This window comes from Mammaliicoccus sp. N-M50 (assembly GCF_022386995.1).
Classification (GTDB): Bacteria; Bacillota; Bacilli; order Staphylococcales; family Staphylococcaceae; genus Mammaliicoccus; species Mammaliicoccus sciuri_A.
Genome location: NZ_JAJNJA010000004.1, coordinates 230686 through 288356, shown reverse-complemented (window position 1 = coordinate 288356; position 57671 = coordinate 230686). Strand labels below are relative to the sequence as shown.

61 protein-coding genes (2 of these 61 only partly in view) are annotated in these 57671 nt (G+C 32.5%); 46 read left to right on the top strand and 15 right to left on the bottom strand.

Annotated elements, in window-relative coordinates; all coding sequences use genetic code 11:
* From LQ622_RS08815 to LQ622_RS08785, 7 genes are all read left to right on the top strand, one after another.
* Positions 1–1554, top strand: partial view of a heavy metal translocating P-type ATPase gene (locus LQ622_RS08815; RefSeq protein WP_239774938.1) — the 3' portion only. The gene continues 831 nt to the left of window position 1, outside the view; 1554 of the gene's 2385 nt are visible here — the last part of the coding sequence; the start codon falls outside the window, past its left edge; its stop codon occupies positions 1552–1554.
* A 243-nt stretch (positions 1555–1797) separates the two neighbouring features.
* Positions 1798–2406, top strand: coding sequence for a DedA family protein (locus LQ622_RS08810; RefSeq protein WP_126477692.1), 609 nt, complete (start codon positions 1798–1800; stop codon positions 2404–2406).
* A gap of 22 nt (positions 2407–2428) precedes the next feature.
* Entirely contained in the window at positions 2429–2878 is a 450-nt protein-coding gene (locus LQ622_RS08805) for a GNAT family N-acetyltransferase (RefSeq protein WP_126477693.1), read from the top strand.
* Between the two features lie 133 nt (positions 2879–3011).
* Positions 3012–3797 carry a VOC family protein gene (locus tag LQ622_RS08800; RefSeq protein WP_126477694.1) on the top strand — a complete coding sequence of 262 codons (786 nt, stop codon included), beginning with the start codon at positions 3012–3014 and terminating at the stop codon, positions 3795–3797.
* A 104-nt stretch (positions 3798–3901) separates the two neighbouring features.
* On the top strand, positions 3902–4681 hold the full coding sequence (locus LQ622_RS08795) for an ABC transporter ATP-binding protein (RefSeq protein WP_159316322.1): 780 nt from the start codon (positions 3902–3904) through the stop codon (positions 4679–4681).
* Between the two features lie 76 nt (positions 4682–4757).
* Complete coding sequence (locus LQ622_RS08790; RefSeq protein WP_191836083.1) at positions 4758–5612, top strand: Cof-type HAD-IIB family hydrolase; 855 nt, start codon at positions 4758–4760, stop codon at positions 5610–5612.
* 141 nt (positions 5613–5753) lie between these two features.
* Positions 5754–6410, top strand: a complete 657-nt coding sequence (locus LQ622_RS08785) for a haloacid dehalogenase type II (protein ID WP_204258887.1) — start codon at positions 5754–5756, stop codon at positions 6408–6410.
* A gap of 57 nt (positions 6411–6467) precedes the next feature.
* Here the strand turns inward: LQ622_RS08785 and LQ622_RS08780 are convergent, their stop codons facing one another.
* Entirely contained in the window at positions 6468–7418 is a 951-nt protein-coding gene (locus LQ622_RS08780; RefSeq protein ID WP_239762048.1) for a hypothetical protein, read from the bottom strand.
* A gap of 178 nt (positions 7419–7596) precedes the next feature.
* On the opposite strand from LQ622_RS08780, the gene LQ622_RS08775 reads away from it, so the two are divergent.
* The 4 genes from LQ622_RS08775 (at position 7597) to LQ622_RS08760 (ending at position 10519) form a co-directional block, all read left to right on the top strand.
* Complete coding sequence (locus LQ622_RS08775) at positions 7597–8130, top strand: CHAP domain-containing protein (RefSeq protein ID WP_037590028.1); 534 nt, start codon at positions 7597–7599, stop codon at positions 8128–8130.
* 14 nt (positions 8131–8144) lie between these two features.
* Complete coding sequence (locus LQ622_RS08770; RefSeq protein ID WP_037590026.1) at positions 8145–8792, top strand: SDR family oxidoreductase; 648 nt, start codon at positions 8145–8147, stop codon at positions 8790–8792.
* Between the two features lie 18 nt (positions 8793–8810).
* The gene (locus tag LQ622_RS08765; RefSeq protein ID WP_239774945.1) at positions 8811–9545 is read left to right on the top strand and encodes a metallophosphoesterase family protein; all 735 of its coding nucleotides are present in this window, start codon (positions 8811–8813) and stop codon (positions 9543–9545) included.
* 92 nt (positions 9546–9637) lie between these two features.
* Positions 9638–10519, top strand: a complete 882-nt coding sequence (locus LQ622_RS08760; RefSeq protein WP_191836086.1) for a nuclease-related domain-containing protein — start codon at positions 9638–9640, stop codon at positions 10517–10519.
* Between the two features lie 663 nt (positions 10520–11182).
* Here the strand turns inward: LQ622_RS08760 and LQ622_RS08755 are convergent.
* Positions 11183–12127: a cation diffusion facilitator family transporter gene (locus LQ622_RS08755; protein ID WP_191836087.1), complete on the bottom strand. Its 945-nt coding sequence runs from the start codon at positions 12125–12127 to the stop codon at positions 11183–11185.
* Between the two features lie 19 nt (positions 12128–12146).
* Positions 12147–12446, bottom strand: coding sequence for an ArsR/SmtB family transcription factor (locus tag LQ622_RS08750; protein WP_025907403.1), 300 nt, complete (start codon positions 12444–12446; stop codon positions 12147–12149).
* 137 nt (positions 12447–12583) lie between these two features.
* On the opposite strand from LQ622_RS08750, the gene LQ622_RS08745 reads away from it, so the two are divergent.
* From LQ622_RS08745 to LQ622_RS08725, 5 genes are all read left to right on the top strand, one after another.
* Positions 12584–12898 (top strand): CHY zinc finger protein, encoded by a 315-nt coding sequence (locus LQ622_RS08745; RefSeq protein WP_025907402.1) that lies wholly within the window; start codon positions 12584–12586, stop codon positions 12896–12898.
* 117 nt (positions 12899–13015) lie between these two features.
* Positions 13016–13513, top strand: coding sequence for a hypothetical protein (locus LQ622_RS08740; RefSeq protein WP_037590018.1), 498 nt, complete (start codon positions 13016–13018; stop codon positions 13511–13513).
* A gap of 73 nt (positions 13514–13586) precedes the next feature.
* Positions 13587–15017: an MDR family MFS transporter gene (locus tag LQ622_RS08735; RefSeq protein WP_037590016.1), complete on the top strand. Its 1431-nt coding sequence runs from the start codon at positions 13587–13589 to the stop codon at positions 15015–15017.
* A gap of 113 nt (positions 15018–15130) precedes the next feature.
* Positions 15131–16195 (top strand): YkvI family membrane protein, encoded by a 1065-nt coding sequence (locus tag LQ622_RS08730; RefSeq protein ID WP_037590015.1) that lies wholly within the window; start codon positions 15131–15133, stop codon positions 16193–16195.
* A 47-nt stretch (positions 16196–16242) separates the two neighbouring features.
* Complete coding sequence (locus tag LQ622_RS08725) at positions 16243–17277, top strand: alpha/beta hydrolase (RefSeq protein ID WP_037590012.1); 1035 nt, start codon at positions 16243–16245, stop codon at positions 17275–17277.
* Between the two features lie 45 nt (positions 17278–17322).
* Here the strand turns inward: LQ622_RS08725 and LQ622_RS08720 are convergent, their stop codons facing one another.
* Entirely contained in the window at positions 17323–17826 is a 504-nt protein-coding gene (locus LQ622_RS08720) for a GNAT family N-acetyltransferase (protein WP_025907393.1), read from the bottom strand.
* 118 nt (positions 17827–17944) lie between these two features.
* On the opposite strand from LQ622_RS08720, the gene LQ622_RS08715 reads away from it, so the two are divergent.
* From LQ622_RS08715 to LQ622_RS08685, 7 genes are all read left to right on the top strand, one after another.
* The gene (locus LQ622_RS08715) at positions 17945–18871 is read left to right on the top strand and encodes an NAD-dependent epimerase/dehydratase family protein (RefSeq protein WP_037590010.1); all 927 of its coding nucleotides are present in this window, start codon (positions 17945–17947) and stop codon (positions 18869–18871) included.
* Between the two features lie 9 nt (positions 18872–18880).
* Positions 18881–19564, top strand: coding sequence for a response regulator transcription factor (locus tag LQ622_RS08710; RefSeq protein WP_025907390.1), 684 nt, complete (start codon positions 18881–18883; stop codon positions 19562–19564).
* Position 19565: 1 nt separating this feature from the next.
* A complete protein-coding gene (locus LQ622_RS08705) occupies positions 19566–20627 on the top strand; it encodes a sensor histidine kinase (protein WP_239762049.1) in 1062 nt (353 codons plus the stop codon).
* 49 nt (positions 20628–20676) lie between these two features.
* Entirely contained in the window at positions 20677–21438 is a 762-nt protein-coding gene (locus LQ622_RS08700) for an ABC transporter ATP-binding protein (protein ID WP_025907385.1), read from the top strand.
* On the top strand, positions 21428–23362 hold the full coding sequence (locus LQ622_RS08695; protein WP_239762050.1) for an ABC transporter permease: 1935 nt from the start codon (positions 21428–21430) through the stop codon (positions 23360–23362). The genes LQ622_RS08700 and LQ622_RS08695 overlap by 11 nt, the downstream gene beginning before the upstream one ends.
* Positions 23363–23571: 209 nt before the next feature.
* Complete coding sequence (locus tag LQ622_RS08690; protein WP_037590003.1) at positions 23572–24189, top strand: DUF47 domain-containing protein; 618 nt, start codon at positions 23572–23574, stop codon at positions 24187–24189.
* Between the two features lie 13 nt (positions 24190–24202).
* Positions 24203–25201, top strand: coding sequence for an inorganic phosphate transporter (locus LQ622_RS08685; RefSeq protein ID WP_037590001.1), 999 nt, complete (start codon positions 24203–24205; stop codon positions 25199–25201).
* A 544-nt stretch (positions 25202–25745) separates the two neighbouring features.
* Here LQ622_RS08685 and LQ622_RS08680 read toward each other — a convergent pair.
* Entirely contained in the window at positions 25746–26555 is an 810-nt protein-coding gene (locus LQ622_RS08680; protein ID WP_191836093.1) for a LysM peptidoglycan-binding domain-containing protein, read from the bottom strand.
* Positions 26556–26871: 316 nt separating this feature from the next.
* Here LQ622_RS08680 and LQ622_RS08675 point away from each other — a divergent pair, with 316 nt between their 5' ends.
* The 3 genes from LQ622_RS08675 (at position 26872) to LQ622_RS08665 (ending at position 28847) form a co-directional block, all read left to right on the top strand.
* Positions 26872–27519 (top strand): Bax inhibitor-1/YccA family protein, encoded by a 648-nt coding sequence (locus LQ622_RS08675; protein WP_037589997.1) that lies wholly within the window; start codon positions 26872–26874, stop codon positions 27517–27519.
* A gap of 122 nt (positions 27520–27641) precedes the next feature.
* Complete coding sequence (locus LQ622_RS08670) at positions 27642–28355, top strand: YebC/PmpR family DNA-binding transcriptional regulator (RefSeq protein WP_048541255.1); 714 nt, start codon at positions 27642–27644, stop codon at positions 28353–28355.
* A 12-nt stretch (positions 28356–28367) separates the two neighbouring features.
* A complete protein-coding gene (locus LQ622_RS08665) occupies positions 28368–28847 on the top strand; it encodes a cupin domain-containing protein (protein ID WP_025907371.1) in 480 nt (159 codons plus the stop codon).
* Positions 28848–28905: 58 nt separating this feature from the next.
* On the opposite strand, the gene LQ622_RS08660 is transcribed toward LQ622_RS08665, so the two are convergent.
* A complete protein-coding gene (locus tag LQ622_RS08660) occupies positions 28906–30015 on the bottom strand; it encodes a 5-methyltetrahydropteroyltriglutamate--homocysteine S-methyltransferase (protein WP_239762051.1) in 1110 nt (369 codons plus the stop codon).
* Positions 30016–30142: 127 nt separating this feature from the next.
* On the opposite strand from LQ622_RS08660, the gene LQ622_RS08655 reads away from it, so the two are divergent.
* Entirely contained in the window at positions 30143–31657 is a 1515-nt protein-coding gene (locus LQ622_RS08655) for a phospholipase D family protein (RefSeq protein ID WP_204255761.1), read from the top strand.
* Between the two features lie 200 nt (positions 31658–31857).
* Here the strand turns inward: LQ622_RS08655 and LQ622_RS08650 are convergent, their stop codons facing one another.
* Positions 31858–32409 (bottom strand): TetR/AcrR family transcriptional regulator, encoded by a 552-nt coding sequence (locus tag LQ622_RS08650; protein WP_025907366.1) that lies wholly within the window; start codon positions 32407–32409, stop codon positions 31858–31860.
* 209 nt (positions 32410–32618) lie between these two features.
* Here LQ622_RS08650 and LQ622_RS08645 point away from each other — a divergent pair, with 209 nt between their 5' ends.
* From LQ622_RS08645 to LQ622_RS08635, 3 genes are all read left to right on the top strand, one after another.
* A complete protein-coding gene (locus LQ622_RS08645; RefSeq protein ID WP_037589989.1) occupies positions 32619–33266 on the top strand; it encodes an HlyD family secretion protein in 648 nt (215 codons plus the stop codon).
* Between the two features lie 12 nt (positions 33267–33278).
* Positions 33279–35171, top strand: a complete 1893-nt coding sequence (locus LQ622_RS08640; protein ID WP_239762052.1) for a DHA2 family efflux MFS transporter permease subunit — start codon at positions 33279–33281, stop codon at positions 35169–35171.
* A gap of 203 nt (positions 35172–35374) precedes the next feature.
* On the top strand, positions 35375–35914 hold the full coding sequence (locus tag LQ622_RS08635) for a ribonuclease FAU-1 family protein (RefSeq protein WP_239762053.1): 540 nt from the start codon (positions 35375–35377) through the stop codon (positions 35912–35914).
* A gap of 76 nt (positions 35915–35990) precedes the next feature.
* On the opposite strand, the gene LQ622_RS08630 is transcribed toward LQ622_RS08635, so the two are convergent.
* Positions 35991–36812 (bottom strand): undecaprenyl-diphosphate phosphatase, encoded by an 822-nt coding sequence (locus LQ622_RS08630; RefSeq protein WP_037589984.1) that lies wholly within the window; start codon positions 36810–36812, stop codon positions 35991–35993.
* 162 nt (positions 36813–36974) lie between these two features.
* Here LQ622_RS08630 and LQ622_RS08625 point away from each other — a divergent pair, with 162 nt between their 5' ends.
* Entirely contained in the window at positions 36975–37850 is an 876-nt protein-coding gene (locus LQ622_RS08625) for a LysR family transcriptional regulator (RefSeq protein WP_025907355.1), read from the top strand.
* A 57-nt stretch (positions 37851–37907) separates the two neighbouring features.
* On the opposite strand, the gene LQ622_RS08620 is transcribed toward LQ622_RS08625, so the two are convergent.
* Positions 37908–38555 (bottom strand): MOSC domain-containing protein, encoded by a 648-nt coding sequence (locus LQ622_RS08620; RefSeq protein ID WP_239762054.1) that lies wholly within the window; start codon positions 38553–38555, stop codon positions 37908–37910.
* 134 nt (positions 38556–38689) lie between these two features.
* Between LQ622_RS08620 and LQ622_RS08615 the strand changes: the two genes are divergently transcribed.
* Together LQ622_RS08615 and LQ622_RS08610 are read left to right on the top strand one after the other, a co-directional pair.
* Positions 38690–39901 (top strand): sugar efflux transporter, encoded by a 1212-nt coding sequence (locus LQ622_RS08615; protein ID WP_037589981.1) that lies wholly within the window; start codon positions 38690–38692, stop codon positions 39899–39901.
* 11 nt (positions 39902–39912) lie between these two features.
* Positions 39913–40395: a DUF456 domain-containing protein gene (locus LQ622_RS08610; protein ID WP_025907349.1), complete on the top strand. Its 483-nt coding sequence runs from the start codon at positions 39913–39915 to the stop codon at positions 40393–40395.
* A gap of 1570 nt (positions 40396–41965) precedes the next feature.
* On the opposite strand, the gene LQ622_RS08605 is transcribed toward LQ622_RS08610, so the two are convergent.
* On the bottom strand, positions 41966–43264 hold the full coding sequence (locus LQ622_RS08605; RefSeq protein WP_037589976.1) for a PTS sugar transporter subunit IIC: 1299 nt from the start codon (positions 43262–43264) through the stop codon (positions 41966–41968).
* A gap of 114 nt (positions 43265–43378) precedes the next feature.
* On the opposite strand from LQ622_RS08605, the gene LQ622_RS08600 reads away from it, so the two are divergent.
* The 8 genes from LQ622_RS08600 to LQ622_RS08565 all read left to right on the top strand — a co-directional run bounded on the left by LQ622_RS08600 (position 43379) and on the right by LQ622_RS08565 (position 49497).
* The gene (locus LQ622_RS08600; RefSeq protein WP_239762056.1) at positions 43379–44476 is read left to right on the top strand and encodes a DUF871 domain-containing protein; all 1098 of its coding nucleotides are present in this window, start codon (positions 43379–43381) and stop codon (positions 44474–44476) included.
* Between the two features lies 1 nt (position 44477).
* Positions 44478–44780 (top strand): PTS sugar transporter subunit IIB, encoded by a 303-nt coding sequence (locus LQ622_RS08595; RefSeq protein WP_103361981.1) that lies wholly within the window; start codon positions 44478–44480, stop codon positions 44778–44780.
* A 9-nt stretch (positions 44781–44789) separates the two neighbouring features.
* Positions 44790–45107 carry a PTS sugar transporter subunit IIA gene (locus tag LQ622_RS08590; protein WP_239774936.1) on the top strand — a complete coding sequence of 106 codons (318 nt, stop codon included), beginning with the start codon at positions 44790–44792 and terminating at the stop codon, positions 45105–45107.
* Between the two features lie 17 nt (positions 45108–45124).
* Entirely contained in the window at positions 45125–45985 is an 861-nt protein-coding gene (locus tag LQ622_RS08585; RefSeq protein ID WP_204175217.1) for an SDR family NAD(P)-dependent oxidoreductase, read from the top strand.
* Between the two features lie 118 nt (positions 45986–46103).
* Positions 46104–46946, top strand: coding sequence for a formyltetrahydrofolate deformylase (gene purU / locus LQ622_RS08580; RefSeq protein WP_037589969.1), 843 nt, complete (start codon positions 46104–46106; stop codon positions 46944–46946).
* Between the two features lie 87 nt (positions 46947–47033).
* Complete coding sequence (corA, locus tag LQ622_RS08575; protein WP_037589968.1) at positions 47034–47978, top strand: magnesium/cobalt transporter CorA; 945 nt, start codon at positions 47034–47036, stop codon at positions 47976–47978.
* Between the two features lie 69 nt (positions 47979–48047).
* Positions 48048–48917 (top strand): ROK family protein, encoded by an 870-nt coding sequence (locus LQ622_RS08570; RefSeq protein ID WP_196308353.1) that lies wholly within the window; start codon positions 48048–48050, stop codon positions 48915–48917.
* Between the two features lie 13 nt (positions 48918–48930).
* Entirely contained in the window at positions 48931–49497 is a 567-nt protein-coding gene (locus LQ622_RS08565) for a GNAT family N-acetyltransferase (RefSeq protein WP_239762057.1), read from the top strand.
* A 574-nt stretch (positions 49498–50071) separates the two neighbouring features.
* Here LQ622_RS08565 and LQ622_RS08560 read toward each other — a convergent pair.
* Both LQ622_RS08560 and LQ622_RS08555 read right to left on the bottom strand, forming a co-directional pair.
* Positions 50072–50254, bottom strand: a complete 183-nt coding sequence (locus LQ622_RS08560) for a hypothetical protein (RefSeq protein WP_025906889.1) — start codon at positions 50252–50254, stop codon at positions 50072–50074.
* A gap of 84 nt (positions 50255–50338) precedes the next feature.
* Positions 50339–50941, bottom strand: a complete 603-nt coding sequence (locus tag LQ622_RS08555; RefSeq protein WP_037589109.1) for a nitroreductase family protein — start codon at positions 50939–50941, stop codon at positions 50339–50341.
* 186 nt (positions 50942–51127) lie between these two features.
* Here LQ622_RS08555 and LQ622_RS08550 point away from each other — a divergent pair, with 186 nt between their 5' ends.
* Positions 51128–51844 carry a tyrosine-protein phosphatase gene (locus tag LQ622_RS08550; RefSeq protein ID WP_204258910.1) on the top strand — a complete coding sequence of 239 codons (717 nt, stop codon included), beginning with the start codon at positions 51128–51130 and terminating at the stop codon, positions 51842–51844.
* Positions 51845–51915: 71 nt separating this feature from the next.
* Here the strand turns inward: LQ622_RS08550 and LQ622_RS08545 are convergent, their stop codons facing one another.
* Positions 51916–53106, bottom strand: coding sequence for an MFS transporter (locus LQ622_RS08545; RefSeq protein WP_239762058.1), 1191 nt, complete (start codon positions 53104–53106; stop codon positions 51916–51918).
* Positions 53107–53225: 119 nt separating this feature from the next.
* On the opposite strand from LQ622_RS08545, the gene LQ622_RS08540 reads away from it, so the two are divergent.
* Complete coding sequence (locus tag LQ622_RS08540) at positions 53226–53597, top strand: winged helix-turn-helix transcriptional regulator (RefSeq protein ID WP_239774934.1); 372 nt, start codon at positions 53226–53228, stop codon at positions 53595–53597.
* Between the two features lie 53 nt (positions 53598–53650).
* Here LQ622_RS08540 and iadA read toward each other — a convergent pair whose 3' ends face one another.
* Positions 53651–54796: a beta-aspartyl-peptidase gene (gene iadA, locus LQ622_RS08535; protein ID WP_239762059.1), complete on the bottom strand. Its 1146-nt coding sequence runs from the start codon at positions 54794–54796 to the stop codon at positions 53651–53653.
* 195 nt (positions 54797–54991) lie between these two features.
* Between iadA and LQ622_RS08530 the strand changes: the two genes are divergently transcribed.
* The 3 genes from LQ622_RS08530 to LQ622_RS08520 are packed head-to-tail and all read left to right on the top strand — an operon-like array spanning position 54992 to position 57594.
* Positions 54992–56539 (top strand): M4 family metallopeptidase, encoded by a 1548-nt coding sequence (locus LQ622_RS08530; RefSeq protein WP_481817223.1) that lies wholly within the window; start codon positions 54992–54994, stop codon positions 56537–56539.
* Positions 56540–56591: 52 nt separating this feature from the next.
* Entirely contained in the window at positions 56592–56732 is a 141-nt protein-coding gene (locus tag LQ622_RS08525) for a hypothetical protein (protein ID WP_159315477.1), read from the top strand.
* Between the two features lie 22 nt (positions 56733–56754).
* Complete coding sequence (locus tag LQ622_RS08520) at positions 56755–57594, top strand: helix-turn-helix domain-containing protein (protein ID WP_037589104.1); 840 nt, start codon at positions 56755–56757, stop codon at positions 57592–57594.
* Between the two features lie 55 nt (positions 57595–57649).
* On the opposite strand, the gene LQ622_RS08515 is transcribed toward LQ622_RS08520, so the two are convergent.
* On the bottom strand, positions 57650–57671 hold the 3' end of the coding sequence (locus LQ622_RS08515; protein WP_239762060.1) for a hypothetical protein. The gene runs 614 nt beyond the window's last position; 22 of the gene's 636 nt are visible here — the last part of the coding sequence; its start codon lies off the right edge, out of view — the gene reads right to left on this strand; the stop codon is at positions 57650–57652.

Sequence of the window (57671 nt, the reverse complement as noted above, 5' to 3'; positions counted from 1 at the left end):
GCTAAAAGTCAAACAACGAATTCTTTATCATCTTTATTAAATTTACAAGCTAAAGAAGCAAGAGTTATTCGTGATAATAAAGAGATCATGATACCTATTGATGATGTCGTTGTCGGAGATATTTTATACATCAAACCAGGTGAAAAGATACCGGTGGACGGTATTATTGAAAAAGGACGTACATCAATAGATGAATCTATGATTACAGGTGAATCTATTCCTGTTGAAAAAACGATAAATGAAGAAGTCATTGGTTCAACGATTAATAAGAATGGTTTAATTCATGTAAAAGCAACTAAAGTAGGAAAAGATACAGCACTAGCTTCTATTGTTAAAATTGTAGAAGAAGCGCAAGGATCTAAAGCTCCTATACAAAGATTGGCTGATGTTATTTCTGGGTATTTCGTTCCGATTGTTGTTGGGATATCAATCTTAACATTTATCGTATGGCTAACATTAGTAGACCCAGGTCAGTTTGAACGAGCATTAGTTGCAGCAATTGCTGTGATTGTCATTGCTTGTCCATGTGCGCTTGGATTAGCTACACCTACTTCCATTATGGTTGGTACGGGTAAAGCTGCAGAGAACGGCATATTATTTAAAGGTGGCGAACATTTAGAACGTACACACCAATTAGATACAATCGTGCTAGACAAGACTGGTACAATCACAAAAGGTAAACCTGAAGTTACGGATTATACTGGAGACTTAGAAACACTCAGTCTATTAGCAAGTGCAGAAAAAGGTTCAGAACACCCACTTGCTGAAGCAATTGTTGCATACGCTACAGAACAAGAAGTCGCATTTAATGATGTAGACGACTTCGATGCAATACCTGGATATGGTATTCAAGCTACTATTCAGAATAAAGAAATATTAGTGGGTAATCGAAAATTAATGACAAGACATGGCATTGAAACGACATCATTTGAACAAGACATGTCCAATTTAGAACAAGAAGGTAAAACGGCTATGTTAGTTGCTGTTGATCGTACATTTAAAGGTATTGTCGCAGTTGCGGATACGATTAAAGAAAGTGCACCAGAAGCGATTAAAATGCTTCAAGATGAAGGGTTAGAAGTCGTAATGCTTACAGGTGACAACGAAAGAACAGCTCAAGCTATCGCAAATCAAGTAGGTATTCAAAAAGTCATTTCTGAAGTATTACCAAATGAAAAAGCTGATAAAATTAAAGAAATTCAAAGTACTGGCAAAAAGGTTGCAATGGTTGGCGATGGTGTTAATGATGCACCAGCATTGGCAATATCAGATATTGGTATCGCAATTGGAACTGGCACAGAAGTTGCGATTGAAGCGGCAGATGTAACTATTCTTGGTGGAGAATTATTACTTATCCCTAAAGCGATTAAAATAAGTCATGCAACAATTAAAAATATTAAACAAAACTTATTCTGGGCATTCGGATATAATACGGCAGGCATACCAATTGCTGCAATAGGTATTCTAGCGCCTTGGGTTGCAGGTGCAGCAATGGCATTAAGCTCTGTAAGTGTCGTAACAAATGCATTAAGATTAAAAAAAGTTAAATTATAAATACTCATTCACACTCATATATAAATGGGTGTGAATTTTTTTATGAATCATTTTAATGTAAAATAAAAAGTAATGACAATGCATATAAATAAAAATTGTCATGTTCATACTTAAGTCTTACACTTATTCAGCGTTATATATTATATAATTAAGTTTCATCATTATGTTTTATTTATTATTATTGAGAGTTTTTATTTACAAAGTAATAAAATGAGAAAGATATCAACTTAAAGGAGCAAATCAATGGAGAGTTGGATTACAAGTGTAATGGAACAATTTGGCTATTTTGGTATTGCCTTATTGATATTATTGGAAAATGTTTTCCCACCCATACCATCAGAGGTTATTTTAACATTTGGAGGTTTCATGACAACGAAGTCAGATCTAACAGTCTTAGGTGTAGTCGTTGCATCTACAATAGGTTCTGTAGGCGGTGCTGTCATATTATATTGGATTGGTCGTATTCTAAATGTTGAAAGAATCGAAAGAATTATCGAGAAATGGGGTAAATATCTTAGGTTAACGAAAGAAGATGTAAGAAAAGCAGATGCTTGGTTCGATAAATATGGACCATGGACTGTATTTTTCTGTAGATTTATTCCACTTATTCGAAGTTTAATATCCGTTCCAGCTGGTATGAGCGGTATGAATCAATGGTTATTTTTAGTATTAACGACAATCGGTACATTGATATGGAATTTAGTATTAGTACTGGTAGGTGCTAAAGTAGGAGATAATTGGCATCAAATCGTTAATTATATGGATGTTTATTCTCACTTTATGTACGCAGTTATTGCAATTGGTATAATTGTATTTGTCATTTGGTTTATTAGGAAGAAGAAAGTTTCATAATTTAAACAATGAAGGTGATACAATGATAACTTTATGTGAGCAGTTAAATGATAGACATTATGAATTATTAGCTTTAGCAGATGACAATCAACATGCAGTTAATGATTATGCTGCTAGAGGACAAGTGTATGTTTATCAGCAAGATCATCAAGATATCGGAATTGCAGTTGGGTTATTAACGAGACCCAATACATATGAGTTAGTTAATTTAGCAGTTGATCCTCAATTTCAAAATCAAGGTATAGGACGATTATTAATTGACCATATGATTAATGAAGCGAGAAACTTACATTGTCACACAGTAACTGTTGGAACAGGTAACTCAGGTATTGGGCAATTGAAACTTTATCAACAAGCTGGATTTAGAATGAAATCAATAGATATTGATTATTTTGTAAAGTATTACGAAGAACCTATCTTTGAGAATGGTATTCAATGCAAAGATATGGTGAGATTAGAGCTGGAATTGTAATAATATAGCCTATACGGATTCAATTTTAAATTGTACCGTATAGGTTTTTTTACTTTTCGAAACAAAGTAGTATACTTTTTATAGTATATAAAGTATACTATAGTTAATTAATAAATAAGAAGAGGTGCAAGTTATGTTTCATGGTAAAGATGCAAATTTAGTAAAAGGCATTACATTAAATGTTAAAGATTTAGAAAAAATGACAGTATTTTATGACAGTATTCTAGGATTAAATATAAAAAGTAAAGATGACAAACAAACAGTATTTGAGATTGGTAACTCAGGTCATACTATTACATTAAATTTATTAGTAGATGGTAGAGAACCAAGTATGAGAGAAGCTGGATTATTCCATCTAGCAATATTATTACCAACTACTGCTGATTTAGCTGACTTTTTATTACATGCTTCAAGATTAAATGTAAGACTGGGTGCTGGGGATCATATCGTGTCAGAAGCATTGTATTTAAATGATCCAGAAGGCAATGGTCTAGAAATTTATAGAGATAGAGATCCAGAAACTTGGGTATGGAATGATGGTAACGTTAATATGGATACACTTGAAGTAGACGCAGAAGCATTAGTCCAACATGCTTCAACTGAAGGTTGGAATGGTATGCCTGAAGGTGCTAAGATTGGCCACTTACATTTAAAAACAAGCAACATCAATGAAAGCAAAGATTTTTATATTGATACATTAGGATTAAAAATTGTTGTAGGTAATTTCCCTAATGCATTATTCATGTCAACAAAAGATTATCATCACCATATTGCGATTAATACTTGGCAATCAAATAAAAAACGTGAAGATTTAGACAATAGTTACGGACTTGCTAATATCGATATGCAAATTCCGAACAGAGCATCTGAAGTATTGATTTCACCAGATGGATTAAGATTCGATATTAATCCAGAATAATCATCATAAAATTAAGCCTTCCTATCCTATCGTCTTTAATATAAGAGTTGTTTCATGTACAATAAGTGAATATTCTAAATTCTTATATTAAAGGGGATGTAAGTATGCTTCTTGATTTGAAACATATTAATTGGATTAGAGAAGGCAAATACATATTAAAAGATATTTCTTGGGAAATAGTAGATGGAGAACATTGGGTCTTGTACGGATTAAATGGTGCTGGTAAATCTACTATTCTCGATATTATTAACGCATATACAGCTCCATCATCTGGTGAATTTGAAATACTAGATATGAAACAAGGAAGACCAGGTTATTCTGCTGATGCTATTAGAAGGCAAATAGGTTACGTTTCGTCATCTTTATTTAAGAAAATGAGACAACAGGACAATGCTTATACAACTGTTATTAGTGGTGCTTATGCGTCAATAGGTGTTTATGAAGAACCTACTGAAGAAATTAAAGAAAAAGCGAAACATATTTGTGAAACGCTAGGTATTACACATTATATAAATAGAAGGTTTGAAACGCTATCTCAAGGAGAACAAACGCGCGTATTAATAGGTAGAGCGTTAATGTCAGAACCGAGGTTGCTTATTCTTGATGAACCAACAAATGGATTAGACTTTGTAGCGCGTGAAGATCTGTTAGAAAGAATTGAGTATATCGGTCAAGATAGTAATGGACCAACGATTATTTATGTGACACATCATTTAGAAGAAGTCTTACCAATCTTTAAAAACATACTTTTATTGAAAAATGGAGAAGTATTCCAATCAGGTGATATTCATTCGCTATTAAATAGTGATAATATGAGTAACTTATTTGGCATTGATGTGGATGTAACATTTAAAAATAATAGACCAATTTTATCTAAAAAGTAATATAAATTTTAAAAAATTGCCTTTATGTTGTGAGCATGAAATAATAGACATTGATAAATGATATGGAGGATTCAACATGACGACTCAAGCAGTTTTTTTAGATATGGACGGGACAATTTTAAATGAAGACAACAGAGTAACGAATCATACAAATGATGTTATTCAAGAAGTTAGACAAAAAGGCATTAAAGTATTTATTGCGACAGGAAGAGCATATGATGAAATTCCATATTTAGTACCTGAGAATTTTGAAGTTGATGGTATTTTATCTTCAAATGGTGCAGTAGGATATATTAATGGAGAAGAAATATTTAAACACCAACTACCTATGGAAACAGTGCGTAAACTTGTTGATTTAGCAGAACAACATCAAATTTATTACGAGTTATTTCCATACTATAAAAATCGTATCGCCTTAAAACGTGATAAAACGTTATTACTTTCTGAAATCCAAACAGATGAATTGGGAGATGTAGAACGTAATGAATGGAAATCTCGACAAGAAGCTTTAAGTGAGAAAATCAATTGGGTTGATGAAATACCAGAAGATGCTTATTCTAAGTTTTATTTCTTCAAAAAATACGAGTCAGAAATTAAAAAATGGGAAGAACTTATCGTACCTATGAAAGAAGAATTAGATATTTCAATCTCTCATTCAACAACTTGTAATTTAGAAACAATGCCAACGGGTGTTAATAAAGCAACAGCTATTCAAGCGACTTTAGACTATTTAGGTATCGCAGCGGATACTGAAACTTTTGCGATTGGTGATAGTGATAACGATAGACAAATGCTCGAATTTGTAGATAATCCAATTGTTATGAAAAATGCACCTGATCATATTAAAGCGTTAGGTAGTGAAGTTACGAGACGTACAAATGTAGAAAATGGTGTCGCTGACTTTTTAAGCCAAAAGTTTTTAATTAATTAAATCAATATATGAAACCATGTCCGATATAAGGTGACATGGTTTTATTTTATGAACAATAAGGTTGTTAGCAATATATTTTGTGTGATTGGTTTATATACATTTGGATATAATATAATGAATGATGTTTTTAGGGGTGATGAAATGATTAAAACAGTAGTATATGACTTATATGGCACGCTTTTTGATATCGATAGTGTGAGAGAAAAATGTGAAAAGTTATTCCCGGGAAATGGGGATAGAATAGCTAAAGCATGGCGATATAAACTAATTGAGTATACGCATGTGAGACAATTAGTGGATGAATATAAACCATTTAGTAAAGTGATTCGTGATTCACTAGAGTACGTACTCAGTAGAAATGATTTTGATTACTCATTGAAAGAAATTAACGAATGTATGGCAGCATATAATCAATTAACGCCATTTCCAGAAGTTGCCCATACATTAAAAGAACTATCAGAAGTTGATCAAATCATATTTAGTAATGGTAATAAAGACATGATAGAACAAGTATTAGATAATTCAAATATTACAAATTACTTTAAGTTTATCTTGTCTCTTGAAGCGTTTGGGGTGTATAAACCAGATTCTAATGGATACGCTTTGTTAGAAGAAAATATTCCATATAATAAAGATGAAGTACTATTTGTATCATCAAATAAATGGGATATTGTTGGTGCAGAAAAGTTTGGATTTCAAACGGCATGGGTTAATCGTAACTTTAGTGATTTTGAATATATAGAAGTAAAACCCGACTTTGAATTACAATCCTTATATAGTATTAAAGATTTATTATAAAAAAAGCGCTCAATCTTTTGAATGTAGATTGAGCGCTTAATATGTTATCAATTAGGATTACTGGTTATTTGGAGGGTAAAGTGCATTTTTATTTTTGTGATAGAAGTTCATCACACTTCCGTAAATGAAGTATGAAACAGCAAACATAAAGATAAAGTACACAATATATCCAAGTACCGCGAATATAACTTGTAATACTGCTGGCATAAATGAAACGACAACTGCAACTACGATACCAATAATAGCTAAAACAATATATGCAACAACAACATAGAGTAAGTTGCTGAATAATAATTTCCAAGCATTATTAGGACCTTTACTTGTAATATTCCAACCAATTGAGAATTTAGTGAAAGTTGGTAACGATCTTTGATCAATATGAACAAGTACTGTGTTCATAATAAATATCACTATATAATATAATGGAATAAACACTGCGAATAGAACTAAAATCATAAATAACATGATAATTACAAATGATATAGACATTGCGCCGAAAGCTTCACTTGAACCGCTTGGTTGCATAATAGCCATAGATGTTCCGAATATTGCAACGAATATTAGTTCAACAACTAATACGACAATATAAATCGCTATGTACATTGCAACACTAATCACACCTATAATAACTGTAAGTTTTAATGTTTTAACGTAGTTTCCTTTTCGTAAGAACATAAATAAATCACTAAAGTTTGGTCCAATACCTAAGTCTGTATCTTTATAGTATTTAATCATGCCATAAGCTAAAGGAATTAAAACAAAGATATATAAACCAAGTGTTAGTAAAAAGCCGAGTACCATAGTGATAAAGAATATTGCTAGTCCTCCGCCAGAAGGTTCACCTGAAAAGTCTTGTGATGAAGCGAGTGAGACACCACCGATTAAGAATAATACACCCGGTATTAACATTATGAGAACCATAACGATTGATGCTAAAATAGAAAATAGAATAGTTTTTAAATGGAATCCCTGTCCATTTCTAAAGTAATCCAATTGGAACTTGAACATATGATTCACCTCTTGTCTTTTTGTATCATTAGGGTACCATAAAAAACTATGTAAATGTCATTTAATTGTCAAAAACTTTCTTGCATTTGCGAATTTTTCAAAAAAGTTATAAGCACTTTATTTGATATCCTACGTTTTAACTCATATATTTGAGGTACATTAGTTATAGGAGTGAGCTATGAAAAAGTTATTCCGCTTCATCGTTTACCTTGCAACGTGGGTCGCTATTATTACCATGGTTATGCTTTTTAAAAGCCAAGGTGGATTCGATTTATTGAATCATTATGTTGAAGACGTAAAGAAGCAGATGAAAGAAAAAGAAGTAGCGATTCGTACGGAACAAATTAAAAAGAATGATAAAACAGATGACCGTTCACTTGGTAATTACTATCAAGAAGGTCAATGTACATTTTATGTATTTGAAAAAAGATTGAAAATTGATAAAAAAATTAGTTCATCATGGGGTGACGCTAAACATTGGGATGACCGTGCAAAAGAAGAAGGCTATAAAGTTAACGGACAACCTAGTGAAGGCTCAATCTTACAAACTGATTATGGTGAACTAGGACACGTCGCAATAGTTGAAGAAGTAAAAAATGATGGTTCAATTGTTGTTTCTGATATGAACTATAAAAAGCCATATGAAGTGACTTCAAGGTTAATCACGCCAGATAGATTACACAACTATCGTTTTATACATGAAAAAATTTAAAGGAGTGTTTTATAATGAAGATTTTCGTAATAGGTGCTAATGGACAAATAGGAAGACATTTAGTTAAAGATTTAGTAGCAGAAGGCAATGAAGTTGTTGCAGGTATTAGAAAAAACAGTCAAGCAAGTTTCTTTGAAGACTTAGGTGCAACAACAGCACCACTAGATCTTGAATATGACGATATCAATGACATTTCTGAAAAAATAAAAGATGCAGATAAAGTTGTGTTTACAGCAGGTTCAGGTGGACATACCGGTGCAGACCAAACAATTATTATTGACTTAGACGGCGCAGTTAAATCTATTGAAGCAAGTAAAATAGCAGGTACGAAACATTTTGTACTCGTGTCTTCATTTGATACAAGAAGATCAGCTTTTGAAGGAGATTTAAAACCTTACACAATAGCTAAACACTATGCAGATGAACATTTAAGAAATGCTAATATACCATATACAATCGTTCACCCTGGTGCATTAACAAATGATGATGCTATAGGAACAGTTACATTAGCTGAAGAAGTAGAACGTGGTAAAATACCTCGTAAAGATGTAGCGACTGTCTTGGTTGAAGTATTAAACAATGATGAGAAAATTGGTCAAGAATTCCAAGTCGTTTCAGGAGATGTTGAAATTAAAGAAGCGGTTGATCAATTTAATCAATAATCATGAAGGAGTCTTATGATGGTTAAATTCGCAATTTTGACAGATATACATGGAAATATCGATGCATTAAACGCGGTACTTTCAGATATCGATAATCGAACGGATATAGATCACATTTATAACTTAGGTGATAATATTGGTGTTGGCCATTGTACAAACGAAGTTCTTGAAGCAGTTACTATCAGAAAAGATATGACATACATTGCAGGTAATCACGACGAAGCGATTATGTCAGTCGTTAACAACGAACCATATCCAGAAAGTTTGAAAAGTAAGTTCTATGAACATCATCAATGGATAGTAGAACATTTAGACAGCAAATATTATACCTTTTTAAATGACCTTAAACGTGAAGTTACAAAAGAAATAGACGGTTTAAAATTTTATTTCACACATTATCGAATACTCGAAGAAAATATGGATAAGCATATTAGTGAAGATCCATTTGAACCAATCGTAGATCCTTCGTTAGAACATGTACACGGACTATTTAACGGCGTAGATGCAGATTTTGTTACATTCGGACATAATCACGTGTTACATCACTTTGATGATATAGAAACAATATATTTTAATCCGGGGTCAGTAGGGTTAAATAACGGTGCATACGCAGTGTATGGCATAGTAGAAGTTAAAGATGGTGCCATAAACGTAGAAAGAGTCAAAGTACCTTATGATAATCAACCATTCTTAGAAGGATTCGATGATAAGAAAGTACCAGGCAAACAATTAATTTTTGAATCATTCATATAGAAGAAAACAGCCACAACATTGATGTTGTGGCTGATTTTTTTACTGATATGGATTAAAATGGAAATGAATAAACTTATAAAGAAGGTGAACCATTGAAAAAGAACTATTATTCAGTGATTGAATCTCTTATAGGTAGAACATACATAAGTCCTCAAGATATTCAAAAATATGAAACATATAAAAAAGGAAAAGAAGGTGAAAGGAAGTTTTTGGAAATATTAAACTCTATTGATCAATTAGAGTTTATATATGATTTACAACTTCAGAGTACTCAAAATTATCAATTTGATTTTATAGTTATTACTGATAAGATTATCTATCAATTCGAAATCAAAAATTATTTTGGTAAATATGAATTTAATAATGGTAATTTGATTTGTGATAACGGCTTTGTAATTAAATATCCGTTAGCTCAATTAGATAGAAATGACTATATTCTAAATAAAGTACTTGATAAATTAGATATAGAAAGAACTATAAAAAGCTATATAATATTTATTAACGGAAATTTTAGTATGAAAGGTAAAATAGATGAAGAAACAATTATTTTACCAAACCAGTTAAATAAAGTAAGACATCTCCTTAAAAACAGTAACTCTCCAAATAATTCTATAATAAAAACCACATTACAAAATCTCCATACACCTTTTGAAGATGATTATCATCAATATCCGAATTATGAATTTAACAAATTAAAACCTGGTATAAGATGTACACAATGTAACAATATAATAGATACACCACTGAAAAATAAAAAGAAAGTAATCACTTGTTCTAACTGTTTTAATGAGATACCTAGAAAAGAACTTATTTTAAATACTTTAGACGAATTAATGTATTTGAAAGGAGCACCATTCAATATGAAAGAAGCAAGGAAGTGGTGTAATGGTGTACATAGAAATACACTTTCATATATTATGAAAGGACATTTTAATATGATTACACAAGGAAATACTAAAGTATATTATAAGTAAGTTAAGGTATATCATAAATTTGATTTTGAATAGTGTGATGGGGTACTGAATCCAGGTATGGCGCACGAAGACTGAAAGATATCGTGCGCTAGGGTACAAAATCGGGGTGTAACGCACGAAGACTGAAAGATATCGTGCGCTAAGGTACAAAATCAAGGTGTGGCGCACGAAGACTGAGAGATATCGTGCGCTAAGGTACAAAATCCGGGTGTAACGCACGAAGACTGAGAGATATCGTGCGCTAAGGTGCAAAATAAGGGTGTGGCGCACGAAGACTGAGAGATATCGTGCGCTAGGGTACAAAATAAGGGTGTAACGCACGAAGACTGAGAGATATCGTGCGCTAGGGTACAAAATCAGGGTGTAACGCACGAAGACTACGAGATATCGTGCGCTAAGGTACAAAATCAGGGTGTAACGCACGAAGACTATGAGATATCGTGCGCTAGGGTACAAAATCGGGGTGTAACGCACGAAGACTGAGAGATATCGTGCGCTAAGGTGCAAAATCAGGGTGTAACGCACGAAGACTGAGAGATATCGTGCGCTAGGGTACAAAATCAGGGTGTATCGCACGAAGATTGAGAGAGATTCCTATACCAAATTATATAAAGTAAAAAACTAGAACAAATTAGGTATATATACCTAAATGTTCTAGTTTTTCTAATGTACGTGTTCTGTTTGTTCCATGCAACAGAGTAGGGAACTGTCATGCTGATGATCTGGTGTTTCTAATTGGATTGTTGCGTGATGTATAGATTTATGAATAAGTTTATGATTGATTTCTTCTATTATACTGTCGCATTCCTCCACAGTCTTATCTTTATCTACGACTGCGTGGCAACTTAATGCTGTTAAATCACTTGTAATGGACCATATATGCAAATCATGTACTTCTATTATATCTGGGTGCGACTTGATTGTTTCTGAGATTTCATGAACATCGATATTTGATGGTGTGCCTTCCATCAATACATTTAATGCAGACTTCGTAACACCATATCCGCTTCTAATAATTAATAGTGCCACAATAACACTTGCTATCGGGTCAGCTAATTTCCAACCGAATGCAATCATAATGAGTGCTGCTACGATTGCGCCAACTGAACCTAATAAATCTCCGAGTACATGAATGAAAGCACCACGCATATTTAAGTTGTCTTTCGTATCAGACCCTTTAAACATTAACCAAGCTATGAAAATATTAACAAGTAAACCGATTGTACTTATGATTAACATGCCTGTGGAAGCGACTTCTGGTGGATCAATAAATCTGGAAATGGCTTCATAAAAGATATATATACTAATAGCAATTAACAAGACACCATTAATTAAAGCTGCTAAAATTTCAAATCTCTTATAGCCATATGTCTTATTCTTATTGGCAACACGTTCACCAAATTTAAATGCCATTAATGCTATAAAGAGTGAAATGGCGTCACTAAGCATATGTCCAGCATCTGATAGTAAAGCTAAACTATTTGTAATATATCCACCAATCACTTCAACTATCATAAATACAGCAATGATAATAAATGAAATGAGTAGTATCTTTTTATTGTTTGTATGAACATGGTTGTGGTCATGTCCATGATGTTCATGTCCCATGAAAACACCTCCTAAATTGTTAATGTTTGGCATGCTCGATGGCTTGTTTTAATAATAAGATAACGTGATCATCATCGATTGAGTAATAAATACTTTTACCTTCACGTTCAAATTTAACAAGTCTAAGATTCTTTAAAAATCTTAATTGGTGCGATACGGAAGATTGACTGAGTGAAAGTGTTTCAGCTATACAACCTACAGAATGTCTTCCGGTACATAATAAATGTAATATCTTTACGCGAGTCGGATCGCTTAATGCTTTAAAAGTTTGTGATACAAGTAATAATGTTTCATCATCTAAAATAGTATTTGTAGTCATATTATTCTCCTAACATATGAATATATGTTCATATGTTAATCTTATTAAAATTTATGTTATCTGTCAAATTATTATAAATTGACAAAATAGCTATATTTGTGAGATGTTCACTTAAAGTAAATTTTTTGGAGGATACTATGGTGAAAATACATGGCTTAACTGTAGATAATGAATCTAGATGTGAACATTATCAAACGCCGCTAGATATCATCGCGATTAAATTTAAATGTTGTGATAAATTCTATCCTTGTTACAAGTGCCATAATGAATGTGAAAAGCATGACATTAAGAGATGGGATCAATCTGAATTTGATGAACACGCGATCCTATGTGGCGTTTGTAAAGAAACGATGTCCATCAATGATTATATGTTAAAAGAGGTATGCCCAAATTGTGATGCTCGCTTTAATCACCGATGCAAGTATCATCATCATTTATATTTTAAAATTTAAGTTGGTTTTCTATTTTAAAGGTAATTTATTACAAAACATGTTATAATATTTTTGACTTTAAAAATTTAACATTGAAATGAATGTGAATGTTGCATAGAGAGAAAAGGAGGACATTGAATGAAGGATTTGATTAAAGGTCATATATTAAGTGGCGAATTTGATACTGCATATAGATTGATGTCCGAAGTGGATTTCTTAGAATTTGAAGAACACTTTATTTCAGCAGCTCACGAAGAAGAAAGTACGATGTTTTATACATTTATATTAGACTGTATTAAGAAGGAAGAAACGAGTGAACTTCATGACTTAGCGTTCTTGTTACACGTTTATCCATATAGTGAACATGATGGCGCATTTCATTCAGCTTATTATCATGCTGAAAGATCGATGATTTTAACAGATCATAAAGAAGTTAAGAGTTTATTACAAATGCTTCTATTACATGCTATACCGGAACCTTTACTTTCTGATAAACAAGCTTTTGATATAAGTAAGCAAATACTTAAGATAGACCCTGAAAATAAAGTTGCTAGAAATATAATGAAAGAAACAGCAAAGAGAATGGACCAAGTAGTGGTAGATTTTTCACAACTATCCAAATCTCAAAATGCATAAACCTAGTCTTTTGACTAGGTTTATTTTTTATGTCATTATAGAAAAGTTACAAAATAAAATTTAGGAGAAAAAAATGGAGAATCAGTTTAAAAGAAAAATAATTATGATTGTCTTTTTAGTTGGTACATTTTTCATGATTTTAAATGAAACGCTCTTAAATATTGCATTAAAAGAATTAATGTCAGTATTTGATGTAGATGCACCAACTGTCCAATGGATGGCAACTGGTTTCATGTTAGTAATGGGTGTACTAACACCATTGTCTGCAGTTGTAAATCAATGGTTTACAACGAGACGGTTATTTTTAGGGTTAGTAACAATATTTTCTATCGGGACTTTAACTGCCGGGTTAGCCGTTAACTTCCCAATGTTATTAGTAGGTAGAATGATTCAAGCAGCTGGAACGGGACTTATGATTCCAACTGTCATGAATGCAATGCTCATGCTATACAATGAGAGCGAACGCGGGAAAATTATGGGTCAATTCGGATTAGTCATTATGTTTGCACCTGCATTAGGACCAACGTTATCTGGTGTTATTGTTGATTATTTAGGATGGAGATGGTTATTTTTAATCGTTATCCCATTCATGCTATTTACATTTATATTCGCTTATAGATATTTACAAAATGTTGGTGAAATTACGAGACCGAAAATTGATGTCTTCTCAATCATTTTATCAACAATTGGTATTGCAACTATTATATATAGTGTTTCATCGGTAAGTACTACTGAAGGTGGCTTCTCAAGCCCTTCAATTTACATCACGCTTATCATTGGTGTTATTGCGATGATACTATTTGTCTTTAGACAACTTAAATTAGAAGAACCTTTATTAGATTTGAAAGTATTTAAATACCATAACTATACAAAGGGTGTTATTATTTTCGTTGTTGTAATTATGACAATGTTTGCTTCTGAAATTGTGATGCCTATGTACTTGCAAGGTCCAATGGGATTCAGTGCTAAAGTTGCTGGATTGATCTTATTACCAGGTGCTTTATTAAATGGTTTCTTATCACCATTTATGGGTGCCATATTTGATAAAGTTGGTCCAAGAAAGCTAGTTGTACCAGGATTAATTGTGCTGTTATGTGTCTCGATATTTTATTCAACGATTCATCCAGGTATTTCAGTATGGATATTTGTTATTGTATATATTATTTTAATGATTAGTATTTCTGCAGTATTGATGCCGGCAAATACAAATGCATTAAACGCTTTACCAAAAGAAATGTATCCACACGGTACAGCTGTATCCAATATGTTACAGCCAATAGGTGGCGCATTAGGGATTGCGATTTTTGTAAGTATTATGAACGGTGGACAAAGAGCCGCATTAGAAGGTATTAAGAACCCTACAGTAGACCAAATCAATCATGCTATGACGCAAGGTATTCATCAGTCATACTGGTTTGGTATTGTATTACTCGCTTTAGTAATCATTGTCGGATTGACAGTTACAAGAGCGAATTATAGTCAATCAATTAAAGAAAATTCATAAATATATATGAAAAAGAGCAGGACTTTTATAGTCTTGCTCTTAATTTTTGGAATACTTTCGTAAATAGTGGGTATACATCATTATGTTGAACAAAATTTTGAGGAGGAAAGTTTGTGTCAAATTTGAAAGAAGCAACAAAAATAGGGTTTGCTTATGTTGGGGTCGTTGTAGGTGCAGGGTTCTCGACAGGGCAAGAGGTAATGAAATTCTTTACCCACTATGGTTTATACGGGTATATAGGAGTTATTATATCTGGTATAATGTTGGCGTTTTTTGGTAGACAAGTAGCTAAGATTGGTACGGCACTCGATGCAGATGATCATAGCTCAACGATTAATTATTTATTCGGTAAAGCAGGTATCGTTATAGATTATGTATTAATATTTTTCTTATTTGGTATATCAGTAACGATGATAGCTGGTGCTGGATCAGCATTTAATGAAAGTTTTGGGGTGCCAACTTGGTTAGGTGCTTTAATTATGTGTATTTTTATTTATATCACGCTTTTATTAGACTTCGATAAAATTGTAAAAGCACTAGGTGTCGTCACACCATTTTTAATCATTGTCATATTAATAATAGCAGGTTACTTTTTTGTAAATGGTCAAGTAGGCATTTCTGAAATTAACGATACGGTTGAATCACCAAGTCTTTTCTGGGGAATTGTTCAAGGGTTTATTTATGGTGGTTTAGCGTTCTCAGTAGGATTTAGTACATTAGTTGCCATTGGTGGCGATGCTGATAAACGTCGTATTTCAGGATTAGGTGGCATTATCGGTGGTGTGATATATTTAATATTATTAGCACTTATCAATGCTGGATTATTAGTTGAATATCCTAATATTAAAGATATTGAGATACCAACGTTAGAACTCGCTAGAACAATTTCACCTATTATTGGATTTGCATTATCAGTAATTATGCTTATGGTTATGTACAACACGATTTTAGGACTTATGTACTCATTTACAGCAAGGTTTACTGTACCATTTTCTAAAAAATACGTTGTATTACTGACGATATCTATGGTAATCGCTTATGGCTTAAGCTTTGTAGGTTTCTCATCACTGATTGATAAATTATATCCAGCTATGGGTGTTATAGGTTTAGTGATTTGTGCTGCCATTGTTGTTAAATATATTAGTCGTAAAAGTGATAACAAAAAACATATCGCATAAAATAATTGAATATGTTAAACTATCTTCTTACATGAGGAAGTGAACATATGAAAAGAAAAAAACGACGATTGTTTATTTTGATTGTAGCGATTATCGTTGTTGTAAGTGGGTTTTACGGTTATAACAAATATCAGGAACATAAAGAAAGGGAAGCACAATTACAAGCTCAAAGAGCCAATCAATTATTACTAAACAATAAGAAAGTAAAATTGATACGTGATGTATCTTATGGTCATAGTGCACCAAATAGTCAAATGGATATTATTATGCCTTCAAGAATGAAAAAAGGTGAGAAACTGCCAGTCATATTTTGGACGCATGGTGGTGGTTTTATAGCGGGAGACAAAAGACATAAGAATCCATACTTAGCACAAATTGCTGAAAAAGGATATATCATCGTAAATGTAAATTATGCTTTAGCACCTGATTACCAATATCCGACACCAATACAGCAATTAGATCAAGCAACTAAATATACATTAAAACATAGAAATAAATTTAATATCGACTATAGACAAATTATATATGGCGGAGATTCTGCAGGTGCACAAATTGCCAGTCAATATGTGGCTTTACAAACAAATGATAAATTGCAACAGCAAATGCGTATGAAGCCAACTATTAAAAAAGATTATTTAAAAGCTGCCATTCTTTTTGGTGGGTTATATAATATGCAAACAGTGAGATCTACAGAATTTCCAAGAATTGATTTATTTATGACAAGTTATACGGGTACTAAAGAATGGGAAAAGAACTTTGCGAGAATTAATCAACTATCTACCGTTGATCAAGTGACAAAAGAGTATCCACCTACATTTTTAACAGTGGGAGATGCTGACCCATTTGATCCACAAAATAGAGAGTTTGATGAAGTCCTTAAAAAGCAAGGTGTTCAAACGACTACAACATTCTTTGACGGTACGCACGGTTTACGTCATCAATACCAATTCCATATGAACTTGAAAGAATCTAAGAAGAATTACAATAACGTCATGATGTTTCTAGGGGCTAATACGAAACAGTCACCATATGAAAACAATGCGAATCAAGATTCTGAAACAGTGATTAAAAAAGATAAATAATAAAAAAGGCAAACTACGCGAAATACGTGATGAGTTTGCCTTTTTTTATAATAATTTTGCCATCATAAATTCATCGTAATATTTATCATTAAAATACAATGTTTGTTCTTTCTTTCCTTCTACTTTAAAACCGAATTTCTCGTATAATCGGTATGCTGGTTCGTTCTCCGTAACGACTGTTAACTCTAGTCTATGCAGTTGTCTTCTCACTGCCCAAGCTTCGGTTTCTTGAAGTAGTTTAAATCCAATTCCTTTATTTCTAAATGTCGGAAGTAGACCCATAGCAATTTTTGCGGCATGACGATTTCGATTTGTTTTGCCACCTTGGATCGTTACATAACCAATTAATGTATCATTTAATTCTGCAACAATGATTGTAGAGTTACTTGTCGTAATCATTTCTTCTAGAAATAAAGTTTGGTTTTGTATAGATATTTGATGTTCTCCTGGATTAAAGAGTAAATATTCGGATTGATTAATCACACTATCTAACAATTTATTAAAGTTTTCAACATCATTTATTCGAATTTCGCGTATGATTTCTTTCATAAAATGTCTCCTATTTCTATTTATAAATTACAATCAGTGGTATATTTATGGTAATTAAACAATAAGTTATAAATAGTATAACACATATGTAAAGTCCGAATATAAAGGAGTGCTTAAAATGAAAGCGAATGTACTCATCTCAGGTGGATCAGGGTATATAGGCAAGCATTTAATCAGTACATTAAAAGATGTCGGCAATCTATATACGATTACAAAGTATGAATCAGATATGATGATAGATGATGAAGTTACATGGAGAAAATGCGATATTTTTGTACTTAAAGATATGATTGAAGCTTTAAAAGATATCGATATTGCAATTTATTATTTAGATCCAAACAAGAAATCAGCGAAGTTAACTCAAAGTACTGCACGTAATTTAAATATTATCGCGAGTCATAATATGGCAAAAGCATGTAAAGTCAATAATGTTAAAAAAATTATATACATTAAAGGTTCGCCTTTTGATATAGAAACGATGGAAATATTAAGTTCAACGGGAATTGAAGTTCAAGTGACAGAACAATCTATTAAGCGACCAGCTGTATCGATAGAATTACAGAAGTCTAAAATAGATGATGTTAGAAGTGTTGATAGAATGCCCATTCCTTATAAATGGGATTTAGAAGATGTTGTGAAATACTATTTCCAATGGTTACAAGAAACAAGTGGCACGTTAGTGAGAACAGAATTAATTGGAGATATTTATTATGTTTATTTTCAACATCGCAGTAAACCATTATTAAAATTAAAAAGAGTGCATCCAAATATTGACGAAGATATTATACAGTTCAAAGTTATCGGCGGTTCACTTACTGTAGATTTATATGAAGATAATGGCATGTTAGAATTTAGAAAGTTAAGATTAACAAATGAATTTATGGTTCATTTATTTAATTACGTACCGAGATTACCATGGAGTATATATTATTTATCACAAGCACCAATTCACAATGTAACGATGAAGGGGTTTGAAGTTGATTGTAGAATTAAAGATTTTCAACTACGCAGTATAGCAGGCGAAGTTAAAAAATATACAAAGTAGAGGGATAGTATGGAATTACTAATAATTGAAGATGATGAAACTTTATTTAATGCTATGAAGCAACAACTAGAAAAATGGGATTGGTCTGTACATGGCATAAATGATTTTGGTGCCGTACTTGAAGAATATAAAGCATTACAACCAGACATGGTCATTATAGATATACAGTTACCTCAATATGATGGATTCTATTGGTGTCGTGCGATTAGAAAACAGTCTAATATACCGATCGTATTCTTATCATCAAGGGACCACCCGATGGACCAAGTCATGAGTATGGAACTAGGTGCGGATGACTTTATACAGAAACCATTTCACACAGAAGTGCTTGTTGCCAAACTTCAAGCAATTTATAGAAGGGTTTATCAATATAATAAAGATGAGCCTAGAATCAAGTTATGGCATAAAGCACGCGTTGATTATGGTAAACATATTATTGAAAAGAACGATATTGAAATTTCGTTAACTAAAAATGAAATGTTTATTTTAGAAATTCTGTTGAATCATAAAAATGAAATCGTGAGTAGAGATACGATTATTACTGCTTTATGGGATGATGAACAATTTGTGAGTGACAATACATTAACTGTTAATGTCAATCGCTTAAGAAAGAAACTTACTGAAATTGGCTTCAATGATTTAATTGAAACGAAAGTAGGTAAAGGCTATATTGCGCACGAGCCGGAGGGATAAAATGATCAAATCGTTTCTGAAAGAAAGATGGATTTGGATATTACTGTTTATAGTCATGCAAGTTACTATACTGCTTACGAGCTGGTTAGATATAGCCTTTTCTTTTAAAAGCGCTTTGTACTTAATTGGTATAAATTTGATTATTTTTATCGTGTTTATATGGTTGATTTACACGCGCGAAACAAGATTTTATAGCGCATTAAAAAATGATATACCGATTAAAGAAATTGAACATAAAGAATTGAATCAATCAACATATGAAAAAATCGTTTTTGATTATATTCAACTTTATGATGAACGTACGAGACGTACCATTCATAACCAAAATAAAGAAATACAAGCGACTAAAAATGATTTGCTAGATTGGATACATGAAGTTAAAACACCCATCACAGCAATGAAATTATTATTAGACCAAATTGAAAAACAAGATTTAAAAAAGAATTTATTATATGAGTGGAGCAGAATCGACTACTTACTTGATCAGCAACTTTATATTAGACGTTTAAGCTCTAAAAGTAATGATTTTTATTTTGGACATTATGCTTTAAAAGAGATGGTTATAAAAGAAATTCAACATGCACGTAATATTAGCATGGCTAAAGGCATAGGGTATGATATACAAATTGAAGATGAAAAAGTTTATACAGATGAAAAATGGTGTCGTACTGTCATTAGACAACTCATAAGTAATGCTCTGAAATATACGGAGAATAAAGATATTATCATATCAACTTATGAACAGCATGGTCAAACATACTTGAAAATTCAAGATTTTGGGCGAGGTATTAAAGCGCGAGACTTACCACGTATTTTTGAAAGAGGCTTTACTTCAACGACAAATAGACGTGAGTCAACAGCCACAGGAATGGGGCTTTATTTAGTTAAAGAAATTACTGAAGGACTAAGTATTAAAGTCAATGTGAAATCTACTTATGGTGAAGGAACGACAGTATTGCTTATTTTCCCGCAACCAAATGATTTAACAACGGTAGAACATTCAAGTGACAAAAATGTCACTTCAAACATGAAAATGTACGATGAATCAAAGGAAGAATTGTAAAAAAGGCTATAAGATGGAATCATAAACAAATTACAAAGGAGTTTTGAATATGAGTATATTAAAAACTGAACAACTCGTTAAAGTTTATGGTTCTAAAAAAAATCAACAAGAAGTGTTGAAACAAATAGATATGACAGTTGAAAAAGGTGAATTCATTAGTATTATGGGGCCATCTGGATCAGGAAAGACGACACTGTTAAATGTATTAAGTTCCATTGATTATGCGACAACAGGGCAAATTGAAATTAATGGTCATCAATTACAGAATATGAACAATAGACAAATGTCTAATTTCAGAAAAAAAGAGCTGGGCTTTATATTCCAAGAATATAATTTGCTTAATACGCTTACCGTGCAAGAAAATATCATGTTACCTTTAACCATTCAAAAAATTTCTAAAAAAGAAGCGCAAGTAAGATTTGAAGAAATTAGTAAGGCGTTAGGTATTTTAGATATACAAAATAAATATCCTAGTGAAATATCTGGTGGTCAAAAGCAAAGAACATCAGCTGCAAGAGCATTTATAGCACAACCATCCATTATATTTGCTGATGAGCCAACAGGTGCATTAGATTCTAAATCTGCTTCAGATTTACTGAATAAATTAAATCAAATGAATCAAATGACACAATCAACAATTGTTATGGTTACACACGATTCATCAGCAGCAAGTTATTCCAACAGAGTCATATTCTTGAAAGATGGTAAGATCTACTCTGAACTTTATAAAGGAGACGATGATAGAGAGACATTTTACAAAGAAATCATCAAAACACAAAGTGTGTTAGGTGGTGTTGTAAATGAGCTTTAATCAAATTGTTATTAAGAATTTAAGACGAAACATTAGACATTATAGTATGTATGTCTTTTCAATAACGATGAGTGTCATGCTCTTTTTCGGATTTGTCACGTTAAGGTTCTCTGAAGATTTAAATAGTGTTCAATCTGGTATAAGAGTTGGCGCAGCTATTAAAGTAGGTGTAACAATACTGACGATTATCATCGTTATATTTCTACTTTATGCCAACAAACTTTTTATAAAGAGAAGATCGAGAGAAATGGGATTGTACCAATTAATCGGTATGACAAAGCGAGAAGTCTTTAAAATATTTGCTTTAGAAAACTTTGTATTATTCACATTAACAGCAGTGATTGGATCTATTTTAGGATTTTTCTCTTCTAAAATATTATTGATGATTTTATATAAAATCATCGGCGTCCAACAAGAAGCACATTTGAATTTTAGTATAGAAGCTTTCGTTCAAACGATTGTACTTATGATTGCGATTTATATCATTATCGCTTTTCAAAATGCAATATTTATAAATAGAAAGACAATTTTAGCACTTATGCATGAATACAATGCTACAGATACTAAAATTAAGAAAATTAAACTATATGAATTGATTTTTGGTGCAATTGGCATCGTCATGATTATTAGTGGTTATTATTTATCAAGTGTTATGTTCGATAATCTCAGTAATGCAGGGATGGCAACGTTATATATAAGAATGCTTACCATTTTATTCTTAACAATAGTGGGTGCATACTTGCTCTTTAGATGTTCAATCTCGTTAATATTTAATACCATTCGTAAATATAAAAAAGGCATGCTGAGTGTAACAGACGTTGTTTCAACTTCATCTATTATGCACAAAATGAAAACAAATGCTTTATCGCTGACAATTATCGCAATAGTGTCAGCTATGTCAGTCGGCCTATTAGCATTGAGTTACGTTCAATATTACAACGCCGAAGAAACAGCAAGAAGTACATCACCAGATGATTATATTTTTGTAAATAAAGATGCAAATCAACAATTTAAAAAAGCATTAGATGCTGAGCATATTCAATATAAAGAACGTAATTACAACGTGACACGTTATATTATTGATGATAGAAAAGTGCTTGAAGGTGCTAATGAAACTAGAGGAGTAGAACCCAATTCACCGTCAACAGTAGCTAAAGCATCTGAATTTAAAGGTATAAAATTGAAAAACGATGAAGTAGCAGTTGTAGGATTCAATGATCTTCTTGATAGAGTCACTAATGTAAATGATGAAGAAAAAATGTCTTACAAAATGGGTAATCAAACACATCATCTTAAAGTGAAATCTATTAGTAAAGAAAATTATTTATCTTCAATGGTTTCTTATAATGCACCTGTTTATGTTGTGTCAGATCATACATTCGACCAAATGAAAAAACATGAAGCTAGAAATGACGACATGAATCAGCAATTTGGTGTGAACTTAACAAATGATAAAGATGTTAAGAAAGCAGAGCAAATCTTTGGAAAAGTACAAAGTAAAACCGAGTCATCTATGTCATATCATGAAATTTACAATGACTCTAAAAGTAGCCTAGGTGTTATGCTGTTTATTCTTGGATTCTTAGGTATCGCATTCTTACTATCTACTGGATGTATCATTTACATTAAGCAAATTGATGAAACGGAAGATGAAACATCAAACTACAATATCTTAAGAAAGTTAGGCTATACATCTAAAGATATGTCTAAAGGTATTGCACTAAAAATTGGCTTTAACTTTGCATTACCATTAATCATTGGATTATGTCACGGATATTTCGCGGCTAAATCAGCTTGGTTCTTTATGGGACAATCATTCTATACACCAGTGCTGATCGTGATGTCACTGTATTCATTAATTTATATTCTGTTTGCCTTCTTAGCATACATCCACTCTAAACGCGTGATTCAAAGAGTGCTTTAAAAAATAAATATTTAAAATAAAGGCTAGTGCTTGTCATTAGCCTTTTTTTGTGTTATAAAATACCAATGTGAACTTTGTGTTTACGAAAAGTTTACAGACAAGATAAATTTTCAAAAATAAATTAATAAACTGTGGTCGAATTCATTTTGAAAGAGTACAATGAAAGAGTAATTACATAAATTATGATGTAAATTTTGGGAGGATTACTAATGTTTAATAAGAAGAAGGATAAGTTTGGTATTCAGTTAGAAGCTATAGCTGAGAATTTAAGTCGCGCATCAGTTGAATTTGGAGAAATGGATTTTGATTCAGATTTCGACTTAAAAGCTTATTCAGATAAAATTAAAGCCTATGAGTCTAATGGTGATGATCTTATGCACCAAATGATTACTGATTTAAATCAAACTTTCATTACACCAATTGAAAGAGAAGACATTTTAGAATTATGTGATGCATTAGATGATGTATTAGATGAAATGGAAGAAACTTCAGCAATGTTTGAAATGTACTCTATCAGTTATTCAGATGAATACATGGCAGAATTCGTGAAAAATATACAAGCAGCAATTAAAGAAATTGAAATCGCTGTAACGTTAGTAGCTGAGAAGAAATTCTCACACATTCGTGTACATTCTATCAACATTAAAGAATATGAAACGAATTGTGATGGTATTTTAAGACAATCAATTAAATATATTTTCAACAGTGAAACAGATCCAGTAACATTAATAAAAATTAAAGATATTTATGAATCTCTTGAAGATGTAGCAGATAAATGTCAATTAGTAGCAAACAAATTAGAACAAATTATTATGAAAAATAGCTAAGGAGTTTTAAAAAATGGATAGTTTACTCATTATTACCGTAGCTATTGTTGTGTGTGCGTTACTTTTTGACTTTATTAATGGTTTCCATGATACAGCCAATGCAATCGCTACAGCAGTATCTACAAAAGCACTTAAACCACGACATGCAATTATTTTAGCAGCGGTTATGAACTTTGTCGGGGCATTAATGGCAACAGGTGTAGCACAAACAATTGCTAAAGATATTGTCGATCCGTTTAAGTTAGAAAATGGTTCAGTCGTTATTTTAGCAGCATTGATTTCTGCTATAGCGTGGAATCTTATTACTTGGTATTTCGGGATTCCAAGTTCATCTTCACATGCATTAATAGGGTCAATTGCAGGTGCAGCTATTGCTTCTGCAGGATTTGGAATATTACATTACCAAGGATTTTCAAAAATTATATTAGCTTTAATTGCATCTCCAATTTTAGCGTTTATCGTTGGTTTCATTGTATATTCTATTTTCAAAGTCGTATTTAAAAATAATAATTTAACAAGAACAAATAGAAACTTTAGATTTATCCAAATTGGTACAGCAGCTTTACAAGCATTCTCACACGGTACAAACGATGCTCAAAAAGCAATGGGTATCATTACAATGGCACTTATTTCAGCTAATATGCAATCTACAACAGATATTGAATTATGGGTTAAAATAAGTTGTGCTACTGCAATGGGTCTTGGAACTGCAGTAGGTGGATGGAAAATTATCAAAACAGTTGGTGGAAACATTATGAAAATCCGTCCAGCTAACGGTGTAGCAGCTGACTTATCATCAGCATTCGTTATTTTCGGTGCTACATTCATTCACTTACCAGTATCAACAACACACGTAGTATCTTCATCTATTTTAGGTGTAGGTTCATCACAACGTGTTAAAGGTGTTAAATGGACAACAGCACAAAGAATGATTATTACTTGGATTATAACTTTACCAGTATCAATTATCCTTTCTTTCATCATTTATCATATTTGTGCTTTATTCGTATAATCAATCATCAAAACATCCAACTCATTAACGTTGGATGTTTTTTTGTATGGGAAAAATTGAGAAGGTTAGGAGAAATATAATGATAGGTGAATTTTAGTGGGGAGATATTCTGAGTTAGGGACAGAATTCTGAGAAATGTCCGTAAGAGAGGTTGTTAGAGACAGAATTCCGAGAAATGTCCGTAAGAGTGGGTGTTAGGGACAGAATTCCGAGAAATGTCCGTAAGAGAGGTTGTTAGAGACAGAATTCCAAGAAATGTCTCTAAATGAGTGCCCATCTAATTACCAGAATTCAGAATAATGGAAGTTACAGCATTCTAATTACCTGAATTCCGAATAGTGGAAGTTACAGCTCTCTAATTACCAGAATTCAGAATAATGATAGTTAGCGCACTCTAATTACCACAATTCAGAATAATGGAAGTTACAGCGTTCTAATTACCAGAATTCGAAATAATGGAAGTTAGCGCCCAGATAATAAAAACTTCCACACACTAATTTTCATTAATAAAAAAACCAGTTCGTCTTCTGAACTGGTTTTTTTATTAATGAATATATGAATAGTTATATACTTGTGATGCTGGGACTGTTCTGTAATCTTTAACACCTGGAGGCGTATTATAGTTCATTTCTGAAATTAATAGACTTCCGTCTGCGTTAATAGATTCTACATATGATACGTGACCATATTGTCCAGCTGTAGTTTGCATAATTGAACCTACTTCAGGGGTACCGTCTACTCGGAAACCGTCAGCTTGTGCTGCGCCTGCCCAATATTTAGCATCTCCCCAGTATGTGCTGATTGAACTACCAGCTTGTGCTCTGCGATCAAATACGTAATATGTACATTGACCCCAGTCATATAAGTTTTGGTCATTGAATGATTGATTGCCACCTGTTTGAGTAGGTTGTGTGTTATTTGAAGGAGTAGTTGTAGTATCACTACCGCTTCCACCAGCAATTTTTAAAGTTTGACCAGGATAGATAATATAACCTTGTAAATTATTTGATTTCATTAGTTGGTCAACTGTAACACCATTTTGTTGTGCGATTACTGCTAATGAGTCACCGCTTTTAACTGTGTATGTAGATCCTGAAGTTGCTGTTTCTTGAGAACCGCTTCCTCCCGTTGAACTACTTCCGTTTACAGTAATGACTTGCCCTGGGAAAATCATATTTCCTGAAATATTGTTACTTGATTTCAGTTGATTAACAGATACACCATATTGGTCTGCAATCATCCATAAAGATTCACCATTTTTTACAGTATGTTGAGTTGAAGCTTCGGCGTCGTTATGAGCTGCTATAGCTGCAACACCAGAAACAGCTGTTACTGCGAATGCAAATTTTTTCAAAGGCTTATCCTCCTTAGGTATATATAATATATAAAAACAGAATACTAAAATGAACTTTCTTCTATACACGTAATGGTAACAAAAATAATATTGTATGTACCTGATGTAATCACTTTGTAATAAAAACACAATAATTAATATTTGCTTTTTTACATTGATTGAAGTGCGCTAAAACCGTTGTGAGCGTATCTATATGGAATATGGTAATTTATGTATGTATGATGAATGTTACAAATTATAGAAGACATGACGTTTGATATATAGAGAAATAGCATGTAAAATGTTGGTATTACGTTATAAAAAGGAATGATTAAAGATGAATTATGATAACCAATATGCATCTTATCAACATACAGATACTCATGGTTCAGCCATTAGAAAAACATGGCTATACTTCTTATATTATTGGGTAATCTTTGGCGTTGGGACATATGTAGGTCAATTCGTACCACCTGCATTACATTTACCAATTACAATAGGATTGTTTGTACTCATTATGATTTCATTATTTGTAAAATCGTCTAGAAAATTTGGCGGTTTAATTTCAAATATATATGCATTCTTTATCGGTGTGATTTCATATACGGCCTTTATGTATTATTTAGGCACATTAGGTACACAAGCGTTTTATGGCAATATTGCCTTAGCAATTGGTGCATTTGCTGCTTTTGGTATACTCGGTTACTTTATGATTGATGATGCCTCAGGTTTAGGAAAATATTTATTTGTAACATTAATCGCGTTAATCTTCGCAAGTTTATTAGGTATATTCATCCATAATCCTATTTTCCATACAGTGTTATCTGTTATAGGTATTGGACTGTTTCTACTTTACACTGTGTATGATTTTAACCGTATGAAACTAGGGAACTTCTCTCCTAGAGAGATGGGCTTTAATTTGTTTATTAATTTACTCAACATCATCATGCACATTTTAAGACTCGCAAGTATTTTAAAAGATTAAACATAACAAGTCTGAGGCAATCATCGTGTCTCAGACATTTTTTGATTTGTAAACTTTGCCAGATGTAATCATTATTGTATAATAAGTATGTTAAATAACTCACTTGAAAGAGAGATGGAAATATGGGACGTAAATGGAATAATATTAAGGATAAAAAAGCCCAAAAAGACAAAAATACAAGTAGAATCTATGCTAAATTTGGTAGAGAAATATATGTAGCTGCTAAATCAGGTGAACCTGATCCAGAATCAAACCAAAATCTTAAATTTGTATTAGAAAAAGCTAAAACTTATTCTGTTCCTAAACATATTATAGATAGAGCAATTGAAAAAGCTAAAGGCGGATCAGAAGAGAACTTTGATGAATTAAGATATGAAGGTTTCGGTCCAAGTGGTTCAATGCTAATTGTTGATGCATTAACAAACAACGTAAACCGTACAGCAAGTGATGTACGTGCAGCATTCGGTAAAAATGGCGGTAATATGGGTGTATCAGGCTCAGTTGCTTACATGTTCAACCATACAGCTGTATTCGCATTTAAAGGTAAATCTGCTGATGAAGTTTTCGAACTATTATTAGAAGAAGATTTAGATGTGAGAGATGTTATCGAAGAAGAAGATTTAACAATTGTATACGCAGAACCAGATCAATTTGCACAAGTTCAAAATGTGCTTAAAGCAAATGGCGTAGAAGATTTTGATGTAGCTGAACTTTCAATGTTAGCTCAATCAGAAGTAACATTATCAGAAGAAGATTTACAAACGTTTGAAAAATTAGTCGATGCAATTGAGGATTTAGAAGACGTGCAACAAGTATTCCACAATGTTGACTTGTAATGGAGTGTTTAGATGAATAAAGAGAAATGGATAAGCGCACTCAATTTAATACCACATCCTGAAGGTGGTTTCTATCATGAAACGATTAAATCAGAACATGCTTTAAATGATGGCAACGCGTTATATACAAGTATTTATTTTCTATTAGAAAAAAATAATATTTCGCATTTTCATAGAATAGAATCTGATGAGGTATGGTATTATCATGCAGGACAAACATTGACTGTGCATATGATTTATCCGGATGGACATTATGAAAAAGTTAAAGTCGGTCCAAATGTTGAAGAGGGAGATGTATTACAAGCGCTCGTACCAAAAGGCGTGATATTTGCTTCAACTGTTGAAGGTGACAATGACTATGCACTTGTAGGATGTATGTGTGCACCAGGATTCCAGTTTGAAAAATTCGAACTGTTTACGCAGGCTCAATTAATCGAACAGTATCCACAGCATCAAGAAGTAATTGAAAAATATGCTTTCGAAACAATTTAAAGTTTAATATAAAAAAAATCCCAATCCGAATGAAGCGGATTGGGATTTTTTTGCGGAATTATAGTTCTCCGTATACTTCTTTAGCAGTTTCGATGACATAAGATAATTTACGCCATTGCTCATCTTCAGATAAGATGTTACCTTCTTCTGTTGAAGCGAAACCACATTGAGGACTTAAGCATAGTTGATCTTTCGAAACGTATTTTGTTGCTTCGTCTAAACGATCAAGAATATTTTGTTTGTCTTCAAGTTCACCAGTTTTTGATGTGAATAAACCTAATACAACATATGCATCGTTTCTATCAAAGTGTCTTAATGGTTCAAAGTCTCCTGAACGATTGTCATCGTATTCTAAGAAGAAACCTTGTAGCTTTTCAGTGAATAGTTCTTTCGCAATTGGTTCATAACCACCCGTAATTGCCCATGATGATTGATAGTTACCACGACAAATATGAGTTGTAATCAATAAGTCTTCTGGTAAATCAGCTAATGCATCATTGACAACTTTTGCTGCTAGTTTGATAGCTTCTGCTTTTTCTTCTTCAGAACGCTCTCTATTTTTAATTAATTGTTTTGTTGCTGCTAATCCAGCCCAATATACATCGTCAATTTGTAAATAGCGACAACCTAATTCATAGAATTTAAGAATAGATTGACGATAAGCTTCTGAAACATCTTTCGCATATTCATAAATATCTGGATAGATTTCATGGTTTAATATGTTTGGATGGAATAACTGGTTTGGGCTCGGTATAGATACTTTACTTACAGCTCTTCCGTTTACTTGCTTATGTAAATAATCAAAATGTGCGAAGTGAGGATGATCTGGGTTGTATTGGACTTTTCCTACAACTCTTACGTCATGTTTTTTAGTCTCTACGCCATTAAATGTTAAACCAATTTCTGGTTCATAATCTTCTACACCTGTTAAATTTTCTAAGAAATCAAAGTGCCAATAAGAACGTCTGAATTCACCGTCAGTAATACTTTTCAATCCGACTTCTAATTGTTTTTCAATAATCTTATCGATTTCTTGATCTTCAACTTTCTTTAAATCTTCTTGTGTAATCGTACCTTCTGAAAATTGTTGACGAGCTTTCTTTAAAGGCTCAGTTCTTAGTAAACTACCTACATGGTCGGCACGGAAAGGTCTTAATTGTTCTGTCAATTTACTTCACTCCTGTTTATATACTCTAAAAATTCTGAAAAATTCAATATTAATTAAAAATACCAAAGTAATACATCGATGTCAATTTAGTTTTGATATAATAAATAAAAAGGAGGGGATTAAACACTTGGCTAATAAAAAGAAAAATATCAAAAAGAAAAGTCAGTCTGTAAAAAGAAAAAAGAAAAATGATAAATCAAAGCGTAAAAATAAAAAGAAATATATTTATGGATTCCTTTTATTGATTATTGGAATTGTAATAGCTATGAGTATTTATCATGTGTTTAAACCTTTACCACATGGCGTTTCAAAAGTGAGTTCAGAAACAATGACAGACCATGTGGAACTATTAACAGATGTCACTTATAAAAACGGGAATAAGATGCAGTACAATCAAGAAATATTTGATAAAGTAAATGAGACGATTAAAGAAGCGGATGATTTTATTATTATGGATATGTTCTTATTTAATCATTATCAAACGGGAGACAAGACTTATCCAAAAATATCTCAACGTCTTACACAATCATTAATTGATAAGAAAAAAGAAAACCCAGATATGAGAATTATTGTGATTACAGACCCACTTAATTCATTCTACGGTTCATACACGCCAGACAATATTAAGGATCTAAAAGCCAATAATATAGACGTCTACTATACAAATCTTAATGAATTAAGAGATTCTAACCCGATTTATTCAGGTATGTATCGAACATTTTTCCAATGGTTTGGTAATAGTGAAAATGGTAAGTTAAGTAATCCATTAAGCCCTGAAGCACCAGACGTTACAGTTAGAGGTTATTTAAATATTTTAAATATGAAAGCAAATCATAGAAAGACTTTAGTTACAGAAAAACATGGCATGATCTTATCTAGTAATCCACATGATCCAAGTGGCTATCATCAAAATGTTGGTGTCAGAGTATCAGGTCCAATCCAAAATGCAATTATTAAATCAGAAATTGCAGTTGCGAATATGAGTGGGGGTCGATACTCACCAAGTGATTTCAAAATTAAAAACAATAGCTGGAATGATAACGCCAAGTATAGTGTGCAATTAGCGACTGAAGGTAAAATTAAAGATCAAGTCATTCAAAATATTAAAAAAGCACAATCTAAAGACCATATTTCAATAGGTATGTTTTATCTTTCAGACAGAGATGTGATTGACGAATTGATTAAAGCTTCTAAAAGAAATGTAGATATCAAACTTATACTTGATATTAATAAAGAAGCATTTGGTAAAGAAAAGCCAGGCGTTCCGAATAAACCAGTTGCGAGTGAATTAATCAATCGCTCAAAAGGAAGCATTAAAGTAAGATGGGCTCGTTCAAATGGCGAACAATATCATTCTAAATATATGTTGTTTGAGCAAAATGAAAACAATCGTGCCACAATGATATTAGGTTCATCCAATTTAACAAGAAGAAACATTGGAGACTATAATTTAGAATCAGATATTATCATTAAAGGTAAACAAAATGATGCAGCCTTTAAAAAATTATCCAATAACTTTAAACAATCTTGGAATAATAGTGAACACGATATGACTGCACAATATGATGAATTCAAAGACGAAGCACTTTGGAAAAAAGTATTATATAGAATTCAAGAAAGTACAGGTTTATCAAGCTTTTAACAGTATATAAAAAAGACATTCATCGTGAAGGTGAATGTCTTTTTTGGATGAGACTGAATATTAGGGAGTAACGCACGAAGACTCGGAGATATCGTGCGCTAGGGCACAAAATAAGGGTATACCGCACGAAGACTCGGAGATATCGTGCGCTAGGGCACAAAATAAGGGTGTACCGCACGAAGACAGAGAGATATCGTGCCTTATCTATTGATTTTAATAATATTCCGATACATAATATCTGCCATTTTTTCTGGTTTTTCTACACAGCCGTTTTTCAACCAACTATAAATGGTAGCGATTTGTCCACCGACTGTATAGTCTAGGAAGAAATTGACGTCTTGAAGTGTACCTATTCGTGTAATCAATTTTTCAAATCTTAGTTTAATGAGTTTGATAAAGCTGATGATGAGTTCTTTTTCTGGATGGACAACGAAGACGCTTGTGAAAAATCTCTGATGTCTTGATATGTAATAAAAGACATTTGTAAAGTACTGTTTAACATACTTTCTTCTTTTATCAGGGTTTTCAAGGATAGATTGTTCTATATTATCCATTAATGTTTCATAGTTCGTCATATGAAATTGTTTGATTTCTTCATACGTTTCATATTTATCTTTAAAATGTGCGTAAAATGTTGAACGATTGATACCACATTCTGCACATAACATTTTTATTGTGATTTCATCAAAATGATAATGTTCTAATAAGTAAACCATATTACTTATGATTAGTTGTCTCGCATGTTTTTTCATAGGTCACCTCGAATAAATACATACCTAATATTTTAACAAAAAGCCGTTCAAAGATACATTCATATACCATTTAAATATGTAGATATTATGAATAATTATCTGATTTTTCCGCCATCTTAACCCGACAAACTTATTTAATTTGTTGGTTTAAATCATGATTCCAGAGCCGTATAATGAATAAATCATTGAAATTTGGAGGAAATAAAGTAATGAAAAAAATAGTGCTTGTAAATGTTATCACTATAATAATTTTAGTGGCTATCGGCCTAGTAGGATTCCATTATTATAGTGAAGCAACAGATTATGTAAAAACAGAAAATGCAAAAGTTGACGGTGAGCAAATCAAAATTGCTAGCCCAGTATCAGGTAACTTAACAAGCTTCGACGCTAAAGAAGGTAAAACTTATGACAAAGGCGACAAAATCGGAGAAGTAGCTGGTAAAGGTGAAGATGGACAGTCTCAAGAAATGGACATTAAAGCACCATCTAAAAGTACAATCGTAAAAACTTCTGCAACAGAAAACAGTTTAGTTCAAGCTGGATCACCAATTGCATATGCATATAACTTTGATGATTTATATGTAACAGCAAACATTGACGATACAGATGTAGAAGATGTTGAAAAAGGACAAGCTGTTGACGTGTATATCGACGGACAAGAAGCTAGTGTTAAAGGTAAAGTGTCTCAAGTTGGATTAGCAACTGCATCAAGTTTCTCATTGATGCCTTCATCAAATAGTAATGGAAACTATACAAAGGTGACACAAGTTGTTCCAGTGAAAATCACATTTGATTCTAAGCCATCAACAAATGTTGTTCCAGGAATGAATGTTGAAGTTCGAATCCACAAGAATTAAGGAGGGTGTATTATGACATCAACCTTTACGGTGGCTTATATAATTGTAGCAATCCTATTATGGATTGGAATTAATGCATTTGTTTTAAAACGCAAAAAAAGTAAATCAGTTTCTAAGCAAGTAACTGAAGAAACAACAGAGAACAAAGAAACACAATTGAAATCAAAAGATGATAATATCAATCATCAACCAGAACATTCACATATTGAAAAAATGGAAGCTGAACATAAGTCATCTAACTCAGAGATGAACGAAACAACTTCTAACAAAATGTATTCTGAAGATCATGATAAAGAATCAGATGAATCACATGAGCATACTGAATTATCTGATCGTGGTATGGAATTAAATGAAGACGAACCAATTAATGAACAAATTAAAAAAAATCATGTCAATTTCGTATATGGCAAAGGTATTTCAAGAAACAAAATTTTAGTTGCGATGATGTTTGGTATGTTTATAGCTATTTTAAACCAAACATTATTAAATGTTGCTTTACCGGTTATTAACAATGAGTTCAGTATTTCAGCATCTACAGGACAATGGTTAATGACAGGATTTATGTTAGTGAATGGTATCTTAATACCAATCAGTGCATTTCTAATAAGTAAATATTCATACAGAAGACTATTTCTTATAGCAATGACGTTGTTTACAGTTGGATCAATTATATGTGCTTTATCATTTAACTTCCCAATGATGATGACAGGTCGTGTTATCCAAGCAGTTGGTGCAGGTGTGTTAATGCCATTAGGTTCAAATGTATTTATGACAATATTCCCACCAGAAAAACGTGGTGCGGCAATGGGTACTTTAGGTATTGCATTTATTTTAGCACCAGCAATCGGACCGACCTTATCAGGTTGGATCGTACAAAACTATCATTGGAATGTCATGTTCTATGGTATGTTTGCAATTGGTTTAGTTGCAATATTTATTAGTTTCTTCTGGTTTAGAATTTATCAAAAAACTTCTAATCCAAAACCAGACGTTCAAGGTATTATCTATAGTACTTTAGGATTTGGATTATTGCTTTATGGATTTAGTGAAGCGGGTAACGATGGTTGGACTTCATTAACAGTTTCATTATCATTGATTATCGGTGTAATCTTCACAGCATTATTTGTTATTCGTGAAGTGAGAATGAAAAATCCAATGCTTGATATGTCAGCATTAAAATATTCAGGCTTTACATTGACTACGATCATTAATGTTATCGTAACAATGAGTTTATTCGGTGGTATGATCTTATTACCAATCTATCTACAGAATTTACGTGGTTTCACACCACTAGATTCAGGGTTATTACTATTACCAGGTTCACTTATAATGGGCTTCATGGGTCCTATAGCTGGTAAAATGTTAGACTCATTTGGTATTAAACCACTCGCTTTAATTGGTTTAACAATTATGACATTTGCTACTTGGGAATTGACACAGTTAAATATGGATACACCATATACAACAATACTTGTTATTTATATTGTCCGTTCATTTGGTATGAGTTTTATCATGATGCCAATTATGACAGCAGGTATGAATTCATTACCACAACGATTAATTCCGCATGGTAATGCAATTAGTAATACGGTAAGACAATTAGCAGGGTCAATCGGTACTGCCATTCTTGTTACAGTAATGACTCAAAATACGACATCACATTTGGCAAATATGTCAGATAATATGGATTCAACAAATCCTATGATCCAAGAACAAATTAAAGCTTTATCAGATTCTGTTGGCGGTCAAGAAGCAGGTACAACTGCACTATTTACTTACTTCAATAAACTTGCAACAGTTCAAGGTATTAACGATGCATTCTGGATTGCAACATTATTCAGTGTGATTGCTTTAATTTTAAGTTTATTCTTAAAAGGTAAATCTCATTATTTATCAAAAGAATAGTAAGAACTCCTAGATATAAAAATATAAATTCATTTTGTATTTTTAAATTATATATTAATGTTTAATTGTTTAAACACTACAAGAAACAGTGAAGTTTCTTGTAGTGTTTTTTTAGAATAGTAATTTAATTTATGAAATTCTATATTGAATGCTTTGAATTAGACATGGTTTTTTATATAATGTAAAAAAGGAGTTGGTAACTTATGAAAGTTAAGTATATTGACAAACGTCATTGGCGACGTCTCCTTAATCGCGAATATAAAGAAGTTGTATTGGACACCAATCATTTTAAAGGGCTAATTGGATTAGTAACAATGGTACAAGTAAAAGAGCCTTTACAAGTAAATGTGGTCGGCAGGGAAATTACAGTTGCGGATAATGGATATAAGTGGATGCAAATCTTACCTGAAAAGAAGCCATATAGTATCACTGTAATGTACGATAAACAGAATAAACCAGTACAATACTATTTTGATGTGAATTTGAGGAATATCACACAACTTGGCAATGCTAGAACATTAGATTTATGTCTTGATGTATTAGTGATACCGAAGTCGGGTGAATATGAACTTGTTGATGAAGATGATTTAGAAAGAATGCTCAAAGAGAAGAAAATATCCAAAGCCCAATTCCATAAGGCATATGTTACAGCTCATGAAATTATGTTTAAATTAGAGACGGATTTCAAAGGAATTGAAAAGAAAATCAGATATTGTTTTCACGAAATTATGAATGCGAAGTGATTTAACTACAATGTTATGGCATATTTCTATATAAAAACGAGGAATCCCTTTAAAGTTGGAATTCCCCGTTTTTTTATTATAAGAAGATTAATGCAAGTATGATTGCTAATGGACCTACGATGAAACAATATTTACTAAAGATACCTAATTGACCACGTTCCATAATGCCTTGTAACCATTTAAGCGAGAAATAACTTGCTACAAGAGATGCAATAAATGCAAATACATATGAAATCATTAATGATGTATCGGGTGGTGTTTCAACAATATCTTTAATACCAAGTAAAGCTGTACCTAGACTTACTGGAATATATAGTAAGAATGAGAATTTAAATGCTGTTTTTTGGTTCATACCTACACCTAATGCACCAACAATCGTTGCACCACTTCTACTTAGTCCTGGTACTAACGCAACTGCTTGAAATAGACCGACGATAATAGCGTCTTTAAGTGACAAATCTTTTTCAAGTTTTTGACCACGTTTATTCTTAATAAACCACAATGCGATACCAGTGACGATAAGCATGATACCTACCATAATCACACTTTTAGTATCCCCGATAATATCTTTAAAGATTATACCTAGAACACCTGCAGGAATCGTTGCAATGACTAAGTACATCGCAAGTTGGAAATTTTTCTTAATCGATTCGGTACGGTCACCTTTAATATATTTAAGTGTATCAACAATAAGCGTGATAATATCTTTTCTAAATAAGATAAGCACGGCAATTAATGAAGCGGTATTCACAACAATTTCAAATGTTAAACCGTCCGTATGTAATCCTAAAAATTCTTGTGCCATCACAAGGTGTCCACTTGAAGAAACCGGAATTGGTTCAGTTATACCTTGAAGTAACCCAAGAAAAACATATTTAATAATTTCGATAATAAGCATGATATGATCCTTCCTATTTAATGTACATGGTCAACTATAACGAATTATGAATTGACTTTCAATTTATGAAATAAAAAAATTTATATTTCGGTCTAAAGTTGTAGGCGTGGTCGTGTAGGCAAATCGTGTTATAATATAATGAAAGTAAGGAGTGTGTGTCAATTGAAAGTAGACGATTATAAGTTACTCGTAACATTAGAAGACGTAAAGACATTAAGGAAAGCAGCAGACATTCTCTATATATCTCAGCCGGCAGTGAGTCAAAGGTTGAAAACAATTGAAAACTTTTTCGGTATAGATATTTTTATAAGAACAAAGAAGCAATTGATAACAACAAATGAAGGTTCACTTGTAATTGAACACGCTCGAAAAATGTTAAAAGAAGAACGTTTATTATTAGATAAAATCAGTTCTAAAATAGGCGAAGTAAATGGTAGCATTTCAATAGGTGTATCTTCATTAATCGGACAGACCATTCTCCCGCAAGTATTAGGAGAATACACGCACTTATATCCTAATGTGGATATACAATTACAAATCGGTTCAAGTGAACATATTAAACAATATCAGAATGACTTTCATATCATGGTCGTAAGAGGAAATGAAGTCATGAATGTTCAAAATGATCTCTTACTTAATGAACAGCATTACTTTATATATCCTAAAAATAGAAAACAAGATCTACACCTTTTACCAATGATCGAGTTTCAAGCAGAACCTATCTACTTAAAACAAATAGAAGAGTGGTATTCAGATTACTTACAACAAGAATATCATGCACTCATTAAAGTCGATCAAATCGCTACATGTAAAGCATTACTATTAAATGGTGTAGGTGTAACAGTCTTACCTGAACTCGTTATAGGTGATATCGATACAGATAAATTTGAAATCAAGAAATTGAATGTCATGCGTAAACCACTGACAAGGTCTACATATATATGTTATGAACATAACGTATTACAATTACCACAAGTGAAATCATTCATAGAAGTCTTAAAGAACTATATTAATCAGCTTGAAATAGGTAAAAAATAAGCAGAAAAGAAATCTGTACGGATTTCTTTTCTGCTTTCGTTATATTGATATCGATTGCTATGACAGACGCTTTCTTAACTTCGTAAATATTTCACGAGTTTCATCATTAATCGCGTCATGATTTAAAATATTGTCGATACGTTGTAGATTCTTACTATCTTTAAATCGTGTTTCGTTCAATTCATAAATCGATAATTTTGGCTCAGTTTGTTCAATTAATCTCATATTGTCATTCTGTGAAACATATCCTTCTTTTAATACTCTGAAGTAACAGCCTGTTCGATAACTATCAGCCATTCGTTTAACTAAGTCTTTAATGCCATATCGTTGTGCAATTGTAGCGCAAGGTTGTCTTGGACATGAAACTTGAATGATCGCTTCACCAAGTTCGTAAGTGTCACCAATGTTTAAATCTTCTTCTGTTAAACCTGAAACGGTTATATTCTCTCCGAAAATTGCATACTTTGGTAACAAATCAATAATATCATCCCAATATGCGTAATTATCTTTGCTGTAAAAACAGAGTGCTTTTTCAGGTCCACCATGTCCTTTGTATTGCTGTTCGTCTTCAACAAAGCCTGTATGTGTTAAGTACATCTTATCTTTAAAAGGTTCTTTGAAAATGGCAGTCTTTTTTGATTTTTGATCGCTAAATGTGATATTGGCAATTTTTCCGACTGATATATAATCTACTTTGTAATTCACTAGAATGACTCCTTTTTACAATATTTAATAATGATTTTACCGGTTAATGTGAATTATAGCAATAAAGCATTGACGTAGCAGAGGATAAGCTTTAAAGTACAAGCATATAATAAAATATAGGAAGTTGTGAATTCATGTTTTTGAAATTATTTCAAATAAAAAATTATAAACTCTTTACAGCAAATATGGGTTTACTTGGTATGGCAGTTGCGATTACTGTTCCATTTTTAGTGTTGTATGCGACACAGCACTTAGGCATGACGAAAGGGCAATATGGTTTGTTAATGGCGCTTGCAGCAGGGGCATCATTTACAGTAAACTCTATTGTTGCTAGATTTTCAGATAGTGGCAAAATTAATCGTAAATATCTTATCATTACCGCACTTATTATGGGTGCATTATGTTTCTCCATTTATTTCTACATACATACTATTTGGGTGTTCATTGCACTTTACGCAATGTTCCAAGGTTTAGCTGCACCAGCAATGCCTCAAATGTATGCCTCAGCACGTGAATCAATTAATGAATCAGCTTATAAAGATAGAAGTATATTTGCTAATACAGTTCTACGTTCTACATTTTCATTAGGATTTTTATTTGGTCCTTTAATTGGTACAGTATTGTTAAGTGCCTTTGGATATGATGGATTGTTTGGTGGAACGGTAGCACTATTTTTAACAGTTTTAGTATTATTAATTATATTTTATAAAGAGCCGAAGAAAGTTATTAAAAATGCTATCGGTAATTTTACAGAAAAGAAAGCACCAAACTTAATAAAAGAACCGACATTATTAATACCTTTCTTAGCATTCATTTTGTTACATGTTGGTCAGTGGATGTATACGTTGAATATGCCGTTATATGTAACAGAATATCTTAAAGATAATGAATCACATGTCGGCTATTTAGCAAGTTTATGTGCGGGCTTAGAAGTTCCGTTTATGATTATACTTGGTATTATTGCAAGTAAGTTCAAAACAAAAACATTATTAATGGTTGGATCTATTTTTGGATTCGGATATTACTTTAGCATCGGGGTGTTTGATAGTTTCGTCGCAATGTTGATAGGACAACTCGCATTAGCATTCTTCTTAGCTATTTTACTAGGCTTAGGTATTAGTTATTTTCAAGATATTTTACCAGAATTTCCAGGATACGCATCAACATTATTTGCCAATGCAATGGTCATCGGTCAGTTAGGTGGAAATTTATTAGGTGGTATTATGAGTGATCTCGTTGGACTAGGAAATGTATTCTTTGTTTCAAGTTTATCAATAGCAGTAGCATTTGTATTACTTATATTCACAGTAGAACATACGACACACAACGAAACTAAAGTAAGTTAGGAGATATAAAAATGACAGCAATAAGTTGGATATTAATTATCTTAATGTTTGTAATTGCATTTATAGGATTAGTGAAACCTATAATTCCATCCGTATTATTTATATGGGTAGGGTATTTCATTTATCACTTTGCAATTGATTCAAGCAAATTATCTTGGGTATTTTGGGTAGTAATGATTGTATTTACAATATTTATGATATTATCAGATATCATTATGAATAGTTATTTCGTTAAGAAATTTGGAGGTTCTAAATTAGGAGAAACAATGGCAGCAGTCGGTGTCATCATCGGTTGTTTCGTATTTCCTCCATTTGGAATTATAATCGTTCCATTTGTATTAGTATTTGTAACAGAAATCATTCAAAAAGGTGATATCGCAGCTGCAACAAATGCAAGCGTAGGATCATTACTTGGTTTCTTAACAAGCTCAATAGCAAAAGCATTGATTATGGTAGTCATGATTATCTGGTTCTTTATAGATATTATTATTTAATATAGTAGGGAAAGCCTGGTACAGAATATAAGCTGTACTAGGCTTTTTTATTTGGAATGAGGAGTATGGGGAGTGGTGGTTTATTTTAGGTGTGGAGGTTAGTTGGGTATGGGGGAGAAGGTGTGTTGGATATGGATGCCGAAAGATGTGAGTTAAAGAGATAGTAAACTCACGAGAATGAAGAAGATGTGAGTTAAAGGAGTAATAAACTCACGAGATTGAAAAACATGTGAGTTAAATGTGGAATAAACTCACGAGATCGTAAAACATGTGAGTTAAAGAGGCAGTAAACTCACGAGATTGAAAAAGATGTGAGTTAAAGAGGCAGTAAACACACGAGATCGCAAAAGATGTGAGTTAAATGAGGAGTAAACTCACAAGATTGGTAAAGATGTGAGTTAAAGAGGTAATAAACTCACGAGATTGGTGAACATGTGAGTTAAAGAGGCAGTAAACACACGAGATTGGTAAAGATGTGAGTTAAAGAGGGAATAAACTCACAAGATTGAAAAAGATGTGAGTTAAAGAAGTAGTAAACTCACAAGATTGAAAAAGATGTGAGTTAAATGTGGAATAAACTCACGAGACCGCAAAACATGTGAGTTAAAGAGGCAGTAAACTCACGAGATTGAAAAAGATGTGAGTTAAAGATGGAATAAACACACGAGATCGAAAAAGATGTGAGTTAAAGTTGGAATAAACACACGAGATCGCAAAACATGTGAGTTAAAGATGGAATAAACTCATGAGATCGCAAAACATGTGAGTTAAAGAGGTATTAAACTCACAAGATCGCAAAACATGTGAGTTAAAGAGGTAGTAAACTCACGAGATTGCACAAGATGTGAGTTAAATGTGGAATAAACACACGAGATCGCAAAACATGTGAGTTAAAGAGATAGTAAACTCACATCTTTTCAAATTAAATGATTATATAGAAATGAACATTTTTGATTACTTGAAAAATTACTTAAGTCATGGCTTAACGCCTAACTTAAGCCAAGAGATCATCCAAGTCATAGCTTAACTACTGAATAAAGCCAAGAGATCGTCCAAGTCATGGCTTAACGCCTAACTTAAGCCAAGAGATAGTCCAAGTCTTAGCTTAACTACTGAATAAAGCCAAGAGATGCCGCAAGTCATAGCTTAACTACTGAATAAAGCCAAGAGATCGTCCAAGTCATGGCTTAACGTCTAACTTAAGCCAAGAGATAGCCTAAGTCATAGCTTAACTACTGAATAAAGCCAAGAAATCCCCCAAGTCTTAGCTTAACTACTGAATAAAGCCAAGAGATAGCCTAAGTCATGGCTTAATGTATAACTTAAGCCAAGAGATGTCCCAAGTCATAGCTTAACTCCCGAATAAAGCCAAGAGATGTCCCAAGTCTTAGCTTAACTACTGAATAAAGCCAAGAGATAGCCCAAGTCAAAGCTTAACTACTGAATAAAGCCAAGAGATAGTCCAAGTCATGGCTTAATACCTAACTTAAGCCAAGACATTCCCTACATATCACAATAAAAAACCTCAGGGACAAATGAAACTGCGTCCCTGAGGGTTCCTCTTTTCTTACTATTTGCCTTCTTTCATATCTTGTTCGATTTGTTCTTTTGATTCGCCGCTTTCTTCTAAGACCATTTTACGGTCGTACATTTTGAAGAATGGAAAATAGATAATGACTGAAACGGCGATATTAAATAGTACGAGTACGATTGCTCGCCAATCGCCACCTGTTGCTAAATATGCACCGATTGGAGCTGGTAATGTCCATGGTGCCATTACGCTTGTGGCATTTACGAGTCCAAATAATGTTGCTAAGTAGGTTATGACGGTTAATACTAATGGAATGATAATAAATGGTATAACCATGATTGGATTTAATACAATTGGTAATCCAAATATTACTGGTTCATTAATATTAAATAATGACGGTATTGATACAGCTTTACCGAATTTCTTTAAGAACTGAGATTTTGCAAACAATAATATACAAATGACAAGTCCTAATGTAGCACCTGCGCCACCTATCCAAACAAACCATTGGAAAAATGTTTCTGGTGCTATATGCGGTAATGGTTCTCCGGCAGCATGTGCTTCTGCATTTTTAGCTAAATAAACTTCCCATAGTGGACGCTCGATTGTCCCGACAATTGACATACCATGAATACCAAATGCCCAGAAGAAAGTTGTTAAGAATACAGGTACTAGTACACCAGGCAATGTATCACCTGCAAAGACAAGCGGACCTACGATTTTATCAACGAGTGTATGTAAATCAAGTTGGAATACTACTGTAATGATACTCATTGCACCGAGTACAAATACTACTGGGATTAAAGATTCAAATGAGCGACTTACTGATGGCGGTACTTGAGGTGGCATCTTGATCGTAATATTTTTATTTTTACATAATCGATATATTTCTACTGAGAATATCGCAACAAACATTGCAACAAATAGTCCGTGACCTCCTAAATTGGTCATTGGTAATACGAAACCTAATTTTTTATCCATAGTTGGTGCGATTGTTAATAAGAATGCAGCAGTGGAAAGTTGTGCTGCTGACAATGGATCTAAGTCATAGGATTTGGCGAGATTGTAACCTATACCAAACACTATATATAAACTCATGATAAACATCGTCATTCTATATGGAATTAAAATTTGCTCAGCGTGTTCTGTTGCCCACTGAGTAATTGCCCACGACTCTGGTAACGGTGGTGTCGCAAATATTAGGAAGAATGAGCCGAATATAATAAATGGAAGTGCTGAAATAACCCCGTCACGAATGGCGAGTAAATGACGCTGGTTAGAAAGCTTGGTCATTGGACCTGAAAGTTTGCCTTCTATCCATGTCGCAAAGTTATTCATAAAAAAATCCCCCTTCGTTTGTAAGCGCTTCAATTTTGTTATAGTATAAACTAAATAGATAAAATATTCAAAATTATAAAAAAAGAAATATATTGTGAATGGAAGTGAAGTTTGATGAAACGGTTAGGAATTTCTTTATATCCAGGAAAATCAAATGAAAATGAAGATATTCAATATATCGAAAAAGCCCATCAATACGGTTTTACGAGAATATTTACAAATTTATTGCAACTTACCGATGAAAATAAAGCGACATTGTTACCAGTCATTGAAAAAACAATTCGTTATGCTAAAAATTTAAACTTTGAAATTTTTATAGATGTGGCACCTCGCACATTCAAAGTACTCGGCATCGAACCAAATGATTTATCTTTTTTCAATGATTTAGGTGTAGATGGTATAAGACTTGATGAAGGGGTAGGTGCGAAAGAAACAAGTGATATGACTTATAATCCTTATGGTATAAAGATTGAACTGAATATGAGTGTGATGAATCATTATATTGATAATGTAATGGATTTTGAGCCGAATCGCGCTTGTTTAGTAGGATGCCATAATTTTTATCCGCATCGATATGCAGGGATATCCGAGGCATTCTTTTTAGAAGGTAGTAAAAAATTCAAAAAATATGGGTTAAGAACTGCAGCATTCGTTTCAAGTAAAGTAGCTGACTTTGGTCCGTGGCCTGTTACAGAAGGTTTGCCAACTTTAGAAGATCATAGAGGTTTGCCAGTAACAACCCAAGCGCAACATTTATGGGCTACAGGGTTGATAGATGATGTCATTATCAGCAATTGTTACCCTTCAGAAGCGGAATTAGAGATTTTGAGTCATTTGAAGAATGAACCTATTACATTTGATGCAAAATTATTTGATGAAATATCTGACTTAGAGAAGAAAATTGCAATCGAAGAGCCTCATTTTTATAGAGGTGATGTGAGTGAGTACATGATTCGTTCAACACAAAGTCGTGTGAAGTATAAAAATGAATCATTTCCAGCACATCATACAGTTGCCATTAAACGTGGTGACATATTAATAGACAATGAAGAATATGGTCAATATAAAGGTGAATTACAAATTGCATTAAAGCCGATGCTCAATACTGGAAAAGTCAATGTGATTGGCAGAATTGAGCCACATGATTTACCACTGCTCAACTATTTAAAACCTTGGGCACATTTTAAATTTAATATAAAGGAGAAAGATTAACATGAAAAAAATATTATTAGTTTGCTCAGCGGGTATGTCTACAAGTATGTTAGTTAAAAAAATGCAAGATACTGCAAATAAAGAAGGTAAAGAATACGAAGTAGAGGCATTAGCCTTATCAGAAGCAGAAACAAAAGTTGATGAAGTAGATGTTATTCTACTAGGACCACAAGTAAGATTTCAAAAAGCACAAGTAGAAAAAGTAGCGAATGGTAAAGTACCAGTAGACGTTATTGATATGCAACAATATGGCATGATGGATGGAGAAGGTGTATTGAAACATGCCGAAAGCTTAATGGAATAAGGTGAGAATATGGAAAAATATGAACAATTTGCTTTTCAAATTATTACAAATGTAGGAATGGCAAAAAGTAATTATATGCAAGCAATTCAAGAAGCAAAAGAAGGCAATTTTGAAACAGCTGAGAACTTAGTTTCTGAAGGCAATCAATTTTTAGTTGAAGGACATAAAGTGCATAAGGATCTGATCCAAGCAGAAGCTTCAGGTGAGCCGGTTCCTTTAAATTTGTTATTGTCTCATGCTGAAGATCAACTTATTTCTACTGAAGTCATTAAAGAAATGGCTAAAGAACTGATTTATGTACATCAAAATTATGTGAAAAAGCAATAAAAATAAGGAGATAAACAATGTCGAATAGAATTCTAGCAATTACTGGACCAACTTCAGGAATAGGAAAATCAACCGTTATTGAATTAGCACACGATTATGACATTATTATTTTGTTATGTAGAAATGTTGAAAAAGGTAATGACTTAAAAAAGCTTTTAGAAGCGGAACATCAACATATTACAGTAGATGTTATTAAGTGTAATTTATCAGATTTAGCAAATGTTATGAAAGCTGCGACACTTGTTTTAGAACGATATCCTTATGTCGACTGTCTTATCAATAATGCAGGCGTCATGTCATTAACAAGACAAAAAACTGTAGATGGTTACGAATTAATGTTTGGTACGAACTATTTAGGACACTTTATGTTAACGCATATTTTATTTGGTTCAATTATGAATAGTCATGACAAACAAATTATTATCGTTTCATCTGGTGCGTATTTATTTGCACATCTTGGAAGACGAAACTTTAAGTATCCATTAAGGTTTAATCCGATTAAGTCTTATGGAAGATCTAAGCTTGCGACTTTATATTTTATGCAAGAATTACATGAGAAATTTTCAAAAGATGGCTTACATGTTACGGCAGTACATCCAGGTGCTGTTTCAACTAATTTAGGAAAAACAAAATATAATCAAAAATTTGGGAACTTAGTTTATAAAATATTTGATCCATTATTTATATCTCCTAAAGAAGGCGCTAAGTCGACGATTAAAGTATCGAAGAATAAAAATTTGTATAAAGGTGAATATGTTCAAGAAGGAAAGATTACAAAACTCAAATCACATGGTCTTAATTACTATGATCGCAAAAGATTAATTCGTGAGACGTTAGCATCATTACAACTAGACCAATTCATGTATTGGGAAAAATAATAAATGAATACGTTTACATTTGAAACTGATGATGTAATTTATTGTTTTCTTTTAAATTAAATTTTATAATAGTTGATATTGTAAGAATATTTCCAAAATTAATCAAAGGATGAGGCACATGAGTAAGCATTATATTTTATTGGCTGATTGTAAAGATGAAATTGGCATTACATCATTAATATCCACTATTATAAAAGATACAAATTCAAATATATTTCATTTAGATCACTATACAGACATTCAAGAAGAAGAAAATCATTTATATTTACGTATAGAATTTGATAAAAACGATGAAGTTAAATCACTTTTAGAGAATGAACTGACAAATAGAAAGATTAATTTTCAAATCTTTGATGCTGAAGAAAAAGTGAAAACAGCGTTACTTGTGTCTAAAGAAGACCATGCGTTAAGTGAAATTATGTTACGTGCGAATAGACAAGAATTTCCGATTGAAATCAGTTGTGTCATTAGTAATCACGAGAATAATCGCAAATTTGTTGAGGATATGGGCATTCCTTTTCATCATGTTAGCGTAACAAAAGAAACAAAGCGTGAAAGTGAAGATGAAATTACAAGCATTTGTGAAAGCTACAATGTTGATTTACTTGTACTTGCGAAATACATGCAAATATTATCACCAGTATTTGTTGAAAGACATCACTTGAAAATTATTAACATTCACCATTCATTCTTACCGTCATTTATTGGTGCGAACCCTTATAAACAAGCCTATACAAGAGGTGTTAAATTAATTGGGGCGACGAGTCATTATGTGACTGAAGATTTAGATGCAGGACCAATTATTGAGCAGGATGTTGTAAGAGTTAATCATAGATATACTGCACAAGATATGAAACATACAGGTAGGCATGTTGAATCTCAAGTATTAGCGAGAGCGGTGCAATGGCATTGTGAACATAAAGTCATCGTTAATGGTAATAAGACAGTAGTATTTTCATAATTTATTTTTAGTAGTGAGTATATTTGCTCACTGCTTTTTTAGTTGTATAATATGAAATAAAGTAAAGCGAAAAATGGTGTGAAAAAGATGATTAAAACTTATTATGTCAATTTAAAAGATGAAATAAAAGAAACTAATTCACCTAAAGATATTTCAGAAGAGAAAAAATGGATATGGGTGGATTTAAATGAACCAACTAAAGAAGAATCAGAAATATTAGTTGATTATTTTAATTTTCATCCTTTATCAGTAGAAGACGCAACGCAAGTTCAACAAAGACCGAAGTTTAAACAATATGATGATTATCAATTTATTGTATTCCATGCATTAGATCTAAAGACTTTAGAATCTGAAGAAGTGGATATCTTTATTGGTGAAGATTTTATCGTGACATTCCATAGAGAACGTTATGAAGAAATCGATACAATCAAAAGAAAGTTATTTAATGAAACGATCGAAATAAATGAACCTAAAGATATACTATTACATATTCTAGATGATATAGTAGATAACTATTTTCCGTTTATTTATGATATTGAAGACAAAGTATTTAATTTCGAAGATCGTCATAATTTAGATATTACAACAAAGACGTTAATCGATGATACATTTGATTTAAGAGAAGAATTGCTGATTATTAAAAGAACTGTTCAACCGATGAAGGATTTAGTATATAGAATGCGTGAGGGTAAAGTGTTGCATCTTAATGAACAACAATTTCTGTTTATTACGCATATTAATGACCACCTTATGAAACAAATGGAAATGGTAGATTCGTCACGAGAAATGACGAGTGATATACGAGATAATTATATTTCTTTGAACTCATTCAAGATGAACAATATAATGAAAATATTAACCATTTATTCTGTTGTGTTTATGCCTTTAACTTTAATTGCAGGTATTTACGGGATGAACTTTACGAATATGCCAGAACTCGAATGGCATGATGGGTATTATATTGTTCTTGTTATTATGGCCGTTATAGCAATTATTATGTTAATCGTCTTCAAGAAGAAGAGATGGTTCTAATGAACGTATGCGTTATGATTTAGAGTATGATTTGTGAAAATAAATAAAATGGGAAAGAGTGTGATATAAGTGAAACTTCTAGGTGCGATTGAAGCGGGTGGAACGAAATTTGTATGTGCAGTTGGTGATGAAGATTTAAATGTAATTGAACGCATCTCTATACCAACAACTGAGCCGTCAGAAACATTACCTAAAGTTATAGAATTTTTTAAACAATATCAAATTAGTAGTATAGGTATAGGATCATTTGGACCGATAGATATCAATAAAGATTCTGATACATATGGATATATCACTTCGACACCAAAAATTGCGTGGCAAAATTTTGATTTTATAGGAGCAGTTCAAGAACATTTCGACGTACCTGTAGCATTTACAACAGATGTAAATGCCTCTTTATACGGTGAGTATAAAAAAGGAATCGCAAAAAATATTGACTCAGCGGTTTACTATACAGTAGGTACTGGTATCGGTGGCGGTGCGATCGTTAAAGGGAAAATTGTACAAGGATTAAGTCATCCTGAAATGGGACATATGTCTATTAAAATTCATAAAGATGATCAAGACTTTGAAGGTAATTGTCCGTACCACGGTAATTGCTTAGAAGGTTTAGCTTCAGGTCCAGCAATCGAAAAAAGAGCAGGTATTTCTGCAAAAGAAATTCATGAAAATGCTCAAGACTGGGATATCGTTGCTTATTATATTGCACAAGCAGCACTTAATACAGCACTTATGTTGTCTCCTGAAAAAATCATTTTTGGCGGTGGTGTGATGCATCAAACACATTTATTAAAAAAAGTGCATGAGCAATTTGAACGATTAAATAACAACTATATTGCAGTTCCACCAGTAGAAGAATATATTGTTACACCAAGTTTAAATGATGACCAAGGTATAATCGGTTGTCTAGCATTAGCGTTGAACGAATATCAATCATAAGTAGGTGTTAAGTATGGATGTATTAGTAGAATTAGCAAAAAATCAAATATTGGAAACAGAAAGACTTATTTTAAGACCTATTAATTTAAATGATGTTGAATCATTATTCGAATATGCATCTGATGTTGAAAATACAACACATGTGTTTCCAACACACTTATCTAAAGAAGAAACTAAAAGTACAATTGCAGGATATTATATGAGAGCGCCATTAGGAAAGTATGGAATCGAATTAAAATCCGAAGATAAATTAATAGGTACAATTGATTTAAGAGTTGAGCAAGAACATAAACGCGGAGAACTCGGTTATGCCCTTAACTTAAAATATACAGGTAATGGCTATATGACAGAAGCGGGATTAGCATTGCTATCACTTTCATTTGAAACATTAGGGCTTAATCAAGTAAAAGCAATGCACAGTACAATTAATCCGAAATCAGGCGAAGTGATGAAAAGACTTGGTATGAAGAAAATAGGGGTCATGCCTAAAAACAGAATCCATAAAGAAAAAGTAGTAGACGATGTCATTTATGCCATAACCGACACAGAATATGCAGAAATGGTAAAAAGTGAGAAGTAGTAGTGTGTAATGGTGTGGGTGGTGTAAGTTTGAGTATTGGGTCTTGGCTTAAGTGATGAATAAAGCCAAGAGATCGAGTAAGTCTTGGCTTAAGTACTGAATAAAGCCAAGAGATCGACCAAGTCATGGCTTAAGTGATGAGTAAAGCCAAGAAATCGTGTAAGTCATGGCTTAAGTGTTGAATAAAGCCAAGAGATCGACCAAGTCATGGCTTAAGTGATGAATAAAGCCAAGAGATCGCCCAAGTCATGGCTTAAGTACAGAGTAAAGCCAAGAGATCGTCCAAGTCATGGCTTAAGTACTGAATAAAGCCAAGAGATCGTCCAAGTCATGGCTTAAGTACAGAATAAAGCCAAGAGATCGCCCAAGTCATGGCTTAAGTACCGAGTAAAGCCAAGAGATCGCCCAAGTCATGGCTTAAGTCCCGAATAAAGCCAAGAGATCGTCTAAGTCATGGCTTAAGTACCGAATAAAGCCAAGACTTTCCCACCATCCACCCCCCAAACAAAAAACAAACTGAACTTACATAAGTTCAGTTTGCTCATATTGCTCCTAATCGGAAAGCAGCTTATGGTTAAGCTGCTTTTTTCATTTTTGTTAAAACTTTGAGTCCATATGCAAAGATACCGTATCCTACTAATGAACTTGGTAACCAAGTTTTAGTTAATGTGCTATCATTTTTTCTACTGAATAATGCATATGGCACGAACGTTGAAATTAAGTAAAGTACTAGAACCTTTTGATAACGTTTGTTCATCTTAAACACCTCACTTTGTTACTTTCATTATAATACTTTTTTATGCATGAATGAGGTGAGTTTTTTACAAATTTAGAACATTCTTTATTCGAATTTCGCAAATGCTGATGCTGGTATGCGTGAGGCTCTATCATTATTCATTTCACCTTTACCAATTGAGATAAGCATTGCTGGTACTAAGTTATCTTCAATATTAAATGCATCAATTACTGCTTGTTTGTCAAAGCCTATCATTGGGCAAGTTGCGAGACCTGCGTCTTCACTGACTAACATTAAACTCATCGCAAATAATGAAGCGCCACGTATTGCTTCGTCTCTTCTGTTTGTATCACTTTCAAAGAATTGGTGGACACTTTGTATTAATCCTGATTTTTTATCAGCTGGTATATGTTTATGGTCTATCCAATCATCTGCGATATCACCAATTGTTTCATGTGCATTTAAGTCACCTAAAATGATAAATGTCGCGCTAGATTCTTTTATTTTAATTTGTTTATTAGCTGCGTTATATAATTTTTCTTTTGCTTCATCTGTATCAACAACAATTACTTTCCATTGTTGTAAGTTCCAAGCTGAAGGTGATAATGCAGCTTGATCTAATAAATTATAAATTGTTTCTCTATCTAAATCGTATGGCTCATAAGATTTAACAGAGCGTCTTTTTTCTAATGCTTTTGCTAATTCCATGTTTTTCCCACTCCTTATATGTCGATATTTTTATGTTCATATAAAATAGTTTTAAAAACAACTTTTCTGCTTATTTGCAAAAATCAGTCATTTTAATACTGGTTACAAACAGTTATTTGTTACAATATAAGTAATAAGGGAATAAAGTTGTATGATTATAGTTGCGTAATAAAAGGAGAGGTGCACATGATAGATATTCATAATCATTTATTATATGGATTAGATGATGGTCCATTAGATGAGGAAAGTATGCTTGAACTTGCAAGAGAAGCTGAGAAAATTGGTATAACAGATATAGTTGCAACACCTCATTATATAAAACATCGGTTTAGAAATAATGCCGATATCGTTAAAAGTAGAACTGAAGAAGTACAATCTCTATTAAATGATCATCATATTGATATTAAAGTTTATCCTAGCCAAGAAATTCATATGTTTGGTGAGGAACTTGAAGGATTAGAATCCGGTGAATTGTTACCTATTACTGAAGGTTCAAGATATGTGTTAATTGAGTTTCCATTTTTCTCGATACCAGAATTTGCTGAACAAACATTTGAAAAGTTATTTAATGCTGGATACCGTCCAATATTAGCTCATCCAGAACGTATCATTCCGATTCAAGATGATCCACAAATTTTATTTAATTTAATTGATAGAGGCGCATTATGTCAAGTTACAGCAGGCTCTTTAGTGAATAAATATGGCGAAGATGCTAAAAGAGTAGCTGATTATTTATTAGAACAAGATGCTATTCATATTCTTGGAAGTGATGCTCATAATACATCCAATAGAAACTTTCATATTAAAGAAGCATATGAATTTTTAGAACGTACGAAAGGTATTGAGACTGTCACACGATTGAAAGAGAACGCACGAAAAATATTAAAAAATGAAGAAATTTGAAGTATTTAAAAAGCGAGAAACGCATGAGGTACCCGTTGATATCTCATACATTTCTCGCTTTTTTATTATTATTAAGTTGTTTGTAAAGGTTCAGCTGTTTCATGCTTGTTAACGACAAACATTAAAATACTTGCTACAAGCACCATGATAAATGCGAAATAAGGCGTGCTAGATAGTGTTAAGTGGTTTAATATAAATCCACCGATAACAGAACCAAGTGTAATACCTATGTTAAATGCAGAGATGTTTAAACTTGAAGCGAAATTGACAGTTTCTTTACTATTACGTCCAGCAAAAAGTACGACAATAAGTTGTAACCCGGGAACATTCATAAATGCGAATAGTCCCATTAATAATATACTGATAAGGCCAACTACATGAAAATGTATCGTAAATCCAACAAGTAATAACGTTAATGCTTGTAAAAGAAAAATAATCGTTAATGATTTCGTTGGCGCATGGTTCGTTAATTTTCCACCTAATGTATTACCAATCGCAACCATCACACCATACAATATTAAAATAATGACAATACTATTTGAGTCATAACCTAATATATTCGTTAAAATTTCAGTCATATAAGTGTAAACAACAAATGTACCACCATAGCCAAGCGCTGTAATTAAATAAATAGACATAAGCGGTTTGTTTTTAAAGATAGCAAGTTGTTTAATAATAGGTGCTTGCTCATATTCTGTTAAATTTTTTGGAACGAATGATATATTTGCGATTAAACTAATGAGTCCTATCAAAGCAATCGTATAGAATGACATTTCGTAACCGAAGTTTTGACCGACCCAAGTACCAAATGGGACACCTGTAATCGTTGCAACTGTTAAACCTGTAAACATCATGGCGATGGCACTTGAGCGTTTATGCGCAGGGACTAAGTCAGCTGCAATGGTTGTTGCAATAGACATGAATACACCATGTGAGAAAGCACTAAGCACTCTCATAGCGAGTAATAAACTAAATGATGTTGCAAGTCCTGCAAATACATTAGCAATAATAAACACAACCATAATGAGTATTAAAACATTCTTTCTTTTCATATTGTTTGTTAAAGGCGTTAAGATAGGTGCGCCAACTGTAACACCAATAGCATATAAAGATACAGTAAGTCCTGCTAATGGGATTGTCACATCAAAGGCATCTTTAATTAATGGGAGTAATCCTACGCTAATAAATTCAGTAGAACCAATAGCAAAAGCTGAGATAGCAAGTGATATAAGTGCGAGTTGATTCGAAAATTTGTTTTTCAATTTTTATATTCCTTCCTTTGTTATAAGATATGTGATATTTTAAAACGTAATAAGACAAATAGGAAGTACGCACTTTAAAGTCATATAGGTACTAAAAAGTGCCTTAGGGAGGAATCATGATGGAAGTTACGGAATATAATATTGGTGTAGAAGCAACAATAGATGTCATTGGCGGTAAATGGAAGCCAGTGATACTGTGTCATTTAAAGCATGGAACAATGCGAACATCTGAACTTAAAAAAGCTATTCCGCAAATTACACAAAAAATGTTAACGCAACAATTAAGAGAATTAGAAAAAGATGGCATTATTAATCGAATTGTATATCAACAAGTACCACCAAAAGTTGAATACGAGATATCAGAATATGGTAGTACACTAAATGAATTACTAGAGCACTTATGTAAATGGGGAGAATTCCATATTAAAAAACGTAAAGAAGATGGGGAGCAAATAGAGCTTGATTCCGTAGAATTTATAGATGGAATTTAAATAGGAAGTGTAAATAAGCAGGGACAAATTTTTGTCCCTGCTTGTTTTGTATTTTATTCAAACATACCTTTTCTAATCATTTGATAATCTGAAAGCATATGTTGTCCTTTTGCAAATACATCTTTTATTTGTTTCTTTTTCGGATTAATTATTAATATATCTGCATCATAGTGTTCTTCGATATGACCTTTATGATGTAGTGTTAATACGTTTGCGACATTAGAAGTAAATAAAGCAATTACTTCTTCCCAGTTCGAGTCTTGTACCAATAAATTAAATAATTGGTCTGTTAGCGTGCTGCATTTTGCAACATCATAACCTACAAGTTGATTGTGTTTATCGAATTTAGGTAAACTGCCATGTCCATCTGAAGAAACCGTCAACTTCGAGATGTCTCCTCCATGTGCTCGGTAATAATTGACGTATTCTACAGTATTTGAACTTGCTGTTAAGTCAACATACACACCTTTATGACTTAATGAAATACCTTCTTCTAACAAATCTATCCCTTTATCAAAATGTGTCACATATAGTTTGTTCGGTTTAACATCAAAATGATCGATTAGGTCATGAATTTGTTTCAGTTTATGTTTGCCTGTACCTATATGAAAATGTGTTACACCAGCTTTTCCACTTAGCATTCCGCCTACTGTTGTGTCAGCCACAATTCTTGCAAGTTCTTCAATTGTTGGAATAGATGATCTGAAATCATTTATAGCAATCTCACCAGTGCCAATCACTTTATCAATTAAAAACAAATCTTCTTTGATGGAGTTTGTAATTGTAGTAACGGGCAAGTGATAATTACCTGTGTACATATATGTAGAGACACCTTCAGCTTCTAATGCTTGAGCCTTTGCATATAAACTCGTTAGTGTTCTAGAAATACCATCTGTACCTATTAAGCCAACTACGCTTGTAATACCATTTGATATTAAATTTGTTAATTGAACTTCTGGCGTTCGCGTCACATAACTCGCTTCTCCGCCACCTCCAAGCAAATGAATATGTGGGTCTATAATCCCAGGCATAACCGTATATCCTGTAGCATCGATGATCTTTAAGTTTGGATCCAGTTGCTTTATTAATTCAATATCTATATCTCCGATTTTAATAATAGATCGCCCTTGAATAAGTATCGATTGCTGACCCTTATAGTTCGGTGAATATACATCACCATTTTTAATAATTGTAAACATCAGCATCCTCCTTTAAAGCTTTCATTATATATATTTTAGTGTAAGTATGTCGTTAAATCAAAATGTAGCAAATCAAATTAATATATGTGGATATTCTATATGTAATATAAAATTACACTTTTTATAATGACTTTATACTTCATGTTATATATAATTAAATTGTACTTATTCTAAAAATATATAGGGGTGGATTAAATGTATCGATCGAAAAAAATTTTATCAGTAGGTTTTACTTCAGTTATGGCTTTGACTTTAGGATTATCAAATGTGGCTAGTGCGAAAGAAAGTAGTCCTTTAGATCAAAAGGAATTAAAATCAATTCCTAAACAAGAAATAAACACAAAAGCTGAAGCGCAAGAGATTTTGAGTCAGTTACCAAGCAATCCAAATATTAAGAAAAGTTACAAACAATTTGAAGTAGCAAATGAATTTAAAGATAACTTAGGATATACGCATTATACTTTAAAACCTAAAGTAGATAACTACGTTGTCGAAGATAAAGAAGTCAAGATACATACCAATGATAATCAAGAATTAGAGCTCGTCAATGGGGATGTCAATACAGAAAAAGTTACATATACAAATAAACAAAGTTTATCTAAAGATGAAGCGGTTAATAAAGCTTTTGAAAGTATCGGCGTAAGTCAAAATGAAGTGAAAAATATTAAAGGACAAAAAGTCGTTAACAAAGATGAACTAGTGATCAATGCTGAAAAGAAAAAATTAGTCTATAATGTTGAAATTATTTATTTAGATCCTAAACCAGCACGTTGGGAAATTAAAATTGATGCTGAGACTGGTGAAGTTGTAAGTAAGAAAAATAAAATTGAACATATTGCCGGAAGTGGTGTAGGTGTTAATGGGGATACTAAAAAGCCACTCAATTTAACAAAAATAAGCAATGGTTATGGTTTACAAGATGAAACACATTCTGGAACAATCCATACTTATGATGCAAAGAATGGTACGTCTAGCTTTTCACTTATGACAGATACGGATACAAACTTTAATAGTAAAAATCAAGCTGCAGGAGTGGATGCCCATTTTAATGCTGCTAAAACATATGATTACTATTTAAACACACACAATAGAGATAGTTATGATGGAAACGGTGCAGAAATTAATTCTATTGTTCATTTTGATAGAAATTATAATAATGCCTTTTGGAATGGCCAATACATGGTGTATGGAGATGGAGATGGTAGAACATTTACATCATTATCAGCTGCAGATGATGTTGTTGCACATGAATTAACACATGCTGTTACAGAACATAGTGCAAATCTTGTATATGAGAATCAACCAGGTGCTTTAAATGAATCAATGTCAGATGTGTTTGGTTACTTCGTTGACCCTGAAGACTGGTTAATGGGAGAAGATGCATACACACCAGGTAAACCAGGTGATGGATTAAGAAGTCTTTCTAATCCAGAACAATATAATCAACCTGCACATATGAATAATTATCAGAACTTGCCAAATACTGAACAAGGTGACTATGGTGGCGTGCATATTAATAGTGGTATACCGAATAAAGCAGCTTATTTAACAATTACTAAAATTGGAAAAGAAAAATCAGAAGACATCTATTATAGAGCTTTAACACAATACTTAAGTTCAAACTCTTCATTCTTAGATGCTAAATTTGCGTTAAAACAAGCAGCATCTGATTTATATGGTGCAAACTCAACAGAAGTACAACAAGTGGTCAATGCTTGGAATTCAGTAGGCGTAACTGGATAAAATAATTGTATTTTCACACATTGAGACTTAAAATAAAGAGGAGGACATTAACATGCAGAATCCGAAACATATGATACATCGTAAAATGCTTATGAATCAAGGTCGTGTATATTTGACGGGACAAATATGCACAGCAACACCGATACCAGATGATATGCATAGCGTGGGTTATTCAAACATGTTAATTCGATAACTGAATACGGGGAGCGTTATATATGAAATTAGGAGAACGTGTCAAACAAAGGAGAATAGATTTAAAGCTATCTCAACAGAATTTAGCGCAAGGTATTGCGACTCAAAGTCAAATTTCAAAAATAGAAAAGAATGAATTACAACCGGGATCTCAACTACTATTTAACATTTCAAGAAGATTAAATTGTAGTATGGACTATTTATACATTGGCGATGAGTTAGATACACAATTAGAACAGAAGTTAAAAGTAATAGAAAGATTGTTAGAAGAGCGTGATTATGATGCTCTAATACCTATTATAGATGGCAATTATTTATCTAATAGTTCAACAGATGAAATTGCTGCTTCGAAGTGGGTAAGATCGATTATTACTTTTTATAAGCATGATGATGTTGAACAATCTCTACAACTAATAGAAGAAGCTTATCGTTTAATGGATCATAATATGTATGAGAAATTACAAGTTTCTATCTGTAATACGCGCGCAATTTACTACTATAGACAGAATGAAAATGAAAAAGCAAAGTCATCACTAGAACAAGGTTTAGAAATTGCTAAACGCTATAATGTAGACGATAATTATCAAATCAAATTGTTATATACATTATCTAATATCTACTCGAATGAAAAAGCTTATGACAGATGTTTAGCTTATGCACAATCTGCATTAGATATTACGATTAAATCGAATAGATATATGTTATATAGCGAATTAGTTTATAATATTGTGCAATCACGATTAGAGATGGGTATTCTAAATGATACAGATAAGAAACAATTAGACATTGCACTTTTCTTAAGTGAACAATCTAAAAAACATAACATCACAATATTAATTAGAGATTTAATGAAAACTTTATAAACAAAAATACTTTCATAACCAATTCTTTTAAACGAATGGGATATGAAAGTATTTTTTATTTTTGAATGACTTGAAGT

What these genes read in the sequence shown, in the direction of transcription:
- corA (WP_037589968.1), top strand. Translation starts at nt 47,034, where the DNA reads ATGATTAAAACTTATTATGTCAATTTAAAAGATGAAATAAAAGAAACT.
- LQ622_RS08640 (WP_239762052.1), top strand. Translation starts at nt 33,279, where the DNA reads ATGACATCAACCTTTACGGTGGCTTATATAATTGTAGCAATCCTATTA.
- LQ622_RS08635 (WP_239762053.1), top strand. Translation starts at nt 35,375, where the DNA reads ATGAAAGTTAAGTATATTGACAAACGTCATTGGCGACGTCTCCTTAAT.
- LQ622_RS08800 (WP_126477694.1), top strand. Translation starts at nt 3,012, where the DNA reads ATGTTTCATGGTAAAGATGCAAATTTAGTAAAAGGCATTACATTAAAT.
- LQ622_RS08540 (WP_239774934.1), top strand. Translation starts at nt 53,226, where the DNA reads ATGGAAGTTACGGAATATAATATTGGTGTAGAAGCAACAATAGATGTC.
- LQ622_RS08705 (WP_239762049.1), top strand. Translation starts at nt 19,566, where the DNA reads ATGATCAAATCGTTTCTGAAAGAAAGATGGATTTGGATATTACTGTTT.
- LQ622_RS08725 (WP_037590012.1), top strand. Translation starts at nt 16,243, where the DNA reads ATGAAAAGAAAAAAACGACGATTGTTTATTTTGATTGTAGCGATTATC.
- LQ622_RS08550 (WP_204258910.1), top strand. Translation starts at nt 51,128, where the DNA reads ATGATAGATATTCATAATCATTTATTATATGGATTAGATGATGGTCCA.
- LQ622_RS08735 (WP_037590016.1), top strand. Translation starts at nt 13,587, where the DNA reads ATGGAGAATCAGTTTAAAAGAAAAATAATTATGATTGTCTTTTTAGTT.
- LQ622_RS08790 (WP_191836083.1), top strand. Translation starts at nt 4,758, where the DNA reads ATGACGACTCAAGCAGTTTTTTTAGATATGGACGGGACAATTTTAAAT.
- LQ622_RS08530 (WP_481817223.1), top strand. Translation starts at nt 54,992, where the DNA reads ATGTATCGATCGAAAAAAATTTTATCAGTAGGTTTTACTTCAGTTATG.
- LQ622_RS08740 (WP_037590018.1), top strand. Translation starts at nt 13,016, where the DNA reads ATGAAGGATTTGATTAAAGGTCATATATTAAGTGGCGAATTTGATACT.
- LQ622_RS08645 (WP_037589989.1), top strand. Translation starts at nt 32,619, where the DNA reads ATGAAAAAAATAGTGCTTGTAAATGTTATCACTATAATAATTTTAGTG.
- LQ622_RS08805 (WP_126477693.1), top strand. Translation starts at nt 2,429, where the DNA reads ATGATAACTTTATGTGAGCAGTTAAATGATAGACATTATGAATTATTA.
- LQ622_RS08695 (WP_239762050.1), top strand. Translation starts at nt 21,428, where the DNA reads ATGAGCTTTAATCAAATTGTTATTAAGAATTTAAGACGAAACATTAGA.
- LQ622_RS08720 (WP_025907393.1), bottom strand. Translation starts at nt 17,826, where the DNA reads ATGAAAGAAATCATACGCGAAATTCGAATAAATGATGTTGAAAACTTT.
- LQ622_RS08560 (WP_025906889.1), bottom strand. Translation starts at nt 50,254, where the DNA reads ATGAACAAACGTTATCAAAAGGTTCTAGTACTTTACTTAATTTCAACG.
- LQ622_RS08670 (WP_048541255.1), top strand. Translation starts at nt 27,642, where the DNA reads ATGGGACGTAAATGGAATAATATTAAGGATAAAAAAGCCCAAAAAGAC.
- LQ622_RS08690 (WP_037590003.1), top strand. Translation starts at nt 23,572, where the DNA reads ATGTTTAATAAGAAGAAGGATAAGTTTGGTATTCAGTTAGAAGCTATA.
- LQ622_RS08745 (WP_025907402.1), top strand. Translation starts at nt 12,584, where the DNA reads ATGGTGAAAATACATGGCTTAACTGTAGATAATGAATCTAGATGTGAA.
- LQ622_RS08600 (WP_239762056.1), top strand. Translation starts at nt 43,379, where the DNA reads ATGAAACGGTTAGGAATTTCTTTATATCCAGGAAAATCAAATGAAAAT.
- LQ622_RS08750 (WP_025907403.1), bottom strand. Translation starts at nt 12,446, where the DNA reads ATGACTACAAATACTATTTTAGATGATGAAACATTATTACTTGTATCA.
- purU (WP_037589969.1), top strand. Translation starts at nt 46,104, where the DNA reads ATGAGTAAGCATTATATTTTATTGGCTGATTGTAAAGATGAAATTGGC.
- LQ622_RS08710 (WP_025907390.1), top strand. Translation starts at nt 18,881, where the DNA reads ATGGAATTACTAATAATTGAAGATGATGAAACTTTATTTAATGCTATG.
- LQ622_RS08715 (WP_037590010.1), top strand. Translation starts at nt 17,945, where the DNA reads ATGAAAGCGAATGTACTCATCTCAGGTGGATCAGGGTATATAGGCAAG.
- iadA (WP_239762059.1), bottom strand. Translation starts at nt 54,796, where the DNA reads ATGTTTACAATTATTAAAAATGGTGATGTATATTCACCGAACTATAAG.
- LQ622_RS08675 (WP_037589997.1), top strand. Translation starts at nt 26,872, where the DNA reads ATGAATTATGATAACCAATATGCATCTTATCAACATACAGATACTCAT.
- LQ622_RS08775 (WP_037590028.1), top strand. Translation starts at nt 7,597, where the DNA reads ATGAAAAAGTTATTCCGCTTCATCGTTTACCTTGCAACGTGGGTCGCT.
- LQ622_RS08605 (WP_037589976.1), bottom strand. Translation starts at nt 43,264, where the DNA reads ATGAATAACTTTGCGACATGGATAGAAGGCAAACTTTCAGGTCCAATG.
- LQ622_RS08525 (WP_159315477.1), top strand. Translation starts at nt 56,592, where the DNA reads ATGCAGAATCCGAAACATATGATACATCGTAAAATGCTTATGAATCAA.
- LQ622_RS08765 (WP_239774945.1), top strand. Translation starts at nt 8,811, where the DNA reads ATGGTTAAATTCGCAATTTTGACAGATATACATGGAAATATCGATGCA.
- LQ622_RS08595 (WP_103361981.1), top strand. Translation starts at nt 44,478, where the DNA reads ATGAAAAAAATATTATTAGTTTGCTCAGCGGGTATGTCTACAAGTATG.
- LQ622_RS08610 (WP_025907349.1), top strand. Translation starts at nt 39,913, where the DNA reads ATGACAGCAATAAGTTGGATATTAATTATCTTAATGTTTGTAATTGCA.
- LQ622_RS08520 (WP_037589104.1), top strand. Translation starts at nt 56,755, where the DNA reads ATGAAATTAGGAGAACGTGTCAAACAAAGGAGAATAGATTTAAAGCTA.
- LQ622_RS08755 (WP_191836087.1), bottom strand. Translation starts at nt 12,127, where the DNA reads ATGGGACATGAACATCATGGACATGACCACAACCATGTTCATACAAAC.
- LQ622_RS08650 (WP_025907366.1), bottom strand. Translation starts at nt 32,409, where the DNA reads ATGAAAAAACATGCGAGACAACTAATCATAAGTAATATGGTTTACTTA.
- LQ622_RS08615 (WP_037589981.1), top strand. Translation starts at nt 38,690, where the DNA reads ATGTTTTTGAAATTATTTCAAATAAAAAATTATAAACTCTTTACAGCA.
- LQ622_RS08770 (WP_037590026.1), top strand. Translation starts at nt 8,145, where the DNA reads ATGAAGATTTTCGTAATAGGTGCTAATGGACAAATAGGAAGACATTTA.
- LQ622_RS08555 (WP_037589109.1), bottom strand. Translation starts at nt 50,941, where the DNA reads ATGGAATTAGCAAAAGCATTAGAAAAAAGACGCTCTGTTAAATCTTAT.
- LQ622_RS08795 (WP_159316322.1), top strand. Translation starts at nt 3,902, where the DNA reads ATGCTTCTTGATTTGAAACATATTAATTGGATTAGAGAAGGCAAATAC.
- LQ622_RS08780 (WP_239762048.1), bottom strand. Translation starts at nt 7,418, where the DNA reads ATGTTCAAGTTCCAATTGGATTACTTTAGAAATGGACAGGGATTCCAT.
- LQ622_RS08630 (WP_037589984.1), bottom strand. Translation starts at nt 36,812, where the DNA reads ATGCTTATTATCGAAATTATTAAATATGTTTTTCTTGGGTTACTTCAA.
- LQ622_RS08700 (WP_025907385.1), top strand. Translation starts at nt 20,677, where the DNA reads ATGAGTATATTAAAAACTGAACAACTCGTTAAAGTTTATGGTTCTAAA.
- LQ622_RS08590 (WP_239774936.1), top strand. Translation starts at nt 44,790, where the DNA reads ATGGAAAAATATGAACAATTTGCTTTTCAAATTATTACAAATGTAGGA.
- LQ622_RS08665 (WP_025907371.1), top strand. Translation starts at nt 28,368, where the DNA reads ATGAATAAAGAGAAATGGATAAGCGCACTCAATTTAATACCACATCCT.
- LQ622_RS08585 (WP_204175217.1), top strand. Translation starts at nt 45,125, where the DNA reads ATGTCGAATAGAATTCTAGCAATTACTGGACCAACTTCAGGAATAGGA.
- LQ622_RS08685 (WP_037590001.1), top strand. Translation starts at nt 24,203, where the DNA reads ATGGATAGTTTACTCATTATTACCGTAGCTATTGTTGTGTGTGCGTTA.
- LQ622_RS08785 (WP_204258887.1), top strand. Translation starts at nt 5,754, where the DNA reads ATGATTAAAACAGTAGTATATGACTTATATGGCACGCTTTTTGATATC.
- LQ622_RS08810 (WP_126477692.1), top strand. Translation starts at nt 1,798, where the DNA reads ATGGAGAGTTGGATTACAAGTGTAATGGAACAATTTGGCTATTTTGGT.
- LQ622_RS08565 (WP_239762057.1), top strand. Translation starts at nt 48,931, where the DNA reads ATGGATGTATTAGTAGAATTAGCAAAAAATCAAATATTGGAAACAGAA.